At 57.9% G+C, this 57,671-nt stretch carries 46 protein-coding genes, 1 other RNA gene and 3 pseudogenes (1 of these 50 running past the window's edge); 30 read left to right on the top strand and 20 right to left on the bottom strand.

The genetic code is table 11. The features are described from left to right. The 3 genes from dnaJ to grpE all read right to left on the bottom strand — a co-directional run. A protein-coding gene (gene dnaJ / locus ACODSV_RS12130; RefSeq protein ID WP_024077445.1) for a molecular chaperone DnaJ crosses the window boundary here: on the bottom strand, positions 1–57 show its 5' end (the start). The gene continues 1,068 nt to the left of window position 1, outside the view; only the first 57 of its 1,125 coding nucleotides appear in the window; the start codon lies at positions 55–57; the stop codon falls past the left edge of the window. Between the two features lie 318 nt (positions 58–375). After that, a complete protein-coding gene (gene dnaK, locus ACODSV_RS12125; RefSeq protein WP_024077446.1) occupies positions 376–2,292 on the bottom strand; it encodes a molecular chaperone DnaK in 1,917 nt (638 codons plus the stop codon). 102 nt (positions 2,293–2,394) lie between these two features. Then, a complete protein-coding gene (gene grpE / locus ACODSV_RS12120; protein ID WP_024077447.1) occupies positions 2,395–2,955 on the bottom strand; it encodes a nucleotide exchange factor GrpE in 561 nt (186 codons plus the stop codon). A 254-nt stretch (positions 2,956–3,209) separates the two neighbouring features. Here grpE and recN point away from each other — a divergent pair, with 254 nt between their 5' ends. Next, positions 3,210–4,883 (top strand): DNA repair protein RecN, encoded by a 1,674-nt coding sequence (recN, locus tag ACODSV_RS12115; protein ID WP_024077448.1) that lies wholly within the window; start codon positions 3,210–3,212, stop codon positions 4,881–4,883. An 84-nt stretch (positions 4,884–4,967) separates the two neighbouring features. Here recN and fur read toward each other — a convergent pair whose 3' ends face one another. Next, a complete protein-coding gene (fur, locus tag ACODSV_RS12110; protein ID WP_024077449.1) occupies positions 4,968–5,372 on the bottom strand; it encodes a ferric iron uptake transcriptional regulator in 405 nt (134 codons plus the stop codon). A 98-nt stretch (positions 5,373–5,470) separates the two neighbouring features. Between fur and ACODSV_RS12105 the strand changes: the two genes are divergently transcribed. Further along, positions 5,471–5,998: an outer membrane protein assembly factor BamE gene (locus ACODSV_RS12105; protein ID WP_024077450.1), complete on the top strand. Its 528-nt coding sequence runs from the start codon at positions 5,471–5,473 to the stop codon at positions 5,996–5,998. Between the two features lie 66 nt (positions 5,999–6,064). Here the strand turns inward: ACODSV_RS12105 and ACODSV_RS12100 are convergent, their stop codons facing one another. Together ACODSV_RS12100 and ACODSV_RS12095 are read right to left on the bottom strand one after the other, a co-directional pair. Then, complete coding sequence (locus ACODSV_RS12100; RefSeq protein WP_150054432.1) at positions 6,065–6,367, bottom strand: RnfH family protein; 303 nt, start codon at positions 6,365–6,367, stop codon at positions 6,065–6,067. After that, positions 6,360–6,794: a type II toxin-antitoxin system RatA family toxin gene (locus tag ACODSV_RS12095; protein ID WP_024077452.1), complete on the bottom strand. Its 435-nt coding sequence runs from the start codon at positions 6,792–6,794 to the stop codon at positions 6,360–6,362. Before ACODSV_RS12095 ends, ACODSV_RS12100 begins: the two co-directional genes overlap by 8 nt. Positions 6,795–6,962: 168 nt before the next feature. On the opposite strand from ACODSV_RS12095, the gene smpB reads away from it, so the two are divergent. Then, positions 6,963–7,445, top strand: a complete 483-nt coding sequence (smpB, locus tag ACODSV_RS12090) for an SsrA-binding protein SmpB (RefSeq protein WP_024077453.1) — start codon at positions 6,963–6,965, stop codon at positions 7,443–7,445. 36 nt (positions 7,446–7,481) lie between these two features. Here smpB and ACODSV_RS12085 read toward each other — a convergent pair whose 3' ends face one another. After that, entirely contained in the window at positions 7,482–8,249 is a 768-nt protein-coding gene (locus ACODSV_RS12085) for an FCD domain-containing protein (RefSeq protein ID WP_024077454.1), read from the bottom strand. A gap of 259 nt (positions 8,250–8,508) precedes the next feature. Here ACODSV_RS12085 and ACODSV_RS12080 point away from each other — a divergent pair, with 259 nt between their 5' ends. The 10 genes and pseudogenes from ACODSV_RS12080 (at position 8,509) to ACODSV_RS12035 (ending at position 20,666) form a co-directional block, all read left to right on the top strand. Next, positions 8,509–10,203 carry a lactate permease LctP family transporter gene (locus ACODSV_RS12080; protein ID WP_024077455.1) on the top strand — a complete coding sequence of 565 codons (1,695 nt, stop codon included), beginning with the start codon at positions 8,509–8,511 and terminating at the stop codon, positions 10,201–10,203. A 134-nt stretch (positions 10,204–10,337) separates the two neighbouring features. Beyond that, complete coding sequence (locus ACODSV_RS12075; protein WP_041161298.1) at positions 10,338–11,162, top strand: (Fe-S)-binding protein; 825 nt, start codon at positions 10,338–10,340, stop codon at positions 11,160–11,162. Next, a complete protein-coding gene (locus ACODSV_RS12070; protein WP_150054431.1) occupies positions 11,159–12,613 on the top strand; it encodes a LutB/LldF family L-lactate oxidation iron-sulfur protein in 1,455 nt (484 codons plus the stop codon). Before ACODSV_RS12075 ends, ACODSV_RS12070 begins: the two co-directional genes overlap by 4 nt. Beyond that, positions 12,613–13,284: a LutC/YkgG family protein gene (locus ACODSV_RS12065; protein ID WP_150054430.1), complete on the top strand. Its 672-nt coding sequence runs from the start codon at positions 12,613–12,615 to the stop codon at positions 13,282–13,284. Before ACODSV_RS12070 ends, ACODSV_RS12065 begins: the two co-directional genes overlap by 1 nt. After that, positions 13,281–16,091: an FAD-binding and (Fe-S)-binding domain-containing protein gene (locus tag ACODSV_RS12060; RefSeq protein WP_150054429.1), complete on the top strand. Its 2,811-nt coding sequence runs from the start codon at positions 13,281–13,283 to the stop codon at positions 16,089–16,091. The genes ACODSV_RS12065 and ACODSV_RS12060 overlap by 4 nt, the downstream gene beginning before the upstream one ends. A gap of 136 nt (positions 16,092–16,227) precedes the next feature. Beyond that, positions 16,228–16,506, top strand: a complete 279-nt coding sequence (locus tag ACODSV_RS12055) for a hypothetical protein (protein WP_024077460.1) — start codon at positions 16,228–16,230, stop codon at positions 16,504–16,506. 103 nt (positions 16,507–16,609) lie between these two features. After that, positions 16,610–17,003: a transfer-messenger RNA gene (gene ssrA / locus ACODSV_RS12050) on the top strand. A gap of 187 nt (positions 17,004–17,190) precedes the next feature. Continuing rightward, positions 17,191–18,447, top strand: a complete 1,257-nt coding sequence (locus ACODSV_RS12045) for an integrase domain-containing protein (RefSeq protein WP_120248826.1) — start codon at positions 17,191–17,193, stop codon at positions 18,445–18,447. Positions 18,448–19,402: 955 nt separating this feature from the next. Continuing rightward, positions 19,403–20,382 (top strand): annotated as a pseudogene (locus ACODSV_RS12040) (integrase domain-containing protein). Next, a complete protein-coding gene (locus ACODSV_RS12035; RefSeq protein ID WP_120248824.1) occupies positions 20,379–20,666 on the top strand; it encodes a hypothetical protein in 288 nt (95 codons plus the stop codon). Before ACODSV_RS12040 ends, ACODSV_RS12035 begins: the two are co-directional and overlap by 4 nt. A 516-nt stretch (positions 20,667–21,182) precedes the next feature. On the opposite strand, the gene ACODSV_RS12030 is transcribed toward ACODSV_RS12035, so the two are convergent. The 7 genes and pseudogenes from ACODSV_RS12030 to ACODSV_RS12000 all read right to left on the bottom strand — a co-directional run bounded on the left by ACODSV_RS12030 (position 21,183) and on the right by ACODSV_RS12000 (position 32,936). After that, positions 21,183–24,380, bottom strand: coding sequence for a type I restriction endonuclease subunit R (locus ACODSV_RS12030; protein WP_120248823.1), 3,198 nt, complete (start codon positions 24,378–24,380; stop codon positions 21,183–21,185). A gap of 137 nt (positions 24,381–24,517) precedes the next feature. Next, positions 24,518–25,747 carry a restriction endonuclease subunit S gene (locus ACODSV_RS12025; RefSeq protein ID WP_120248822.1) on the bottom strand — a complete coding sequence of 410 codons (1,230 nt, stop codon included), beginning with the start codon at positions 25,745–25,747 and terminating at the stop codon, positions 24,518–24,520. A 2-nt stretch (positions 25,748–25,749) separates the two neighbouring features. Beyond that, the gene (locus tag ACODSV_RS12020; RefSeq protein ID WP_120248821.1) at positions 25,750–27,369 is read right to left on the bottom strand and encodes a class I SAM-dependent DNA methyltransferase; all 1,620 of its coding nucleotides are present in this window, start codon (positions 27,367–27,369) and stop codon (positions 25,750–25,752) included. A gap of 255 nt (positions 27,370–27,624) precedes the next feature. Continuing rightward, positions 27,625–28,871 (bottom strand): annotated as a pseudogene (locus tag ACODSV_RS12015) (IS256 family transposase). A 574-nt stretch (positions 28,872–29,445) separates the two neighbouring features. Then, complete coding sequence (locus ACODSV_RS12010; RefSeq protein ID WP_150095357.1) at positions 29,446–30,615, bottom strand: MFS transporter; 1,170 nt, start codon at positions 30,613–30,615, stop codon at positions 29,446–29,448. Between the two features lie 16 nt (positions 30,616–30,631). After that, on the bottom strand, positions 30,632–32,047 hold the full coding sequence (locus ACODSV_RS12005) for a saccharopine dehydrogenase C-terminal domain-containing protein (protein ID WP_150054221.1): 1,416 nt from the start codon (positions 32,045–32,047) through the stop codon (positions 30,632–30,634). Between the two features lies 1 nt (position 32,048). Next, positions 32,049–32,936 (bottom strand): hypothetical protein, encoded by an 888-nt coding sequence (locus tag ACODSV_RS12000; RefSeq protein ID WP_024077463.1) that lies wholly within the window; start codon positions 32,934–32,936, stop codon positions 32,049–32,051. 395 nt (positions 32,937–33,331) lie between these two features. Here ACODSV_RS12000 and ACODSV_RS11995 point away from each other — a divergent pair, with 395 nt between their 5' ends. Next, positions 33,332–33,457, top strand: a complete 126-nt coding sequence (locus tag ACODSV_RS11995) for a hypothetical protein (RefSeq protein WP_489078263.1) — start codon at positions 33,332–33,334, stop codon at positions 33,455–33,457. 51 nt (positions 33,458–33,508) lie between these two features. Here the strand turns inward: ACODSV_RS11995 and ACODSV_RS11990 are convergent, their stop codons facing one another. Then, on the bottom strand, positions 33,509–34,426 hold the full coding sequence (locus ACODSV_RS11990; protein WP_024077465.1) for a LysR substrate-binding domain-containing protein: 918 nt from the start codon (positions 34,424–34,426) through the stop codon (positions 33,509–33,511). Between the two features lie 186 nt (positions 34,427–34,612). On the opposite strand from ACODSV_RS11990, the gene ACODSV_RS11985 reads away from it, so the two are divergent. The 7 genes from ACODSV_RS11985 (at position 34,613) to ACODSV_RS11955 (ending at position 42,675) form a co-directional block, all read left to right on the top strand. Continuing rightward, the gene (locus tag ACODSV_RS11985; protein WP_024077466.1) at positions 34,613–36,133 is read left to right on the top strand and encodes an ABC transporter substrate-binding protein; all 1,521 of its coding nucleotides are present in this window, start codon (positions 34,613–34,615) and stop codon (positions 36,131–36,133) included. A 105-nt stretch (positions 36,134–36,238) separates the two neighbouring features. After that, positions 36,239–37,156 carry an ABC transporter permease gene (locus ACODSV_RS11980; RefSeq protein WP_024077467.1) on the top strand — a complete coding sequence of 306 codons (918 nt, stop codon included), beginning with the start codon at positions 36,239–36,241 and terminating at the stop codon, positions 37,154–37,156. Between the two features lie 9 nt (positions 37,157–37,165). Then, positions 37,166–38,068, top strand: coding sequence for an ABC transporter permease (locus ACODSV_RS11975; RefSeq protein WP_150095474.1), 903 nt, complete (start codon positions 37,166–37,168; stop codon positions 38,066–38,068). 32 nt (positions 38,069–38,100) lie between these two features. After that, positions 38,101–39,117, top strand: coding sequence for an ABC transporter ATP-binding protein (locus tag ACODSV_RS11970; RefSeq protein WP_024077469.1), 1,017 nt, complete (start codon positions 38,101–38,103; stop codon positions 39,115–39,117). Beyond that, positions 39,114–40,103: an ABC transporter ATP-binding protein gene (locus ACODSV_RS11965; protein WP_069077046.1), complete on the top strand. Its 990-nt coding sequence runs from the start codon at positions 39,114–39,116 to the stop codon at positions 40,101–40,103. Before ACODSV_RS11970 ends, ACODSV_RS11965 begins: the two co-directional genes overlap by 4 nt. Further along, a complete protein-coding gene (locus ACODSV_RS11960) occupies positions 40,100–41,524 on the top strand; it encodes a M20 family metallopeptidase (RefSeq protein WP_150054116.1) in 1,425 nt (474 codons plus the stop codon). Before ACODSV_RS11965 ends, ACODSV_RS11960 begins: the two co-directional genes overlap by 4 nt. Then, positions 41,521–42,675: a M20 family metallopeptidase gene (locus ACODSV_RS11955; protein ID WP_069077047.1), complete on the top strand. Its 1,155-nt coding sequence runs from the start codon at positions 41,521–41,523 to the stop codon at positions 42,673–42,675. The genes ACODSV_RS11960 and ACODSV_RS11955 overlap by 4 nt, the downstream gene beginning before the upstream one ends. Positions 42,676–42,721: 46 nt before the next feature. Here the strand turns inward: ACODSV_RS11955 and ACODSV_RS11950 are convergent, their stop codons facing one another. From ACODSV_RS11950 to ACODSV_RS11940, 3 genes are all read right to left on the bottom strand, one after another. After that, on the bottom strand, positions 42,722–43,144 hold the full coding sequence (locus ACODSV_RS11950; RefSeq protein ID WP_150095473.1) for a hypothetical protein: 423 nt from the start codon (positions 43,142–43,144) through the stop codon (positions 42,722–42,724). A gap of 53 nt (positions 43,145–43,197) precedes the next feature. Further along, positions 43,198–43,650, bottom strand: coding sequence for a hypothetical protein (locus tag ACODSV_RS11945; RefSeq protein WP_024077474.1), 453 nt, complete (start codon positions 43,648–43,650; stop codon positions 43,198–43,200). Between the two features lie 137 nt (positions 43,651–43,787). Next, entirely contained in the window at positions 43,788–44,804 is a 1,017-nt protein-coding gene (locus tag ACODSV_RS11940; RefSeq protein ID WP_024077475.1) for a 1-aminocyclopropane-1-carboxylate deaminase, read from the bottom strand. 201 nt (positions 44,805–45,005) lie between these two features. On the opposite strand from ACODSV_RS11940, the gene ACODSV_RS11935 reads away from it, so the two are divergent. From ACODSV_RS11935 to ACODSV_RS11900, 8 genes and pseudogenes are all read left to right on the top strand, one after another. Next, positions 45,006–45,515 (top strand): Lrp/AsnC family transcriptional regulator, encoded by a 510-nt coding sequence (locus tag ACODSV_RS11935; RefSeq protein WP_150095472.1) that lies wholly within the window; start codon positions 45,006–45,008, stop codon positions 45,513–45,515. A 724-nt stretch (positions 45,516–46,239) separates the two neighbouring features. Further along, on the top strand, positions 46,240–47,106 hold the full coding sequence (locus ACODSV_RS11930) for a transporter (protein WP_069077048.1): 867 nt from the start codon (positions 46,240–46,242) through the stop codon (positions 47,104–47,106). 164 nt (positions 47,107–47,270) lie between these two features. Next, on the top strand, positions 47,271–47,795 hold the full coding sequence (locus ACODSV_RS11925; RefSeq protein WP_024077479.1) for a group I truncated hemoglobin: 525 nt from the start codon (positions 47,271–47,273) through the stop codon (positions 47,793–47,795). Between the two features lie 724 nt (positions 47,796–48,519). Continuing rightward, on the top strand, positions 48,520–49,452 hold the full coding sequence (locus ACODSV_RS11920) for a chemotaxis protein CheV (protein WP_024077482.1): 933 nt from the start codon (positions 48,520–48,522) through the stop codon (positions 49,450–49,452). Positions 49,453–49,527: 75 nt separating this feature from the next. Then, positions 49,528–50,679 (top strand): cyclic di-GMP phosphodiesterase, encoded by a 1,152-nt coding sequence (locus ACODSV_RS11915; protein ID WP_024077483.1) that lies wholly within the window; start codon positions 49,528–49,530, stop codon positions 50,677–50,679. Between the two features lie 131 nt (positions 50,680–50,810). Beyond that, a pseudogene (locus ACODSV_RS11910) lies at positions 50,811–52,073 on the top strand (cache domain-containing protein); the annotation flags it as partial. Then, a complete protein-coding gene (locus ACODSV_RS11905) occupies positions 52,068–52,973 on the top strand; it encodes a methyl-accepting chemotaxis protein (protein WP_444875429.1) in 906 nt (301 codons plus the stop codon). The pseudogene ACODSV_RS11910 and the gene ACODSV_RS11905, both read left to right, overlap by 6 nt. A gap of 147 nt (positions 52,974–53,120) precedes the next feature. Next, positions 53,121–54,560 (top strand): ArnT family glycosyltransferase, encoded by a 1,440-nt coding sequence (locus tag ACODSV_RS11900; protein WP_024077485.1) that lies wholly within the window; start codon positions 53,121–53,123, stop codon positions 54,558–54,560. 15 nt (positions 54,561–54,575) lie between these two features. Here the strand turns inward: ACODSV_RS11900 and ACODSV_RS11895 are convergent, their stop codons facing one another. After that, positions 54,576–55,064, bottom strand: a complete 489-nt coding sequence (locus tag ACODSV_RS11895) for a TIGR00645 family protein (protein WP_024077486.1) — start codon at positions 55,062–55,064, stop codon at positions 54,576–54,578. Positions 55,065–55,227: 163 nt separating this feature from the next. Between ACODSV_RS11895 and ACODSV_RS11890 the strand changes: the two genes are divergently transcribed. Further along, a complete protein-coding gene (locus tag ACODSV_RS11890) occupies positions 55,228–57,051 on the top strand; it encodes a hypothetical protein (RefSeq protein ID WP_024077487.1) in 1,824 nt (607 codons plus the stop codon). 6 nt (positions 57,052–57,057) lie between these two features. On the opposite strand, the gene ACODSV_RS11885 is transcribed toward ACODSV_RS11890, so the two are convergent. Then, on the bottom strand, positions 57,058–57,375 hold the full coding sequence (locus ACODSV_RS11885; RefSeq protein ID WP_041161302.1) for a PA4575 family protein: 318 nt from the start codon (positions 57,373–57,375) through the stop codon (positions 57,058–57,060). Positions 57,376–57,671: the final 296 nt, after the last annotated feature.

Below are 57,671 nucleotides of genomic sequence, written 5' to 3'. Positions count from 1 at the left end.
CGCCTCGCTGGAGCCACGCTCCACACCCAATACTTCGTAATAGTCACGCTTTGCCATAAGTCTTTACACTCTTAAGGACGTTCGGCCAGACCCTCCTGAGCCCTGCCAAACTCGTTGAGCCCCAATACAGGCCCGGACCCAACTCACGTCAATTCAACGATCCTGGTCATAACTGCTTTCAGCCAGGGACCCGGCCAAAAACGCGGTGACTGTCGCCCAGGAAGCAGGAGCATTCCCGATCACACCGCCAGCATCCGAACGCTGTCGCATGCTGTAAAAAATTCGCATACCCCAGACACACCAACGCGGGAGCAAGCTCCCGCGCGGCGACATCCTACCAGTCACCGCTTGATAGCGGTCAACCGGCCAAGCAGATTACTTCTGCTCTTTGACTTCTTCGAACTCGGCATCGACAACGTCGTCGTGCTTGGCTTCAGGCTCTGCGTGTTGCGCAGCGCCTTCAGCTGGCTGGCCTTGCTCGGCGTACATTTTCTGGGCAACTGGAGCGGAAACCTTCGACAGTTCCTCGACCTTGGCTTCAATGGCAGCCTTGTCGTCACCTTTAACAGCGGCTTCCAGGGCAACCACGGCAGCTTCGATCGCAGCCTTCTCTTCGGCAGTTACTTTATCGCCAGCATCAGCGACCATTTTGCGTGTCGAGTGAACCAGGGCATCACCCTGGTTACGCGCAGCGGCCAGCTCTTCGAACTTGCGATCTTCTTCGGAGTTGGCTTCAGCATCGCGAATCATCTGCTGAATTTCTTCCTCGGACAGGCCGGAGTTGGCCTTGATCACGATCGATTGAGTCTTGCCGGTGGCCTTGTCCTTGGCGCCTACGTGCAGAATGCCGTTGGCGTCGATGTCGAAGGTCACTTCGATTTGTGGCACGCCACGTGGCGCTGGTGGAATCTCGGCCAGGTCGAACTTGCCCAGGGACTTGTTCTGCGCAGCCTGCTTACGCTCACCTTGCAACACATGGATGGTCACGGCGCCCTGGTTGTCATCGGCAGTCGAGAACACTTGCGATTTCTTGGTAGGAATCGTGGTGTTTTTCTCGATCAGCGCCGTCATCACGCCACCCATGGTTTCAATACCCAGGGTCAGCGGGCTCACGTCCAGCAGCAGCACGTCTTTCACGTCACCGGCCAATACCGCACCTTGGATCGCAGCACCCATGGCAACCGCTTCGTCCGGGTTCACGTCTTTACGTGCTTCCTTGCCGAAGAACTCGGTAACCAGCTTCTGAACCAGTGGCATACGGGTCTGACCGCCAACCAGGATCACGTCGTTGATCGCGCCAACGTCGATGCCGGAGTCTTTCAGCGCGATACGGCAAGGCTCGATGGTGCGCTGAACCAAGTCTTCAACCAGCGCTTCCAGCTTGGCGCGCGAGATCTTCACGTTCAAGTGCTTAGGACCGGTAGCATCTGCAGTGATGTACGGCAGGTTAACGTCGGTCGACTGAGCGGAAGACAGCTCGATCTTGGCTTTCTCAGCGGCTTCTTTCAGGCGCTGCATGGCCAGCGGGTCACCCTTGAGGTTCATGCCGCTTTCTTTCTTGAATTCGTCAACGAGGTAGTCGATCAGACGAATGTCAAAGTCTTCACCACCGAGGAAGGTGTCACCATTGGTGGCCAACACTTCGAACTGGTGCTCGCCGTCAACTTCAGCGATCTCGATAACGGAAACGTCGAAGGTACCACCACCCAGGTCATAAACGATGACGGTGTGATCGCCCTTGGCCTTATCCATGCCGTAAGCCAGTGCAGCGGCAGTGGGTTCGTTGATGATACGTTTAACGTCCAGGCCCGCGATGCGGCCGGCATCCTTGGTCGCCTGGCGCTGGCTGTCGTTGAAGTAGGCCGGAACGGTGATCACCGCTTCGGTCACCGCTTCACCGAGGTAGTCTTCGGCAGTTTTCTTCATCTTTTTCAAGATTTCAGCCGAGATTTGCGGCGGCGACATTTTCTGGCCGTTTACTTCAACCCAGGCGTCACCGTTATCGGCCTTGGCGATTTTGTAAGGGACCATCTTGATGTCTTTCTGTACGACTTCTTCTTCGAACTTACGACCGATCAGACGCTTCACCGCGTACAGGGTGTTATGCGGATTGGTCACAGCCTGACGTTTGGCCGACTGACCAACGAGGATTTCACCGTCGTTGGCGTAAGCAATGATCGACGGCGTGGTACGCGCGCCTTCGGCGTTTTCGATAACTTTTGCAACGCCGTTTTCCAGCACAGAGACGCAGGAGTTGGTGGTCCCCAGGTCGATACCGATAATTTTGCCCATGATTTACTCTCCCGAAACTTGAATTTGGATGCCGCAGCAGTGGTAGCTAACTGCGGTAGCACTTAATCGCTTGACTTATAGATGGGGGCCTTACGGCAAATTTCAAGCCTGCTCATCAATAGAAGGTGCAACAGGTGCTGGCGCCTTGCTCACCACCACCATTGCCGGGCGCAACAGGCGACCATTGAGCTGGTAACCCTTCTGGAACACTTTCAACACGCTGTTAGGCTCCAGGTCATGGCTTTCCTGCATGGCCATGGCTTGGTGATGCTCGGCGCTGAACGGCTCGCCGCCTTGTGGATCGATAGCTTCCAACTGATAACGCTTCAGGGTGTCCTGGAACATTTTCAGGGTCAGCTCAATCCCTTCGCGCATCGGACGGATGTTTTCGTCATCCGGGTTAGACAACTCCAGCCCACGCTCCAGGCTGTCGATGATCGGCAACAGATCACCGGCGAATTTTTCCAGCGCAAATTTATGAGCCTTCTCCACGTCCTGCTCGGCACGACGGCGGACGTTCTGCAGATCGGCGGCAACACGCAAAGACTGATCCTGCGCAGCGGCCAATTGCTCTTCGAGCACTTGTACACGGGTCGCCAGCTCATCACCGGCCGCCGGATTGGCGTCTGGAGTTTGCGTATCCTGCGTCTGTTCGTCAGCCATAGATTTCTCCTTTCAAAATCATGCGCGAACTCAACTCGCGCTTCTGTTCCGGTATATGGGGCCACAATTTCCAGGTTCAAGGGCGCAAGCCTTACCAAAAGTCTTTCAATTGCTCCAGATCAACTCCTGCACGCTCATTCCCCATCGCACTAAAAAAATCCCACATTCAAGCAAATCGAGCTAAGCGTCAGGATTGTCAGCCCAGAACAAAACACTGTATAAATAACCAGACCTAAAGCCTGGGAGCGGCCGTCATGCTCGTGCACCTGTCCGTACATAACTACGCCATCGTTGAACATCTGGATCTCGAACTGGATCGCGGGATGAGCGTAATCACAGGCGAAACCGGCGCCGGCAAGTCGATCATGCTCGACGCCCTGGGCCTGGCCCTCGGCGACCGTGCCGACAGCGGCGTAGTGCGCCCCGGTGCGGACAAGGCCGACATCCTGGCCACCTTCGACCTGGCGGACATCCCCGAGGCGGAAGCCTGGCTCGCCGAACGCGACCTTAATAATGAAGGCCCCTGCATTTTGCGCCGAGTCATCACGGCCGAAGGGCGCTCCCGCGGCTATATCAACGGCACCCCCTGCCCCCTTGGCGACCTGAAGGCCCTGGGTGAGCTGCTGATCGATATCCACAGCCAGCACGAACACCAATCCTTGCTGAAAACCGACACCCATCGCCGCCTGCTCGATGAATACGCCGGCGCCACAGACCTCGCCCGCCAGGTTCTCCTGGCCGCCCAACGCTGGCGCCAGACCCGCCTGGAACTGGAGCGACTCTCCAACTCCGGCGACGAACAACGCGCGCGCCATCAACTGCTCAGCTATCAGCTCGAAGAACTCGAAAGCCTGGGCCTTGGCGAAACCGAGCTGGAACAGCTCGAACAGGAACACAAGAACCTCACCAACGCCGAAACGCTACTGGCTATTTGCAGGCAAGTCGTAGAGCAATGCAGTGAAAGTGATTCGGGCAATGTACTCAACGCGCTGACGGCCAGCCTCAATCGGCTATCCAGCGTGAACAATGCGTCCGGCTCGCTGAACGAGGCCACCACCCTGCTGACCAGTGCGCAGATCCAGGTCGAGGAGGCCGTGGGCGAACTCAACCGCTTCCTTGATCACTTCGACGCCGACCCAGCACGCTTGCAGGAAATAGAAGAACGCCTGGACACCATCTACACCCTGGCGCGCAAACATAGAATCCAGCCTACCGAATTGGCGGCCATGCAGCAGAAACTGCTGGATGAAATCGAAACCCTGAACGCGAACGACGAATCCATTGAGCGGCTGGGCGACGAACTCGCCTCCTTCGCTCGCCATTACCAGGAGAAGGCTCGCGAATTGAGCGATCTTCGCCAGCAGGCAGCGACCAGCCTGGCCAGTGCTGTAGAGCAGGAAATCCAGCGCCTCGGCATGCCGGGTGGGCGCTTCAGCATTGAACTGCACACCAATACCAGCGATGAACTGCAACCCCACGGCCTTGAGCAGGTGGAACTGTTGGTCAGCGCCAACCCTGGACAACCACTCAAAGCGTTGGCAAAAGTGGCCTCGGGGGGTGAGCTTTCGCGGATTAGCCTCGCGATCCAGGTGATTACGGCCCAGACTTCACGCGTCCCGACGCTGGTATTCGATGAGGTGGACGTCGGCATTGGCGGACCGACCGCCGAAATCGTGGGTCAATTGCTCCGTCGCCTGGGGGATCGCGGCCAGGTGCTGACGGTGACCCACTTGCCGCAAGTGGCCGCCCAAGGGCATCAGCACTTGTTTGTGCATAAAGTGCGAGGCAACGATAAGACCCATACCGCTGTGTCCAAGCTGAACAAGTCAGAGCGAGTGGAAGAAGTGGCGCGCATGCTGGGCGGTATTGACTTGACCAAGGAGTCCTTGGCTCACGCGAAAAAAATGGTCGTGGCTGCGAAAGCCTAAGCCGAACATTTCCTTTCTTAAGACAGCACGAAGGCGACCCTAGGGTCGCCTTCATTCGTTTGCAGAACACGTCTGCGTCGAATTTTACTTTTTCTTACGGATGTACAGCACCAGATTGTGGTCCACCAAATCGAAACCATGCTCTTCGGCGATAGCCTTCTGGAGCTTCTCGATTTCCGGACTGGTGAACTCGATAACCTCATTGGTATCCAGGTCAACCATGTGGTCGTGATGACCACCGTCAGCCAATTCGAACACCGCATGACCGCCGTCGAAATTATGACGAACCACCAGCCCTGCGGCTTCAAACTGGGTCAGCACACGGTAAACCGTGGCCAGGCCAACGTCCTCATTAGACTCCATCAGCGCCTTGTAAACATCTTCGGCACTCATGTGGCGCTGCTCAGCAGAATCGAGCATTTGTAGAATCTTGACTCGTGGCAGAGTCACTTTAAGACCGGCTTTGCGTAGTTCGCTATTTTCAACCATGGTTAGCTTTCTCGCGGATGCTGCTTCGCAGCTTCTCTTAATACGGGTATGATCGGCGTTTACGTTGTCCCAGCCAAGATAGTGGAAGTCGCCCACCGATGCAAAACACCAAGCTCTTGCTAACCAGTTTCACCTTTGTGGGACTGCTCGCACTCGCCGGTTGTTCATTCCCCGGGGTTTACAAAATCGACATCCAGCAGGGCAATGTCGTCACGCAGGACATGATAGACCAGTTACGTCCGGGAATGACCCGACGGCAAGTACGGTTTATCATGGGTAATCCCCTGCTGACTGACACTTTCCATGCCGATCGCTGGGATTATCTCTACAGCATCCAGCCTGGTGGCGGTGAACGCCAGCAGGAGCGCGTCAGCGTCATCTTCAATGGCAATGACCAGCTCGTCAGCCTGTCCGGTGACTTCATGCCCGGTGTAAGCCGTGATGAAGCCTTGCTGGGCAAAGACAACGGTACCAACGTGACTGCGCCTGCGCAGGAAAGCGAGAAGCCGAAGTCCGAGGTACCGGCCAAGCCCGGCTCCTTGCTCGACAAGATCCAGAAGGACGTCGACGGCGTGCAAACTGTTCCAGTCCCGACGCCACAGCCTCTGGATACCAGCCCGCAGTAAGTTTGCGGCGCTCAACAAAAAGCCCGGCGTGCCGGGCTTTTTGTTGCCTATCAGTAATCGACAAGCCTACTTCCCCTGCTTCCTGGCCAGCGCTGCCTTGGCCGCACGCAGCCGGCGCACCTCTTTAGGGTCGGCCAGCAAGGGGCGGTAAATTTCGATACGGTCACCCGGCTGAACGGCGCGCACATCGGCGTCCGCCACGACCTTACCGAATATACCCAATGGGCAACCAGCAAGGTCCAACCCAGGAAACTGCAATCCGATCCCCGACGCCTGGACCGCCGCTCGCAGACCAGTCCCCGCCGGCACCTTCACCGTCAGCAACACCTGGCGATCCACGGCGGCATGCACCACCTCAATCTCAACCATGCAGTTGCTTGGCCCGCTCACAGAACGCGTCCACCAGAGTATTGGCCGCCTGATTGAACAGAGGCCCCAGCGTTGCCCGCACAATGGGCCCAGCGTAATCAAACGACAGATCAAGGCTGATCTTGCAGGCTTTCTCAGTCAGGGCCTTGAATACCCATACACCATGTAATTGAGTGAAGGGCCCCTCCTGCAGGTTCATCTCGATGGATTTTCCCGGAACCAACACATTACGCGTAACAAAGTGCTGGCTGAGCCCCCCCTTGGCCACGCCAACACTGGCAACCATGTGCTCGTCACTGCTCTCCTTCACCTCAGCGGTCGAGCACCAGGGCAGGAATTCCGGGTAACGCGCCACGTCGTTGACCAGGTCATAAAGCGCCTGAGCCGGATAAGGCAGCAGGGCCGAACGTTGAATATGCGTCGTCATGTGAGCGTTACTTCCACAGCTGAGCGGCAAACATCGCGAAAGAACAGCCCGATCCGCGAGAGAAAAAAACCAAAGAACTGCCGGCATTGTCCGGGATTCGTCCAACACGCTCAAGCACACAGGTTGACCGTAGCCGACACGCTCGCAACTCCCTATAATGCCGCCCCTATGGCTAAACAAAAGAAACACCCCACAGGGACCATCGCGCAAAATAAAAAGGCGCGACACGATTACTTCATCGAACATCGGTTCGAGGCTGGTCTGGTCCTGGCCGGCTGGGAAGTAAAAAGTCTGCGCGCCAGCAAGCTGCAACTGGTCGACAGTTATGTGCTGCTCAAGGATGGCGAGGCATGGCTGCTGGGCAGTCATATCACCCCGCTGACTACCGCGAGCACTCACGTGATTGCCGACCCGGTACGCACACGCAAGCTGCTGCTCAATGCCCGCGAACTCGACAAGCTGGCTGCCGCCGTACAGCAGAAAGGCTATGCCTGCGTCTGCCTGTCCTGGTACTGGAGCAAGCACCTGGTCAAGTGCGAGATCGCCCTGGGCAAGGGTAAGAAGGAATACGACAAGCGTGACACCGAGCGCGAACGCGATTCCAATCGTGAACTGCATCGCGCCGTGCGCAACAAGGGCAAGGAAGAATAATCCTGGTGACGCCGTAGCTTGGGCGCCCCACCCAAGCTACATGCCCTTGCGTCGCTCCGCCCGGGCCATACGCTGAACTTCCTGACGCACTTCCTCCAACACCTCCTGCACATACAGCAGGTGACGGGTTGAGACCTCGCGCGCCTGCTCGGCCCGCCCTTCGATAATCGCCAGGTACAGATCCCGGTGCTGACTGATCAGCATGTCGCGGGTTTCCGTGCGCTGCTGGTACATCCCGCCGATATTGGTGACCACGTTACGCTTGAGCAGATCGAACAAACCACGAATGGTGTGCAACAAGACAGCATTGTGGCTCGCCTCGGCAATGGCCAGATGGAACCTCGCATCAGCAGCCCCCTCCTCGGCCCGGCTCACTTTATCGTCGCGCGCATAACAATCCTGCAGCGCTTCAAAAGCAGCCGTCAGCCGCTCACGGTCGACCTCGGTAGCACGTAACGCCGCGTAGTAAGCGCAAGAGGCTTCAAGGGTCTGGCGAAACTCCAGCAGATCACGCTGAGCCTCGGGGTTGTTCTCCAGCAGATGCAGCAGCGGATCGCTGAACGTCGAGCCCAAGGACTCAGCCACATAATTGCCACCACCCTGGCGGCTGACCAACAACCCCTTGGCCGCCAGCTTCTGAATCGCCTCGCGCAGCGACGGGCGCGAAACCCCAAACTGCTCAGCCAAAGCGCGCTCGGCCGGCAACCGCTCGCCCGACTTGAGCGTGCCCTCAAGGATCATGCCCTCAAGCTGCTCGACAATATCGTCAGACAAACGGCGCTGACGCACCTGATCAAACCCCATAACTCACTCTCCACGATCCCGACCACTCGCCGGGGCCTCTATTCTGGCCTATCGCCGCACTTGCGGCACCTATCAGAGCGCTCTCGATTCATCCGATCAGAGCACCGGCACGCGCCCCTACGACCAAAGTTTCGCAGGCGGCAAATTGACACACCGCTATCCAGGCTTTTACTCTAGCCAACAGCGGCTGTAAATTGGTCTTACCAATTACCCACGCCGACTGAAGTGCCTGACCAACAACAATTAGGGGCCACCCCATATGCAAACCTGGCAACAGCTCTACAGCCCGCTCGGCAGCCTCGGCCTGTCCGCACTGGCAGCCGTCATTCCCATCGTATTCTTCTTCCTGGCCCTGGCCGTGTTCCGCCTCAAAGGCCACGTCGCCGGCAGCATTACCCTGGCGTTGTCGATCCTGGTGGCGATCTTTGCCTTCCAGATGCCGGTGGATATGGCCTTGGCCGCAGCTGGCTACGGCTTCGCCTACGGCCTGTGGCCCATCGCATGGATCATCGTGGCCGCGGTATTCCTCTACAAACTGACCGTCAAGAGCGGCCAGTTCGAAATCATCCGCAGCTCAGTGCTGTCGATCACCGACGACCAACGCCTGCAAGTCCTGCTGATTGGCTTCTGCTTCGGCGCGTTCCTCGAAGGTGCCGCCGGCTTCGGTGCGCCCGTGGCAATTACTGCCGCGCTGCTGGTCGGCCTGGGCTTCAACCCACTGTACGCCGCAGGCCTGTGCCTGATTGCCAACACCGCACCCGTAGCCTTCGGCGCACTCGGTATTCCGATTATCGTCGCCGGGCAAGTCACGGGCATCGATGCATTCAAGATCGGCGCCATGACCGGCCGTCAACTGCCGTTGCTGTCGCTGTTCGTGCCGTTCTGGCTGGTATTCATGATGGACGGCCTGCGCGGCGTGCGCGAAACCTGGCCCGCAGCGCTGGTTGCAGGCTTGAGCTTCGCCGTCACCCAGTATTTCACCTCCAACTTCATCGGGCCGGAACTGCCGGACATCACCTCGGCGCTCGCCAGCCTGGTGTCTCTGACCCTGTTCCTGAAGGTCTGGCAGCCCAAGCGTACTGCTGGCGCACAGATTGCCGGCGCTACCTCCAGCGCAGCGGTCACCGCCAGTGCCGGCGGCTTCGGTCTGCCGCGCAGCACAGTCGCCTCGCCGTTTAGCCTGGGCCAGATCTTCAAAGCCTGGTCGCCGTTCCTGATCCTGACCGTGCTGGTAACCATCTGGACCCTCAAGCCCTTTAAGGCGATGTTCGCCGCGGGCGGCTCGATGTACAGCTGGGTGTTCAACTTTGCGATCCCGCACCTGGACCAACTGGTCGTCAAGGTTGCGCCCATCGTAACCAACCCGACAGCCATCCCGGCGGTGTTCAAACTGGACCCGATTTCGGCGACCGGCACGGCGATTTTCTTCTCCGCGCTGATCTCGATGCTGGTACTCAAGATTGACATCAAGACTGGTCTTACCACTTTAAAAGAGACCTTCTACGAACTGCGCTGGCCTATCCTGTCCATCGGCATGGTTCTAGCCTTCGCCTTCGTCACCAACTACTCCGGCATGTCCTCGACCATGGCCCTGGTACTGGCGGGCACGGGTGCGGCCTTCCCCTTCTTCTCGCCATTCCTCGGCTGGCTGGGGGTTTTCCTGACGGGCTCCGACACCTCGTCCAACGCCCTGTTCAGCTCGTTGCAAGCCACCACCGCCCACCAGATCGGCGTCAACGACGTCTTGCTGGTAGCGGCAAACACCAGCGGCGGCGTAACCGGCAAGATGATTTCGCCACAATCGATCGCGGTGGCCTGCGCCGCCACTGGCCTGGTCGGCAAGGAATCCGACCTGTTCCGCTTCACCCTCAAGCACAGCCTGTTCTTCGCCACCATCGTCGGGCTGATCACCTTGGCCCAGGCCTACTGGTTCACCGGCATGCTGGTGCATTGAGACCACACGCAATAGGGTAAAAACCGACGCCGAACAACGATTTCGGCGTCAGCTTTCCACAACCTGTCTGCAGGGTCGTAGAGCAAAGCGACCCTGGCGGACAGATAACCGGGACCACCCGGAGAATGCGCCTGATGAGCGAGCTTTTTTACAACGCTGTGCCGAACGCCACCCGTGTCGCAGCGCCTCTGGCCCCGCCACGTGAATACCCCAGCGTAAAACCACCGAAGGTCTACCTGTTCGGCACCTGCGTGGTGGACTTGTTCTACCCCGAAGCCGGCATGGACGCGATTCACCTGCTGGAGCGCGAAGGGATCCGCGTGGACTATCCGCAAGGGCAAAGTTGCTGCGGGCAGCCGGCCTACACCTCAGGCTACACCGAGCAAGCCCGGCAAGTGGCGCGCGCCCAACTGGCACTGTTCACCGACAATTACCCGGTAGTGGTGCCCTCCGGCTCTTGCGCGGGGATGTTGCGCGAGCACTATGCAGACCTGTTCAAGGATGAGCCTGAAACGCTGCAACACGTGCGGGCCCTGGCCGCGCGGACCTATGAGTTGGCCGAGTTCCTGTTGTTCGTATGCAAGGTGCAACTCAACGACAGCGGCGCCCCCATTAAAGTCGCCCTGCACACCTCATGCTCCGCACGTCGGGAAATGAACACCCACCTCCATGGCCGCGAACTGCTGGGCCAACTGCGCAATGTCGAGCGCGTCGACCACAGCCATGAAAGCGAATGCTGTGGCTTTGGTGGGACGTTCAGCGTGCGCATGCCAGACATTTCCGGTGCGATGGTGGCCGACAAGACCCGGGCCTTGCAGGAGTCCGGCGCCCATCAGGTACTGAGTGCCGATTGCGGGTGCCTGATGAACATCAACGGCGCCCTGGAGAAACAGCACGCGGCCTTGCGCGGTCAACACCTGGCCAGCTTCCTGTGGCAACGCACCGGAGGTGGACGATGAACCCTGCCGCGCTGATTCCGACCGTCGAGGTGTCAGAAGACTTCCGCACCCGCGCCCACCAGGCATTGGGCGACGCGCAACTGCGAAACAACTTTCGCAAGGCAATGGATTCCCTGATGACCAAACGGGCAACGTCCTTCAACGATGCCCACGAACGTGAACACCTGCGCGCCCTCGGCAACGCGGTGCGTGCCCGCGCGCTGTCCAAGTTGCCGGACCTGCTGGAGCAATTGGAAGCCAACCTGACCCGTAACGGCGTCACCGTACACTGGGCACAGACGACAGCAGAAGCCAACGCGATCGTGCTGTCGATCATTCGCAAGCGCGAAGCCACGCAAGTGATCAAAGGCAAGTCCATGGTCAGCGAAGAAATGGACATGAACCACGTGCTCGCCGCCCAAGGCATCGAATGCCTGGAGTCGGACATGGGTGAGTTCATTGTTCAGCTCGACCATGAGAAACCGTCCCACATCATCATGCCGGCGATCCACAAGAACGCCAGCCAGGTCGCGTCGCTGTTCCACGACAAACTCGGCGTGGAATACACCCAGGATGTCGACCAACTGATTCAGATCGGTCGCCGCGTGCTGCGGGAAAAGTTCTTCGAAGCCGATATTGGCGTCTCGGGCGTCAACTTTGCCGTGGCTGAAACCGGCACATTGCTATTGGTGGAAAACGAAGGCAATGGCCGCATGTCGACCACGGTGCCCCCGGTGCATATCGCCGTGACGGGCATCGAGAAGGTCGTTGAAAACCTGCGCGACGTGGTGCCGTTGCTATCGCTGCTGACCCGCTCGGCGCTGGGCCAGCCGATCACCACCTACGTCAATATGATCTCCGGCCCGCGCAAGGCCGATGAACTCGACGGCCCGAAAGAAGTGCACCTGGTGCTACTGGATAACGGCCGCAGCCAGGCGTTTGCCGACAGCGAATTGCGCCAGACACTCAACTGCATTCGCTGCGGTGCCTGCATGAATCATTGCCCGGTCTATACCCGAATCGGTGGTCACACCTATGGCGAGGTGTACCCCGGCCCTATCGGAAAAATCATCACGCCGCACATGGTCGGCCTGGCGAAAGTGCCGGATCACCCCAGTGCCTCCTCGCTGTGTGGTGCCTGTGGTGAAGTGTGCCCGGTGAAGATCCCGATTCCGGCATTGCTGCGCCGCCTGCGCGAAGAAAATGTAAAAGCACCGAATAGCCCACACCCCGTGATGCGCGGCCAAGGCAGCAAGTATTCACGCAAAGAACGATTTATCTGGAACACCTGGGCCCTGCTCAATCGCTCACCGAGGCTGTACCGGTTGTTCACCCTGGCCGCGACTCGCCTGCGCGCTCTGGCACCGAACAATGTCGGGCCCTGGACGCAAAACCATAGCGCGCCGAAACCCGCCGCCCGTTCGCTGCATGACCTGGCACGCGAGCATCTGGCCAAACAGGGAGAACGTTGATGAGCGCCAAGCAGAATATCCTCGACAAATTGCGCCAAAGCCTGACAGGCACTACACCGGTGCCCGACCATTTTGACGAAGCCCTGGTAACCGAGATCTATACCTACCCGCCCGAGCAGCGCATCGCGCAACTGCGCAAGCTGATGGAAGCGGTGCACACGGAGATCCACCTCACCCACAGCGCCAACTGGCCGCCCTTGCTCGCACAACTGCTGCAAGCACGCGACCTGCCCAGCTTGCTGATTGCACCAACAACGCCCCACGGGCGCCGCATCACCGAACATTGGGCGAACAATCCACAACTGCCGGTGCTCAAAGCCTATGACCGGCCGGTGGAAGAATGGAAAGCCGAACTGTTTAACGAGACACCGGCCAGCCTGACCACTACCCTCGGAGCGATTGCCGCCACGGGCAGCCTGATTCTTTGGCCGACGCGGGAAGAACCGCGCCTGATGAGCCTGGTACCGCCGGTGCACTTTGCGCTGCTCAAGGCCAGTGAGATTTACGACAACTTTTATCAGGTCCAGCGCCAATTCGCCTGGGCCCAAGGCATGCCCACCAATGCCCTGCTGGTGTCCGGCCCGTCGAAGACCGCCGACATCGAACAAGTACTGGCTTATGGCGCCCACGGTCCGAAAGACCTGGTGGTGCTGATCCTGGAGGACCAATGAGTCTGCCTGCTGCTTTTCTCACTGACGTCGCACAGCTGATCCCGAGCAATCGACGCTTCGACGACCCACTTTCCACCCTGGCATTCGGTACCGATGCCAGTTTTTACCGACTGATCCCACAACTGGTGATCCGCGTGGAGTCGGAAGACGAAGTCGTGGCGCTGCTGCAACTGGCTCAGCGTGATCATGTGCCAGTGACGTTCCGCGCGGCAGGCACCAGCCTCTCCGGGCAGGCCATCAGCGATTCGGTGCTGATCGTACTGGGGGACAACTGGAACGGCCGTGAGATTCGTGGGCAAGGCACACAAATCCGCCTGCAACCCGGCGTGATTGGCGCCCAAGCCAACGCCTGGCTGGCGCCGTTCGGGCGCAAGATCGGGCCGGATCCGGCGTCGATCAACGCGTGCAAAATCGGCGGCATCGTTGCCAACAATGCCAGCGGCATGTGCTGCGGTACGGCGCAAAACACCTACCACACCCTGGCCGGCATCCGCCTGGTATTGGCTGACGGCAGCCGCCTGGACACTGAAGATCCGGCCAGTGTCGCGACCTTTCGCACACAGCATGGCGCGCTGCTGGAACGCCTGGCGAGCCTCGGTCGAGAGACGCGGGCAAACGCCGAATTGGCTGCAAAGATCCGCCACAAATATCGTCTGAAAAACACCACCGGTTTGTCACTCAACGCCCTGGTGGATTTCGATGAACCGCTGGATATCCTCAGCCATCTCCTGGTGGGCTCCGAAGGCACGCTGGGCTTTATCAGCGCGGTCACCTACGACACCGTGATTGATCATCCGCACAAGGCGTCAGCGCTGATCGTATTCCCGGATGTCGAGACTTGCTGCAACGCCGTGACGGTCCTGAAAACCCAGCCAGTCTCAGCCGTTGAGCTGCTGGATCGACGCAGCATGCGCTCAGTGCAGGACAAACCCGGCATGCCCGCGTTCGTACAGCAGTTGTCGGAAACCGCCTGCGCGCTGTTGATTGAATCCCGCGCCGCATCATCCTCTTTGCTCCACGAACAACTGGCGCTGATCATGGCGTCCCTGGCCGCTTTCCCGGTGGAAAAACAGGTCGACTTCAGCGAAGACCCAGTGGAAAACGCCCGCCTGTGGGCGATTCGCAAAGACACCTTCCCTGCCGTCGGCGCCGTGCGCAAAACCGGCACCACGGTAATCATCGAAGACGTGACCTTCCCGGTCGAGCAACTGGCCATCGGCGTCAACCGCTTGATTGAGCTGTTCGATAAACATCACTACGACGAAGCCATCCTTTTCGGACACGCCCTGGAAGGCAATCTGCACTTTGTGTTCACCCAAGGCTTCAACAGCGCCGAGGAAGTCACACGCTACCAGGCGTTCATGGATGACGTCGCGCAACTGGTCGCGGTGGAGTTTGGCGGCTCGCTGAAAGCCGAGCATGGTACCGGTCGCAACATGGCACCGTTCGTCGAGCTGGAATGGGGCAGCGACGCCTATCAATTGATGTGGCAACTCAAGCGCCTGCTCGACCCCAATGGCATTCTCAACCCCGACGTGGTGCTCAGCAACGACCCGCAAATCCATCTCAAGCACCTCAAGCCGCTGCCCGCCGCCGACGAGCTTGTGGATAAGTGCATCGAGTGCGGTTTCTGCGAGCCCGTGTGCCCGTCGAAAGGGCTGACCCTGAGCCCGCGCCAACGCATCGTGATCTGGCGTGACATCCAGGCGAAAAAACGCGCCGGCGTCGACACCACCGAATTGGAAACGGCCTACCACTATCAGGGCATCGATACCTGCGCGGCCACCGGCTTATGCGCCCAACGCTGCCCCGTAGGAATCAATACCGGCGACCTGGTGAAAAAGCTTCGCGCCCGCGACGCCGACCATACGAAAACCGCCGAATGGCTCGCCAGCCATTTCGCCACGGCATTGCAAGGTGCGCGCTTTACCCTGCACGTCGCCAATGGCGCCCGCATGCTGCTGGGCGCCCCGCGTCTGGCGAGGCTGTCGGCCAAAGTGACTCAACTGTCCAAGGGGCAAATCCCGCAATGGACCAACGCCATGCCGCAGCCGGAAAAAGCCATACGCTTCAGCCCTCCGGTCACGGACGAACGACCACGGGTGGTCTATCTCGCCGCGTGCGTCTCGCGCGCCATGGGCCCTGCGGCTGGGGATAAAGAGCAAATGTCGCTGTATGACAAAACCCGTGGCCTGCTCGAAAAAGCCGGTTACCAAGTCGTGCTCCCCGACAACCAAGACAGCCTGTGCTGCGGCCAGCCTTTTGCCTCCAAGGGCTACGCCGAACAGGCCGAACACAAGCGCCAGGAACTGATCGGCGCCCTGCTCCACGCCAGCCGTGGCGGTCTTGACCCGATCTACTGCGACACCAGCCCCTGCACCCTGCGCCTGGTGCAAGACCTGGGCGAGACCCGCCTGGATCTCTACGACCCCGTGCGTTTTATCCGAACCCACCTGATGGACCGCCTCGACTTCACACCGCAGGAAGCGCCGATCGCGGTACACGTCACCTGCAGCACCCAACACCTGGGGGAAAGCCAGGCACTGATCGACCTGGCGCGACGCTGCTCGAAAAACGTGGTGATCCCGGAAGGCATCCATTGCTGTGGTTTCGCTGGCGACAAAGGCTTTACCACACCGGAACTCAACGCCCATTCCCTGCGAACGCTCAAGGAGGCGGTGCAATACTGCAGCGAAGGTATCTCCACCAGCCGCACCTGCGAGATCGGCCTGAGCCAACATGGCGGCATCGATTACCACGGCCTGGTGTACCTCGTGGACCGGGTCACCCAGGCACGGGCGCATTAATCCGGCAAAAAAACAGAACCCCTGCGCACCGGCGTAGTCATCTGCATAGGCCTCGGCGACCGAGGCTCATCAGTGATGTCGCTGGCAGCCCATGACGGCCAGCAGCGTCGAGCCCTATTTCGCAAGGAGATACCCTATGAAGCGTTCCGCTCTTGCTGGCTTGTTCATTACTGCTGCGATGCTGGCGTCACCTGTTTTCGCAGCCGGCGAGCCCGACCTGTGCAAGATCAACCTGGACAAAATCAACAACGGCAAAGCGCTGCTAGCCACCGACACCAGTGGCAAAAGCGGCGAGATCGATACCGCCGTGTCCCAGGCCAAGGCAGCCCACGCGGCAGGTGATGACAAAAGATGCATCGAAATCACCTCCAAAGCGTTGCAGGACCTGCAAGACAGCGACAAAGGCGGCAAATAGTCCATCGGATGCTCAAGACCAACCTTCGGGTTGGCCTTCTGTGACCGTTTGACGTACACTGCACAGGCTTGTCACTCACTAAGAAACAACGAGTTACAAGCACGGGGCCGTTTAGGATTCGACGCCGGTCGCGAAACTTTAGGTGCATGCCGAGTTGGTAACAGAACTCGTAAATCCACTGTTGCAACTTTCTATAGTTGCCAATGACGAAACCTACGGGGAATACGCTCTCGCTGCGTAAGCAGCCTTAGCCCTTCCCTCCTGGTACCTTCGGGTCCAGCAATCATCAGGGGATGTCTGTAAACCCAAAGTGATTGTCATATAGAACAGAATCGCCGTGCAGTACGTTGTGGACGAAGCGGCTAAAACTTACACAACTCGCCCAAAGCACCCTGCCCGTCGGGTCGCTGAGGGTTAACTTAATAGACACGGCTACGCATGTAGTACCGACAGCGGAGTACTGGCGGACGGGGGTTCAAATCCCCCCGGCTCCACCAAATGATCAAACAAAGACGTCCACGGACGTCTTTTTTTGTGCCTGCGAGCCAGTAAATACGCGGTTTCCAGCGCTTTTGCGGTCTTTTGAGAGTTTTTGAGTTCCAGCCATTCGGGTATTCCAGAGGGTATTCCATCACATCCGGTGCTAATCTTTGGAATACCGAATCAGTGCCTGAGGAGAATCTCATGCCTGCTCAAAACCTCCGTCTCTCCGATCGACAGCTCAAGGGAGTCAAACCCGCGTCCAAGGATTACGTCCTTACTGACGGTGACGGTTTGCAGCTCCGAGTACGCAGCAACGGTTCGTTGCTGTGGAATTTCAACTACCGCGAACCGGTCACCAAGAAGCGCATCAACATCGGCTTCGGGACCTACCCCGAACTGTCACTGGCGAACGCACGAAAGAAGGCAGTCGAAGCCCGCGAGTTGCTCGCCCGAGGCATCGATCCAAAAGTACAGCGCAATACGTTGAATGAGGCCAAGCGCGCAGAAACGGAACACACCTTCGAGAACGTGGCCACCGCCTGGTTCGAGCTTAAGAAGGACTCGGTCACCCCGGCCTACGCCGAAGACATCTGGCGGTCGCTCTCACTGCACGTGTTTCCCGATTTGAAGACGACACCACTCGCGAAGATCACCGCGCCGATGGTGATCGCATTGCTTCGCCCAATCGAAGCGAAAGGCAGCCTGGAGACGGTCAAACGTCTTAGCCAGCGGCTAAACGAGATCATGACCTACGGCGTAAACTCCGGCCTGATCTTCTCCAACCCGCTCAGCGGCATCAGGGCTGTATTCAAGAAGCCCAAGAAAGAGAATATGGCTGCGCTTCCGCCCGAAGAACTCCCCGAACTCATGATGGAGATCGCAAACGCCAGCATCAAACGCACGACCCGCTGCCTGATCGAATGGCAATTGCACACGATGACTCGCCCTGCCGAGGCGGCAACTACTCGCTGGGCAGACATCGACTTTGAAAGGCGTGTCTGGACAATCCCAGCAGAGCGGATGAAGAAGCGCCGCCCACACAGCATCCCGTTGAGTGATCACGCTGTCGCACTGCTGGAGTCACTGAAGGCTCACAGCGGCCATCGCGAATACGTCTTCCCGGCCGATAGAAATCCGCGCACCCATGCCAATAGCCAAACCGCCAACATGGCGTTAAAACGCATGGGGTTCCAGGATCGGTTAGTCAGCCACGGCATGCGCTCGATGGCCAGCACCATCTTGAATGAACATGGGTGGGACCCGGAGCTCATCGAAGTGGCACTGGCGCACGTCGATAAGGATGAGGTGCGGAGCGCCTACAACCGAGCCGACTACATCGAGCGCCGGCGCCCGATGATGGCTTGGTGGAGTGAGTACATCCAGAAAGCCGCGACCGGCAGCATGCTCGCCTCTGCATACGGCCAAGTCAGAGACAAGAACGTGGTGCCGATCCGCTAGCGCTGTACAGGCGCAATAACGGCGGCGACAGCAACTGAGCGCTCAAGATTCGGGGCAAGCAGCCTCGCTTATCCGCTTCTCAGCACGGGTCCTTCCAAACAGGGCTGCAAAGCCGCCCTGTTTGGAAGGACCTTACTTTGAAGAGCTCAAAGCGACCACGTTGTCCAGGATTTACTACGGAATTCCACCGGTGGATAAGCGTTCTTCAAGTCAAAAGTGGCGCTGAATTTCGAACCTTGACCGGGTTTATCCACAGGCGTAAAACTGGCCGTGCAAGAGCTGTCGATGACAGCAACCCAGGTGGCCCGAACCTTTAAGGTCACGCCGCTCTCGCGGTGGTTCCCCCCAAAAGGCGATTCGCGTCCGGCAGCTCGCCCGGTCACCTCCCCGGTGATGGATGCCTACTTCAGATCATGGCCCTCGTACGCCAGACGACACTTCCTACTTCGCTGCCCTGCAGCAACCTATCCGCTTGGCCATTTCATTGCGCCAACCTGCGCCCGTCTCTTTCTTCCGGAAAGAGACGGGCGCCCCTACCGCTGCTGCAGCCCAACTCGTACAAGGCTTTGCGGCATTTCCCCTCGTGACAATCGGCGTGACAAACACCGAAGTCACCAGCAACAGCGATGCAGATGATGGTGCCGCAGCCCACGGAATGGACTGCATCTGACTGACAGTCAGGCATGCCCCGGTCATCGCATAGCTGCCTCACCCAACTCAGGATCTCGCGGCGTCGGTCTCGTCAGCCAACGCAGCCTCCACCCGCCCACTTCCTCGGAAGTGTTCAGGAGGCCAGATCATGAAATGCCCAAGCTCCCGGCCGTAAGGAGCCGTCAGTCCCGCGTTAGCGGACAACCCTCACAGGCCGCAGGGGCCTTGATCCCTGATAACACTCAACATTCTTGGCGGGATGACGTGGGGCGAAGATCGGAGAACAGGCGATGAGGTGACCGACATGGCATTGGTGGGGAGACGCGATGGCCGCAATTTCGGCTACGGCAGGCAATTGAGCTATGCAGGATTGCAGGCCCTGAAAGATATGTTCGGCGGTGGCCATTACGGCACAGTCAAAGCACACTGTGATCGGTGGCAGGCATTTGTCAAATGGTGCCGTTCCGAACTGGGGCCCGGTATCAATGATGCGCGGCAGATTGATCTGAAGGTGTTGGCCGACTATGCGGCGCATCTGCGCGACGTAGTTGGGCGCGGTGAGCTCGCCGTCAGCACTGCACAAAACCGGATATCCAGCGTTAACAGAACCATGGCGGCGCTTCGCGGTGATCAGTGCGTGAAGTTGCCCAGCCCGAGCAAGGCGTTAGGTATGCAGCGTACCGGGGTTCGACAATCAGTGCCGCAAGGCCAAGACCGCGAACAGGTTAAGCAGATCGTCGATGCGCTTTGCCGCCATCATCAGCTACGGGCCACCGCGATCATTCTGTTGGCGCAAGCCACCGGCATGCGCTTGCGTGAGGCCATCTTGGCTGACCTGCCACGGCTAAGTCGTGAGGCTGAAGTCTTCGACAAGATCAATATCCAAGACGGCACCAAAGGCGCCCGTGCCGGTGCCTCGGCGCCACGTTGGATTGCGGCGAACGACAATGTTCGAGGTGCCATTGAGTTTGCAAGGCAAGTGTCGCCTATGGGTAGCCGCAACCTGATCGCACCCATCAAACCTATCTGAATGTCCTGCAAGAGTTCATCCGCCCTGCGCGGGACATCCTGCATGCACACAACCTGAAAGGCTTCCATGAGCTACGAGCGGCGTACGCATGTGAGCGTTATGAGCAAATCACCCAACACCGCGTGCCTATCAACGGCGGTCAATGCTGTCATTTAGATCAGCACCTTGATCGCGAGGCCCGGAGGCGAATCAGTTACGAGCTTGGGCACGGTCGGATCGACGTGGTAGCGGCCTACATTGGAGGGCGAACATGAGTAAGCCATTCGATATGGAGCTGTTCTTGGCTGGCGTGCTGACCGGCTCGCATGCGACCCGGCAACGCCATTTGCGGCAGGCGAAGCTGATTCAAGCTGAAATTGCAGAACGCTGGCAGCGCGAAACACCTTGGGCTTGGCAGAGAAAGCATGTGGCTTGGTTTCTCAGGCGTCGCCTAGGTCGTCGCAGTAAGGCAACGCGGTATTATTACTTACTGACAATAAATATGCTCATTCGTCGATTAGAAAAATCATGGACATTCAAGTGCGAAAGGAATATTTAATAATGGCTGTCAGGACTTTCAGCACATCTACCTGAGACTGCCACTGGCAAATGACAGAAAGACAAACTAAAGAAACCGGGATGGCCGATAGTTAAAATAATTGATGCCCAATTGAACTGCATCTAGCTTAGACCAACACTACGTTTGCCGACACCCCAAGACGGCAAACAATCTTGCTCAAAGTGGGCCCGACCACGTACGTTACGTCTCGCGTCTTGCCGGGCGCCTATAAAAACTAGATCATCTTCGACTATCTCAACCCAAGTCGTCTGAATTCCTTCACGACAATCGGTGAAAGCGACCGGCATTCCTGAACGACCTGGGCTTTGAATGGTTTCGGATAAGAGCTTCGTTGCTCCTGGAAATCCTGACGATAAGGGTGATCGCGTCCGCTTAAAATACGCGGACACCATCGCCCTTAAAGCTAGAGTTCGGAAGGTGAGTTCGCCGGACGCTTACACTGCACGCACCGATCCGCACATGCAGCATTACGGAATGTCCTCTAAATAGAATTATCTAATGCGTCGAGGCATAGACGCCTGAGCCTCGCTCCGGGTAGCTCTCATACACATGCTCAAACACTGCTGAGCACTTCAGGTTGTAGAGTTCGGGCGTATAGGCGCGGGGCAGGCCGAGGTCCAGTGCGTCTTCAATGGCTAACTTTAGTTGTGAGCGTGCAGTGGATTTCTGTCGCCAGTTGATAACGAGCAATTCCTTGAGGCGGGCCAGCAGTTCTCGGGCGGCCTTCTTGACCGCAGTAAGCTCTTCCGGGCTGAGGTCTGGTGCAGGACGAGTGAGGATGTCGAAGATGACCAGCTCCTCTTCGGTTACGTTCTCGCGGACATGCCGTTCCTGCTCCTGATTCAAGTTGTTGGTTAGGTCTAACAGCTCCTGATAAAGCTCTTCAATGCTGCGACTGCCGGCGTTGTAGCTCTCAATCAGCGCTTCAAATTTCTCGGCAAAGTCGGCGCGAGTGCGGTTCAGCTGGATCATTTTCTCAAGCTTGGCGCGAATCGCTGACTTGAGTTGCTCAAGGTCGGTGTTCTTATGCTTGGCTTCCTTGAAACGCTTGGCCAATGCTTCGAAGTTGATCTTTGATAGATCCAGCGCCGGCGGCCCTTGCTCGCGGATGGCATGCCCGGTGATTGAGCCATCCAGCAAGCCGTTGATGTTATTCATTACCAGCGAAATGTCAGGCGGGGTCGGGTTCAGACTGGTACGTATACATTCGGCCAGCGTCGATATGCAGGCAACACGACTGGCAAACTCCAGCGCAGACGGATCAGGTTTGACTGCCTGGTACAGCGTGCTGACTAGCCTTTCATGCGCAAAGAAGTCACGCCGCAGTGAGTCAGGTGAGATCAGTTCGTTCATTGCGTCAGCGATGCACTGCAAGCGCTCTAAGCCACCAACGGGTGTTGCCTCGATCTCATCCAATATCACGCCATGAGCGGCGCAGAATGTGGTCGCTTCAGCCACTGACCTACGCAAGTCATCAACCAGCTGCTGCTTGTCTTTGACCGGCTTCTTGCCATTTTTGCCCGCGCCGTAGATGGCCAACGCCTTTTCCAGGGAGGCGAACACATTGGCGTAATCGACGATGACACCACTGTGCTTGCCAGGGAAAACTCGGTTGGCACGCGCAATGGTCTGCATCAAAGAATGGTTTCGCATCGGCTTGTCGAGGTAGATCGTCGAGCAGCTTGGTGCGTCGAAACCGGTCAGCCACATGGCACAAACGAAGGCTATGCGCAGCGGGTCTTCGGTGTCCTTGAACTTCTCATCCAAGCCCGGATTCGACTCGTACATTCGTTTGCGATGCGGTTCGATATCCAGCCCTAAGCTCTGCATTTGCTGAATTTCGTTTTGCCCTGGTGAAACAATCAGGGCCATGTCTGTCGTGATCAGTACCTCTAAGCGTTGTTTCAGTTCGGCTGCGCGTACATCGCGTCTTGCCTGGTCTGGGGTCATTCCGCCGCTATGTGCTTGGTATGCGAGTTCACCCAGCTCTTTTTGCACCTGCGCGGTTTCAGCAGCCCAGTACTGCTTGACCTTGTCGTACATGCGCAGCGCAGTGGCTTTATCAATGCACACCACCATCGCCTTACCAACGAAGCCACGACCCAGGAAGTGCCGCACGATGTCGGCAGCCACAGTGTCCAGTCGATCATCGCGGGTGATCAGATGATATTGCCGGCCCAGCTCGCGCTCCAGCTTGGCTTCTTGGTCTGGGTCGAGTTCGGCATCTTCGATCAGTTGATAGATGTCCTCGTTCAGGTCCGGGTTAATAAGCTGTAATTCTGGCGTGCGGTTCTCGTAGAACAGCGGCACGGTGGCGCCGTCTTCGATGGACTGCTGGAAGTCGTATATCGAAACGTAATCGCCGAAGATTTCTTTGGTGCGTTCTTCGCCGGCAATCAGCGGCGTGCCGGTAAAGGCCAGGAACATCGCCTTGGGCAATGCAGAGCGCATGTTCAGCGCCAACGTGTCGTATTGGCTGCGGTGCGCCTCGTCGGTCAGCACGATCACGTCAGAGCGGTCACAGAGCAGTTCCGGCGTCTGAAACTTATGCACCAAGGTGAACACGTAGCGGTGGTTGCCACGCAGCAGTTCGCGCAAATGTGCGCCGCTGGCGGCATGGCACTCATCGCCTTCTGCCTCACTGACTGCACCCGTAGCTTTGAAGGTCTTGGCGATTTGCTCGTCCAACTCCACCCGATCGGTCACGACCACGAAGGTCCAGTTGCCGACCAGCTTGCGCAGCACCTTTTGCGCGAAGAACACCATCGAGAAGCTCTTGCCGCTGCCCTGGGTCTGCCAAAACACGCCGCCGCGACCATGGCCCAGCTTGCGTGCCTCCAGCATCGAGGTTATGGCATTGTTCACCCCTAGGAACTGGTGGTTCTGGCCGATAATCTTGACCAGTCCGGCCTTGTGTTCAGAAAACAGGGTGAAGTTCTCGACCAGATCCAGCAGGCGGCTAGGGTCGCATGTACCCCGCAGCATCACTTCCAGCGACACCCGGCGCGGCTCATCTTCGTGCTCGATACGCTTCCATCTAACCCAGCGTTCCCAGTCGGCGGTCAGCGAGCCGACCAAGCTGTCTGTGCCGTTGGAGGCAATCATCAATGCGTTAAACCAGAACAGCCCAGGAATCTGCTGTTTGTAGTGCGTCAGATTCTCGTCGAATGCAGCGCGTGCAGGCACTCCGGGCTTCTTCAGCTCGATCACCACCCAAGGTAATCCATTGACGAAGCCCACTAAGTCGGGACGGCAGGTATAGAGAGCGCCGGTCACGCTGAATTGGCTGACCAGCAGAAAGTCGTTGTTCTGCGGCTGTTCCCAGTCCACTACACGCAAGCGCTCAATCTTCTGGCCGCCGTGTTCATGGTCGGGCACGGACACCGTGATGCCTTCCTTGAGCAGTAGATAGGTCTCGCGATTGGCGGCTTCCGCAAGCATGGCGGAGCGGTCGCGGGTCAGCTCGTCAATGGCGGTGGTGATGGCTTCAGCCTGCAGCGCTGGGTTGAGCTTGCACAGCGCCGCGCGCAGGCGGGCGGCCAGAACGACCTCGCTCTTGGTTTCGCGCCCTAGAGTGCCGCTGGCGCCGAAGGTTTCTTCCATTGCCGACAGCGTCTGCCAGCCAAGAGCAGCAAACAATCCGATGGCAGGTTGCTCGACGAGTTGGTCTTCACTGTAGGCGTAAGCGCTCATTTCTCGGTCGTCCTTGAGGTCAATCTAGCCAGAGGGCTAGCGCGGTAGCAGTGGGTCGTGGGGGTGAGAAGGCCTTGTCACAGTAGGCTTTGACAATAACGGCACGCACTCCAGCTTACTCAGGCTCTTTTTCATGCTCATGCGGAGGGATCTACGTTGATCTGGCCGGAGAGCAGGCGCGGTAGTAGCAGGTCGCGGGTACGGCGGAGGTTGATGGTTTGAAAAACCAGCGCTTGCATTTGCCGAATCGACGGCTCAATTACTGCCGAAAATTGACGGGCAACTTCCACCGTGGGTATGACGACAGGGTACTCTTCAAGCACGTGCCAATTTGCACGCGGCATCTTCGAGCCATTTGAGGTTGCTGTTGCATGAGCGACAAACTCGTCACTTGAAACGCAGCTAACGACGATTGCGTAATATTCGAGTTGCCGTGCGCGAATGACGATGGTGTCCGCTGAACACAGGCCGTCGAACGGGGCGATGCTTACTTTATGAAAGTACGGTCGAATTTTTCCGAAGAGAATCTCACCTTTCTTGAACTCAAGTTTGTTTGAGCCGAGTTCATTTGTTTCTTCCCACGCATCCAGTGTAAGCGACCGACGCGGTATGTGTTCAAGGCCAACATACGGCTGTTCTTCTTCAAGCTTGCCTTTGCGCACGTTGCGTCGCATTTCTTCGGCAAGGTTGCCCAGCTTTCTCACCTCCCACCCCTGCGGAATCTCGCCGAGAGAGGAGGTGATGCGTGGAATGCTTTCGTGGCCGGGGAAGCGGAAGTGGACGAACCATTCGCGGTAGAGGGCGCGGACCATCGACTCCAGAGTCTTGATGCGCCGCTGGCTGTTCTCGATGAGTTCGTCGTAGGCAGACAGAATGTCTGCGATGCGTTGTTGGACGGCGGGTGGTGGGAGTTCAATCTCAATCCCCTTCAGCAGCACGATAGTGAAAGCCGACTGCGACGAACCAATCGTGCATTTCTTAAGCTCAGCTTTGCCTTGGGGCGAGCCAATCCAGTAATAAAGGAACTGGCTGTTGAGCCCCTTGAAATTCCGAAACCAAGTCAGGTTTCCATCTTTGAAGTAAAAGCGATCGCTGGGTTTTACAACATAAACGGAGCCGAGAGTTCCAACCGACGTAAGCAGTAAGTCACCTTGCCTAGGTGCGCCAAACTTACGATCAATTTCCCTGAATTTTTCTTCTGTAATGAATAGTTCTGTAGAGACGTCCAGGTTTCCTTTGTACTTTTCGGTGATTTCACGCCCGCGATAAAAGGGAACTCCTTCGGAAACGTAGTCTGCTGCAAAGATGCGCTTACTTGAGGTGATCTCGCATAACTCATCCATGCGCTTTACGGGCCAGGTCGCCATAATCACGACTCCAAAATGCCAGCCACATTCGTGGCAATGGTTTGTTCTAGCTCACGCGCTTGAGCATTCAGCGATTCCAGTTCCTCATTCAGGGTTTCCAGCTGCTCCTTGAAGTCCTCGTCGCTCACATCCTCGCCCGGCGCGACGCCGACGTAACGACCGGCATTGAGTGACCAGCCCTGGGCTTCGATCTCTTGCAGGGTGGCGGCCTTGCACAGACCCAGCACGTCGGCGTAGGCGGGCTGCTCACCGAAGGTCTCTTTGAGCTTGGCTTCAGCATCCGCACCGCCAAGGGTGAGGTCGAGTGCTTCGCCGCGATACAGGCGCACAAGGTTAGCGATAAAACCGATCTGGGCGGCCGTCCAGTCGCGGTGGGCGCGGTCGATCTGGCGGTAAATATGGCGGGCGTCGATAAACAGCACCGTATCGGCACGCGAAGTATCGGCCTTGCCCTTGTCGAGGAACCACAAGGTAACGGGCAGAGTGACGGTGTAGAACATATTGGTGCCGACGGCGACCATTATATCAACAGCACGCGCTTCAATCAGTTGCTGCCGCATTTCCTGCTCGGAGGAGCGTGCATCGGAGGCCGAGTTGGCCATTACGAAGCCGGCGCGGCCTTGAGCATTCAGCGACGAGTAGAACAGCTGAATCCACAGGTAGTTGCCGTTGTCAGTGCGCGGCAGGCCGAAGGGGAAGCGGCGACCAGGACCAACCATGTCACCTAGGCGCTCTTTGTCTACGGCATTAACGTTGAACGGCGGATTGGCCAGTACGAAGTCGAACTGGCCGACGGCATTGTGCGGGTCATCGTAGTAACTGTTGACGTTGCCGCCATGGCTTATCTGGCCTTCCAGCCCGTGTACTGCCAAGTTAAGGCGGCACAGGCGGCCAGTTTCATCGGTTTTCTCGACACCACAGATGGAGAGTTCGGCTGCGGGATTTTTCTGGTGCTCGGCCACAAAGCGCGCGGACTGTACGAACATACCACCCGATCCGCAGGCGGGGTCGAGAATGCGGCCGTGGAAGGGTTCAATCACTTCGGTGAGCAGGCGCACTATGCTGCTAGGGGTATAGAACTCGCCACCGCCCTGGCCCTCGCTCATGGCGAAAGCACCGAGGAAGTATTCGTAAATGCGGCCAAAGGCGTCGTAGTCGAGGGTGGCCGGTATCTCGGAGACCTTCTTCAAGAGCTCCTTGAGTAAGGTGCTGGTGAACAGGTTATAGGTCTTGGGCAGCACGCCTGCGAGCTTGGGATTGTGCTTCTCGATCTCGCGCATAGCTGTGTTGACAGCACCACCGATGTCCGACGCCTCAGGCAGGGTAAGCAGATGATCGAAGCGCGCTTCCTCGCTCAGGTACAGCGTGCTTTCCGCATGGTAGGCCTCTGGTACATCTACCCGGCTACCCCGGCGAGTTGAAGCACCTTCTGCGTCAAGCTTAGTTCGCAGCAAGGCAAAGCGGACCTCTGCAAAGCGCAGGAAGATCAGGCCGAGGATAGGCCCGGAGTATTCCTGTGCTTTCAAGCCTGAGTTGGCGCGAAATTGGTCAGCGGCATCCCATAGGCGTTTTTCAAGCGAGTTGGCGGTAGCGTCTCTTTCGGATGGGGCGATCCATTGCATGGTCAGTCTTTCTCAATCTGGTTCAGCCTGTTGAATGGTGCTCGGGCTTGCTGAGGCTGAACGTGATTGTCCTAATGTAGGACGTTCAGTTCCTTTCGCCTTGTTCAATTGCTTGCCCGAGCTTGCGAGGCTTAGACGCCATCGACGTGTGTGGCGCATTAAACGCTAAATTCAGGAGGCAGGTAAGATCTTCTTATACGTCTGGCCAAGTCACCACCGGAGCGTCAGATTTTTTGTGTTCGGGCCGGTAATGGCCTACCGCCAGGAAGGCCCTGATTTTCCCCAGCTCGGCTCGATGAACCGATCCCCGTACAGAATTGCAAATTGATTCATCACACTTTTCCAATCATGCGCCGCCGAGCCCCAGCTTACCGTGATGTTTCGCAGCCCCAGCCATATCAGCTTGAAGGCGGCGTCATCGTTCAGGAAATGGCCCAGGGTCTTGATGATCTTGCGTAGCCGAGCATTGATGCTCTCGATGGCGTGGTGGCATAGAACACTTGCCCGATAGCCAGCGGGAAGACAAAGTATGGAATTACTCGACTCCAAGCGCGTTTCCAAGCAGCCAACACCGTTGGACACTGCTTGCCCCAAGGCCCGCTTTCAAACTCATTCAATGCCTGGCCGCTTCTGTATTGATGGCGCGGTGAATTGGTTTCAGCGCTTTGGCCAGTTCTCGACGCTTGTCCCACGCCGCATAGTCCAGGATGTTGCGACCAGATTCACAATGCAGGTCTGCTGTGTCGTTTCTGGAAACACTGCACTAAGGGCCTCTGGCACGCCTTTGAGCCCATCGGTCACAGCAATCAGTACATCCTCGACGCCACATTTCCTGAGGTCGTTGAACACCTTCATCCAGAAATTTGTACCCTCGGTGTTCTCGATCCAGAAGCCCAGGGTATCGCGCGTAACGTCGGGGAGAACGCCCAGCGCCAGGTAAATAGCCTTGTTGCGCACCAGACCTTCTTCGCGGATTTTCACCCGTAATGCATCAAAGAAAATGACCGGGCACATCGGCTCCAGTGGCCGCTGTTGCCACATGCCAATTTCTGCCATGACCTCATCTGTCACAGAGCTGATGAAATCGGGTGAACCGTCTGTTCCGTACTGCTCGGACAGAAATGCCCGGATCTCTCTGACCGTCATTCCACGGTCGTACATGGCGATGAATTTGTCATCGAATACGGTGTAACGGCACTCATGCTTGGGGATCAGAATGGGCGCAAAACTTCCGTCTCGATCGCGGGGGATTTCCAGCCGCAACAGGCCATCCCCGTCAAAGCCGTCTTTCCACTCTTGCCGTTACGCTTGTTGGATTCATCCTCTGGGCGCTGCGCGCCTGGCGGATACCCTGGCCTCAACGAGCGTTCGGTCAGGGCCTTCTTGAACGCCGCAGAGGCATCCTCAATAGCCCCTGCGGACATCAGGGCTTCACCGAACAGCTCGACCAGCTCTTTGGGGATTTTGGGCAGGTCAAGCAAGGTTTTCTCTTTGATTGGCATACATGCACCTCACTCATGTTATGCCCGAATACAAAATTTCTGAAACCCTCTCTTCCATCGGAATCTAGACCACTCAGCGTTCCAACTGGTATTCCAAGCAAGTTGACCAATAGATTATTAACCAAAGAAAACAAATAGATACCGACTTGTTTCAGATTACCCCGGCCCAAATGATCAAGGGTTTCAGCGCTACTGGGCTCCGCAGAAGTTTTTTAGTTCCAGGCGATTTGGTATTCCCAACGGTACTCCCAACTCCCCAGCGCAAATGCTGGGAATACCAAAAGGTGTCAAGGACTACCTCTCATGTACGCCCCCTCCGATCGCCGCTCAAGGCAGTCAAACCAAAAGACCAGGACTACGCCCTCACCGATGGCAACGGGCTCCAACTGCGAGTCAGGGTCAATCGCTCGATAGGCAGACATCGACTTCGACAAACGCATCTGGACCATCCCTGCGGAGAGAATGAAAAAGCGTCGTCTGCATACCATCCCTTTGACCGAACATGCACTCTCGCTATTGGAAACGCCCAAGCCCCTGCCCGCCTATGCCCTTCAAACAAAGCCCCTGGCGCAATTCACTCTTGTACGGGGGCTCTGCGCAAAACCAACATCGCAATGAAAACCGCACCGACGCCCCCCACCGTGATCATCAACCCATGCTCGCTGACGTAGGACACTGTGGCCCCCGTGGCAATGGGCCCCAACACGCTGCCCAAGGTATAGAACATCGCAATGGCCGTCATGGCGGTGGACACTTGATGTTCTCCAACCCGGTCTCCCGCCTCGATCACTGCCAGGGTGTTCATGCCGCCAATGGCGCCTCCCCACAGGAACACGATAATCGTCGCCAACCAAGGAAGCGGCTGGCTGAACGGAATGGCCAGGGTGCCCAACAACAGTATCAAGCCGCAGACTAATTGGCCGACTTTGTACGAACTGCGGTCGGCCATCCAGCCGATCGGCAGTTGCAGGACGGTGCCGCCAATGCCGAACACCGATATCAGCAAGGTGGCGGCGGTCAACAGATAACCGGCCGAGAGGCTGTAGCCTGCCAGGAACGATACGGATGAGGTTTCCGAAAAGCCTGCGATAAACGCGCCACACAACGCCGTGGGGATGACGCTGAACAACTTGCCATGGCGTTTTTCCGCCGGGGTTTGCGGTCGCGTATCGTAGCCCCTGAGGGTAAAGGCCAGCGCACCGGATAACAACACGATCACGGCACAGGCGTAGTAAGGCGCGGCACTCCCGACGCCGAACACAACCAACAGCAGCGGGCCAACCGCAATACCCAGGCCCATCAAGGTCTCATGCACGCCGATCGCCCGGCCGCGCTCGTCTTTCGAGGCGACCGCGACGATCCACGTATCGCAGGCAATCCAGCGCAGGATCAAGCCAATACCGAGCACGAAGTTCAGCAAAAAAATCAGTACCAAATGGGTAGTCAAGGTCATGCCGATCAGCGCAGCAATCGTCAGCGCTGCGCTGAGGATATTCGTCTTGATGAGCCCCAGATGGGCCAGCAAACGCGGAACCCATTTGTAGAGCAACAGGATCGCCAACCATGAGGCACTGACAATCACCCCGATCTTTGCCGGCTCGACGCCTTGCTGTTCCAGCGAAAGCGACAGCAGCGGAGTGACGGTACCAATCTGCACGATCTGCGACAGGGCCGAGAGGGTGTTTATCTTGGTGAGCGCAAACCAGCGTTGTTTGTCGGTGTACTCAATACTGGCATTTTCCATTCGTGACCGACCTTGGCTAGACAGCGGTAAAGTGTTCGAACTGCCACGGGCAGAGCTCACCTTCGGGCTTGTGGAATAGAGCATTAATGGTGTCCAGAGGCGTCCAGTCGGTCTGGATGCCTTCGAGACTTCCGAGGAAGGGTAGAGCAATTTCCAGCACCCGACGATGATCCATCTGTTCCGGCTCGACGATCCCGCGGTCGGGGTTTTCGATGGCCCAGAGGATGCCTGAATACACACCGGCAGCCACTTGCAGGCTGGTGGCCGTGTTGAACGGGGCAATCTGCCGTGCCTCGTCGATGCTCAGGATCGAACCGTACCAATAGGCGTTCAGGGCATGGCCCATGAGCAGCACGCCAAGCGCGTCGACACCACCTGGGGCAATCTCATCGTTCAAAATCCGTTTACTGTCCTGGAGTTTCCAACCCCTTCCGACATATTCGTGCACCGACAGCAGTGCATCGTCGCAAGGGTGGTAGGCGTAATGCACCGTTGGCCGGTACAGCAGCACGCTGCCATCCTTAACCGTCAAAAAGTCGGGAAGCGAAATGGCTTCGTTGTGGGTGATCAACAGACCCGTGCAGGGACCACCGTTGGGAGTCCAGGTTTTCACTGGCACCGAGGCACCGGGGCGCTCGAGGTAGATTGCATTATTTGAACCGAACGGGTGATGGCGAGCGAAGGGTGGCCAGGTTTTCTCGTGGGAACCCCAGCCCAGTTCGGCGGGCTGTCCGGCTTCGCTGACGAACCCGTCGACTGACCAGGTGTTGACGAACTCGTCATCTGACTTGATGCGTGACGAGCGTTGAGTGTCGCGTTCAGCGATGTGTATCACCTTTACGTTCAGCGCCATCGCCAGTTCGCCCCAGGCTAAGCGCCCCTGGGCCTCAGGCACGGCCACGCCGAGTTTCGCGGCGAGCTGCAGTAATGCCGCTTTGACGAAGTGCGAGACCAGGCCCGGGTTCGCACCGTGAGTCACGACCGCAGTAGGACCCGGCCCGAGCTCATCTCTAAGGGCCAGCAACTGGTCGCGCAACGCGTAATTGGAACGCTGCGAGGTGGTCAGAGTGGGTTCGTTGTACATGCCCTCCCAGGGTTCGATGCAGGTATCGAGATACAGCGCGCCTTGAGCATGGGCAAACCTAATCAAATCAGCACTGCTCACATTGACCGATAGGTTGACGATGAAATCACCACGCTGGACCACATCGCGCAACACGTGCCCAAGATTCTCGGGCGTCAACGCCACGTCGATAAAACTTACCCCCAGTTCGACGAACGGCTGGTGTTGCTCTATCTGCGGAGCGATGACCACAACCGATGAGAGGTCGAATGTGTGCGCGCGGACCAGCAGCCCGATGGTCGCTTTGGTGATCGAGCCGAAGCCGATAAACACCCATTTTTTGCCGGAAAAACTCGCTTCCTTGCTCATTTCAAATGGCCTCTAGAGTGGACTCGGTTGCGTCCAGGTGTTGGCTGCCTGGGGTGGCGGTCTCGCTGAAATCCGGTAGGCGTCCGGTTGCGAAAAACTGCTCCCATTCGCAAAATATCTTGGGCACGTAAATCAACGGCATATCGTGTCGATACAATGCCTTTACCGACTCTGCAAACGCCGGATCCTGATGATTGGCGAACCAGTATCGATTGTTGTCATGCAAGTAGACTGGACACTTTTCAACGTTAGTCATATTGATGTAATTGCCCAGTGTCTTCTCAGCGATACGCTGCCACCCCTGTAACACCCACTCGTAGAGCTGACCGCGCTCTGCCGAGGTCAACTCGTACACCTCGCGCTTGAACTTCTGCACGCTCATGTCGCGACAGAACATTGAAAAGGCATACACATCAGAGTTGAAGTTGACCGCTGGAATCGGCGCTGACATCAAAGGGTCATAAAGTTCGTCATCCAGATCATCTGATTGCGGACAAAACGCCACCGCATCAAAGTCTTCGAACAACACTTTAACGTTGGTAACCGGGCACGTTAGATAGAGCTTTTTGTTTAGAGCGTGGCCCGTAGCCAACGCTTCGGCAGAGAACTCACTGAGCGGACTGAAGAGCGTAGACAGCCGTCGAACTTCTTGAGCCACGCTGTACGTGTTCTGCTCTACGCTGGTGGTCGGGCAGATGATTAGACAAGCTACTGCTTCTCTGGCCTCGAGCGCTCGCACATAAGTCTCAAAGCTAGCCCTGGCCTCTTGCGCGGTTCGAGCAATAGCCAGCATATAGCGATTCTTACTGAACTCTCGTCTACCCGCCGCGCATCCCAAGCAACTGATGAACCAATCTTTTATTTCATCCAAAATTTTCTGATCGTCCATGGATCACCGTCCTGATCGCTTTCCAGGTTTTGTGACAAACAGGTATGAGAACGGCCTTAATCGCTCTGGATTCGGCCTGGTTACGAAGCGATTAGTACAATGCAGACATTCTAAAAACCAATACTTTTAAGAAATAAGGTTATAAAAATCTTTAACCCGAAATGGACGATTTCTGAAAGATCATGTTGCACCGGCTTACGCACGTAACTCGCCAATTATTCATCGGATGCATACTTGCTCTTCGCGTGAGGGATCAATCGTGCTGTTAACTCAAAGTAGTAAAGAGTCACTGGTGCGGAGCCGCTCAGGTAATGATTCAGAAACCATCTCACATGTTTTTCTCGCCGGGACCAGGGAGTCACGCAACCCCAGCGCTCAGGAATTGCCTCGCGCAATTGCTGCATCAGTACCCGGCCTTTTCCAAGGTCGCCACCCTGTGTGGTTCGGCGTACCTGCTGTATATCACCTACAGCATCATCAAAAGCGTGCTGGCAAAAAAAACCGCCACTCATAGCGTTTGATTTGGGCGCCAGAGCGACCACAAGGCGCAAGCGTCGAGTCACCATGTCGTTTCAACGACGCTTCGCCTTCGCCAGCTCAGCGATCAGAAAATCCCTGAACGCAGAAACTGCCGCCGGTAAATTGCGTCCAGCCATGCTTTGCAGTTCGATGCGCCGTGCCTGCATGCCTTCATCAAGGATCGGCAAGCATTGCAACTGCTTGTCCGCTACCTGTTTGTGCAAGGTCATTTCGCTGGCCAGACTGATGCCTCCCTCTTCACGAACGAAACTGTAGAGCGCGGCAACGTAATTAGTGGTCAAGACCGGATCGAACAACAACCCCTGTACACCGCAACAGATGTCGAACAGTTGCCGTATCGTGGTATCGGCCTTAGGCAACGCAATGGGCCAGGGTTGCAACTCGGCGAGGCTGACTGCTTCACGCCCGGCCAAGGGATGAGAATTGGAGACCACGGCAAAAATCGCCCCGCTCAAGACATGTTCGACCTTGATTTCCTTTTGCGGGGTCAGGCTGAAAGTCATCGCCAGATCGGCTTCACCGGAGCGAACCTTCTCGGTCGCTTCAGCGGGTGCACAGACCTCCAACGTGAAATGAATGCCCTGGTACTCACGCCTGAACGCGCTGATGCTCGTGGGCATGTATTCCAGTGCAAATCCTTCCGAGCAGGCAACATGCACATGACCCCGTTGCAAGCCATGCAGCTCGGTAATTTCCAGCACCACCTGTTCGGCCTCAAGCTGCGACTTGCGCGCATAAACCGCGAGTCGCGCCCCCGCCTCGCTGAGCACCATGCCTCGGGCACGACGCTCAAACAGGCTGGCATCCAGGGCCAACTCAAGCTTGGAAATTTGTCGACTCACCGCTGACGCCGCAACATTCAGCCGCAGTGAGGCCTCGCTGATCGATCCGCATCGCGCGACTTCAAGAAAATAGCGCAGTGCCGTGGACTGCACGCCATACAGCTGCATCGGTGCCCCCAAGGATTGCCTTTTCGGCAAAGGAAGTATCGAAATATTGTGCTTGTGGCATTGATAGCCCTTCCCTACATTCGTGTCCAGACCAAAAAAAACAGTGCCTGACCTTTTCATCCTCCTTTACGCATTTGCGATTCGCTGCCCTTTGATTCAACCACTCTCGCCAACGGAGACGACGGCATGGGCATCAAAGGTTTCGCTTGCAGTATTGCGCTGATGGGCCTTATCAGCAGCTTTCCGGCACATGCCGGCAAAGCCAACGACACCCTGGTTTACGCTTCCGACAGCGAGCCTGAAAACATCAGCCCCTATCACAACGATTTACGCGAAGGCGTGATTCTCGGCCGGCTGATCTGGGACAACCTGATCTACCGCGATCCCAACAGCGGCGAATACAAACCCATGCTGGCCACCAGCTGGAAGCAGGTCGACGACACCACCATCGACTTTGAGCTGCGCAAAGGCGTCAAATTTCACAACGGCGACGCCTTCACCGCCGACGACGTGGTGTTCACCCTCAACTACGTGGTGTCGCCCGAAGCGAAAGTCGTTACCGTGCAAAACGTAGACTGGATCAAGAGCGCCGAAAAAACCGGTGACTACAGTGTCCGCCTGTACTTGAAGAAGCCTTTCCCGCCGGCACTGGAATACCTGTCCAACGCCGTTCCGATGTTCCCCAAGCAATACTTCGAGAAGGTCGGCCTGGCCGAATTCAGTCGCAAGCCAATGGGGACCGGGCCGTATAAAGCCGTGTCGGTGGTGGCCGGCGAAGGCGTGACCATGGAGATCAACAAGGACTACTTCCCGGATAGCCCACAAGGCCAACCACATATCAGCCACCTCAAGTTCCGCGTGATCCCGGATGCAGAAACCCGCCTGGCCGAGTTGATGACCGATGGTGTCGACTGGACCTGGCGTGTCACCTCGGACCAGGCGGTCGACCTCAAAGGTATGCCGAACCTGACCGTGACCAGTGGGGAAACCATGCGCATCGGTTTCCTGATTCTTGATGCCCGGGGCACCTCCACCGAAAACTCTCCGATGAAGAACCTCAAGGTGCGTCAGGCCATCAACCATGCGATCAACCGCAATGCGCTGGCCACGCAATTGGTGGGTGGCGAAGCCAAACCCTTGCAGGTTGCCTGTTATCCAGGCCAGTTCGGCTGCGATACCACCGCGGCCACGGTCTACAACTATGACCCGGCCAAGGCCAAGGCGCTGCTCGCCGAAGCCGGTTACCCGAATGGCTTCGAGACAGAAATCTTCGCTTATCGCGACCGTGATTACGTCGAAGCCATCATCGGCAACCTGCGCGCCGTGGGTATTAACGCCAAGCTGCGCTTCCTGAAGTACGCCGCCCTGCGCGATCAGCAGCGTGGCGGCAAGGTGCCGATGTCGTTTCAGGCCTGGGGCTCGTTCTCGATCCTCGACACCTCGGCGTCGGCCGGTACCTGGTTCAAGGGCAATCCGGACGACAACATCAAGGACCCACAAGTCCAGGGCTGGTTGCAGACCGCCGACAATGCCCTCGACCCGCAAGTGCGCAAGGACAACTACCGCAAGGCCTTGCAGCGCATCAGCGAACAGGCCTACTGGGCGCCGCTGTTCAACTACTCGATGAACTACGCCTACACCTCCGAACTCGCGTTCACGCCGTACCCGGATGAGCTGCCGCGTTTCGTTCAGTCCAGTTGGAAGTAACCCGCAACCGAGCGGATTGATCGAGAGGTGCCGTGGCTTGCGGACCAACCCGCAGCACGGACACGTCCTCACACCTGTCATCCATTGGATATGAGGAAACTTGCCATGCTTGGATTCCTTTTGCGCCGCCTGGGCATCGCTATTTGCGTTGCGATTACCGTGTCGGTGATCAGCTTTTCTCTTTTGCATCTGTCCGGCGACCTGGCCACGGCCATTGGCGGGCCGGAAGCCACCAGCGAACAGATCGAACAGATCCGCGTGCAGTACGGCTTGAACAAACCACTACCGACCCAGTACTTCAACTGGCTGGGCGATTTGCTACGCCTGGACCTGGGCAACTCGTTTTTCTTTCAGGAATCGGTCTACAACCTCGTCGCCAGCCGCTTGCCCATTACCCTGGGGTTAGGGGCCATGGCGCTGGGTATCGCCTTGCTGGTAGCGATTCCACTCGGCGTGCTGGCCGCGGTCAAACGCGACACCTGGGTTGACCGACTGGCCTTGAGCATCGCGGTGCTGGGCCAGGCAATGCCAAGTTTCTGGTTTGCGCTGATGTTGATCGTGGTGTTCGCGGTGACGCTCAAGTGGCTGCCGGTGTCCGGCAACTCGACCCTGCTGCACTTCGTCATGCCGGCCATTGCCCTGGGCTACTACGCGACGCCGGCAATCATGCGCCTGACCCGCGCCGGCATGCTTGATGTGCTCAGTTCCGATTACATCCGCACCGCCCGCGCCAAGGGCCTGCGTCCTGCCCGCGTGTTGTTCAAGCACGCACTGCGCAACGCCTTGATTCCGGTGGTCGCGCTGGCGGCGGTGGAGTTCGGCTTCATGCTCGGCGGTTCGGTGGTGATCGAAACCGTGTTCTCCCTGCAGGGCATCGGTCAACTTGCCTGGGACGCCATCGCCCGTGACGACTTTCCGGTGGTACAGGCCGTGGTCCTGCTGATTGCGGTGATCTACATCATCCTCACCTTGCTGGCCGATGTGCTCAACGCACTGCTCGACCCGCGCATTCGCGTGCGCTAGGAGGCTTACATGAACACCTCTACTACCCTCGCGATCAATGACTACCTGCCACCGCCAAGCAGCCTGAGCCGAATACTTGGCAAGAGCTTTCGTCATCGTGGTTTCGCCGTCGGCGCGGTGTTGTTGCTGATCATCTTCGCCGGTGCCCTGTTTGCGCCATGGCTGGCACCTTACGACCCTTATGCGCAAGACGTGATGCTGCGCATGAAACCGCCGGTATGGATGGCCCACGGCACCTGGGAATACGTGCTCGGCACCGACAAGCTGGGCCGTGACTACCTGTCGAGGCTGCTCTACGGCGCACGTATTTCGCTGTTCATCGGCATTGCGGCGGCGCTGATTTCCGGCTTTATCGGCACCGTCATGGGGCTGTTGGCGGGCTACTACGGCGGCAAGGTCGATGCGTTGATCAGCTATCTGATCACCACCCGGCTGGCCATGCCGGTCGTGATGGTCGCGCTGGCCTCGGCCTCGCTGATGGGCGGCTCACTGAAAGTGGTTATCGTGCTGCTCGGCTGCCTGTTATGGGATCGCTTCGCGGTGGTGGTCAGGGCCTCGGTGCAACAGATTCGCGATGCTGAATATGTGGCGTCGGCCCAGGCGCTTGGCTGCTCGACCCTGCGCATTCTGGTCAGTGAAATCCTGCCCAATCTGGTCGGCGCGCTGATCGTCGTCGCGACGCTGGAAATGGCGCACGCGATCCTGCTGGAGTCGGCACTCTCGTTCCTCGGGGTCGGCGTGCAGCCGCCGACGCCGTCCTGGGGTTTGATGATCGCTGAAGGCAAACCCTACATGTTCTTTTCCCCATGGGTCATCGCCATTCCCGGCGTTGCCCTGATGATTCTGGTGCTGGGCATCAACCTGGTCGGTGATGGCCTGCGCGATCTGATCCTGCCCGACGGCCGTAACTGATAGACCGCCGTAACTGATAGAGGGTACCGAACATGGCACTACTCCATGTGGAAAACCTGCGCGTGGACATCCCCATGGGCAACAGCCCGACGCCGGATGACATGCTGCATGCCGTGCGCGGCCTGGATTTTGAAGTCGAGCGCGGTGAAATGCTGTGCATCGTTGGCGAATCCGGCTGCGGCAAATCCCTGACCTCGCTGGCGCTGATGGACCTGCTGCCACGCAAGGCAAAACGCACCGCGGCCCGGCTGACGCTGGACGGCATCGACATGCTCGGCCAGAGCGAGCGGCGCATGTGCGACCTGCGCGGTAACCGTCTGGCAATGATCTTCCAGGAGCCGATGACGTCACTGAACCCGGCCTACAGCATTGGCGATCAGCTCAGCGAAGTGCTGACTCAGCATCGCAAGGTGTCACGCAAGGATGCCCTGGCTCGCGCCGCGCAGATGCTGGAGAAAGTCGGTATCAGCAATGCCACCGAGCGCTTGCGTCAGTATCCGCATCAGCTTTCCGGCGGGCTGCGCCAGCGGGTGATCATCGCCATGGCGTTGATGTGCGAACCGGACCTGATCATCGCTGATGAGCCCACCACGGCACTGGACGTGACCATTCAAGCGCAGATCCTGCGCTTGATCCGCGACATTCAGAAAGAACTCGGCCTGGCGGTGATTTTCATCACCCACGACCTTGGACTGGTAGCACGAATCGCCGATCGGGTCGCCGTGATGTATGCCGGGGAAATCGTCGAAACCGCCCCTGCCCTGCAACTGTTCGAGAACCCGCAGCATCCGTACACCCGGGGTCTGCTGGCCAGTATTCCAATCCCTGGCCGGACCAAACCGGGTGAGGCGCTGGGTTCGATTCCAGGCCTGGTGCCGAGCCTGGTCGGCGAACAGCAAGGGTGTGCGTTCCGCAATCGTTGCGGGCAAGCGATACCGGCCTGCGCGCAAAACATCCCCGAAGTCGAACAGGACGGGCACATGGCGCGTTGCCTGTTCGCCGCACCGGCCCCAGCACCGATTCGCCTTCAGGAGCGTGCAAGGTCATGAAAAAAGACATCGCTTTGGAGCTGTGCGACATCCGCCGCGAGTTTCGGATCAACCAGGGCTTTTTCAAACCCGCCGCGACCCTGAAGGCTGTCGATGGCGTTTCCCTGCGCCTGATGCGTGGCGAGACCCTCGGCCTGGTGGGCGAGTCCGGTTGCGGCAAAAGTACCCTGGCCAAGATGCTGCTCGGTCTGTTGCCGCCTACCAGCGGCGATGTGCTGGTCAATGGCAAACACCTGGCGGCGACGGATCGCAAGGAAATGTCCCGGCACATTCAGCCGATATTCCAGGACCCGTACTCCTCGCTGAACCCACGCAAGACCCTGCGCGAAATCGTGACCCTGCCGCTGATCGTGCATGACATCGGCAGCACCGTCGAGCGGCGCAAGAAGACCGAAGAGATGCTTGATGTGGTCGGCCTGCCCAAACGGGTGATCGACAGCTACCCGAGCCAGCTGTCCGGCGGGCAACGCCAGCGGGTGGCGATTGCACGGGCGCTGATCATGCGCCCTGACGTGTTGATCTGCGACGAACCCACCTCGGCGTTGGACGTTTCGGTGCAGGCGCAGATTCTCAATCTGCTGCAAGACCTCAAGCGCGAATTCGGCCTGACCTATCTGCTGATCAGCCATAACCTGGCGGTCATCGAACACCTCGCCGACCGGGTCGCGGTGATGTATCTGGGGCGCATCGTCGAAGAACGCACGCGCGAAGCGTTGTTCGCCAAACCCGGCCACCCTTATACCCGCGCCTTGCTGGATTCGGTGCTCACGCCCGATCCGCGCCTGGGCATTCCCGACATCGGCCTGCACGGCACCTTCCCCAACCCCATGTCACCGCCGTCCGGCTGCGCCTTCCATCCGCGCTGCCCGAGCTGCTTCGCCCCCTGCAAAACGGCCTATCCGGCCAATGGTCCGCTTACCGGCGGCAACGTGCGTTGCCACCTTCACGACACTTCTGCCCAAACACTGGAGCTTGTCCACTCATGAGTCGTTCACTGGCCATCAGCAACACCACAGAGCAATTCGACAACGGCGATTTTTTCAATCTGCTCGAACGTAGCGTCGCCTTGCACACCGAAAGCCAGGCAGCGGACAGCCAGCCCGAGCTGTATCGCTACCTCAATGACTTCATCACCCCACATGTCGAGGCGATGGGCTTCAGCGTCAAGATCTATGACAACCCGGTGGCAGAGCGCGGCCCCTTCATGATCGCCACGCGCATTGAACATCCGGACCTGCCGACCGTGCTCAGCTACGGCCACGGTGATGTGGTGCGCGGCTATGAGGCGCAGTGGCGTGAAGGCCTGTCGCCGTGGCAAGTCACTGTCGAAGGCGATCGCTGGTACGGCCGCGGCACGGCAGATAACAAAGGCCAGCACTTGATCAACCTGACCGCGCTGGAGCAAACGCTCAAGGCTCGCGACGGCAAGCTGGGTTTCAACGTCAAACTGCTGCTGGAAATGGGCGAAGAAGAAGGCTCGCCGGGCTTGAATGCATTCTGTGCCGCGCACAGTAACGAGCTCGCCGCGGATATCTTCATCGCCTCGGACGGCCCGCGCCTGGCGGCATCACGACCGACGATTTTTCTTGGCTCGCGCGGGGTGTTCAACTTCGAGCTGGTGGTCAATTTGCGCGAAGGCGCTCATCACTCTGGCAACTGGGGCGGGTTGCTGGCTAACCCTGGCATCATCCTGGCCAATGCCATCGCAAGCATGGTCGATGAACACGGCCGGGTGAAAGTTGCGGGCCTGATGCCCGAGACACTGCCGGAGCCGGTTCGGCAGGCACTGGCCGATATTAACGTCGGTGGCGGGCCGGGCGATCCGGAAATCGACGCCAACTGGGGTAACCCGGAGCTCTCGCTGAGCGAAAAGGTATTCGGCTGGAACACCCTCGACGTTATCGCCTTCAAGACCGGCAACCCTGACGCTCCCGTGCATGCAATCCCCGGCAAGGCCAACGCCCACTGCCATATCCGCTTCGTGGTGAACAGCGACTACACGACCTTTATCCCGGCGGTGCGCGCCCACCTGGATGCGCATGGCTTCAGCAATGTCGAGGTCAAGCAAAGCCGCATTGAGGTGATGCATGCCACTCGGCTGGACCCGCAGAGCCCTTGGGTCAATTGGGCGCTCAGTTCCCTGGCACAAACCACCGGCAAAAAACCTGCGCTGCTGCCAAACCTCGGTGGCTCGCTGCCCAACGACGTGTTCGCGGACGTGCTCGGCCTGCCAACATTGTGGGTGCCGCACTCGTACCCGGCCTGTTCACAACATGCGCCGAACGAGCACTTGCTGGCACCGGTGGTCAAGGAAAGCCTGCAAATCATGGCGGGGCTGTTCTGGGACCTGGGCAACGACGCAGCCCGCCTGACTCAGGAACATCAGTTACGGGAGCAGGCGCAATGAGTGCCACTCCACAACAGGCGCTGGACTGGCTTGCCGACCAGCGCCAAGCCATGGAAGCACTGCTGCAGCGTATCGTCGACACCGACTCCAACAGCTATGACAAGGCGGGCGTCGACGCCGTGGGCGCGCTGCTCGCGGCGGAACTGGAAGCCGACGGCATCCTGCTCAAGCGCATACCGGTCGATGGTTTTGGCGACGTGATACTCGCCGAAGTGCCAGGCGAACCGGGAAAACCGGTGCTGTTGCTCGGCCATCGCGACACGGTGTTCCCCAAAGGCACCACCACGACGCGCGGCTATAGTCGCGACGCCAACCTCGCCTATGGCCCCGGCGTCGCCGACATGAAAGGCGGCTTGGTGCTCAATTGCTTCGCCCTCATGGCACTCAAGCGCGCCGGCCGGTTGCCCTATCCGGTGCAGGTTCTGTACACCGGTGATGAAGAGATCGGTTCCGGCAGCGCCAGACCCCATATCGAAAACGCCGCCCGTGCCGCCCGCGCCGTACTCAATACCGAACCCGGCCGGGCCAGCGGTAACGTGGTCAACGCACGCAAAGGCGGAGCCACGCTGATCATCGAAGTCAGCGGCCGCGCGGCGCATGCCGGGGTCAACCATGCTGACGGAGCCAGCGCCATCGAAGCCCTGGCACGCAAGATCGTCAAGCTGCATGCCTTGACCGATTACCCGGCAGGCATCACCACTAACGTTGGCCTGATATCCGGTGGCACGTCCAGCAACACCGTCGCGCCCAGCGCCTGCGCCCGGCTGGACGTGCGCTTCATCGAACTCAAGCATTGGGATCAAATCTTCAGCGCAATCCAGGCCATCGTCGCCGAAGAAGAACTGATCGGCACCCGCGCCATCCTCAAGGAAGCGACGACTTTTCTACCGATGGAAGCCCATCACAGCGAACGGCTGCTGCACATCTACCAACAAAAAGCGCGTGCGCTGGGTTTCAGCGTCGAAGGCGAATTCACCGGCGGTTGCGCCGACTCCGGATTCACCGCCAGCCTGGGCATTCCAACCCTGTGTGGCCTCGGGCCGGTGGGTGGCAAGGTTCACACCGATCGTGAATATCTGGAGCTGGACACGCTGGTGCCTCGCGCGCAGGCGTTGGTGGCGACCATTCTGGCGGTCGGCGACAGCGTTTGAGGTCATGGGTTTCTACGCGTCACCGAGGCCAGGGTATCCGACAGGTTCACAGGCAGCTCCCGCCGCTGTCGGGTATCACTTCAAGGTGGCGCGAATGGCTTACTCGGGCGAGGCTTTTCACCTGTTCTACTGCGGCAATGACCGAACGTTCGGCCGCCCCGTCTGAAGCAATCGGGTAGACGCAGGGCTGACCAATGGAAAGGCCGTGCAATAAACGCTCATCCAGTTCACCGAGCACGACAAAACAGCAGTCACCCTTGGCCACTCGTACCTCAGCGAGCTGGCCAGGCACCGTGTTCACAGCATCGACATGGATCAGCGCCACATTGTCAAAACAGCTGAAACCCTGATGGATCAAATCAATATGATTGCTATCAAGCCCGCACGCGATGACCACGATACGTGTGCAATTTGAAAGCTCGCGCATCCACTTCAGGGCATGGGTACGACAATCGGCAGCTTGGCTCATAGGCGTTGCCTTTGTTTGGGGGGATTCAACAAGCGAATGGGTGCGGACACTGGCTAAATCACGCCGCGCGCCTGCAGCACGCTTTTCGCCAGACCGCGGGTCGCCGAAAGCACTTGTTCTACCTGTTGATCCATCGCTGCGGTGGATGAGGCTATCGTTCCCAGTTCGACGACGCGCAACGGGTGACCGTGCACGGACCCCAGCCAGGTCAAGCCAGGAACCGTGCCGACTTCGACATCCAGTAAAAAACTTCCGTGGGAGACGCCGCGCAACAGTTGGCTGGCATGGCACGTGTAGGCTCCAGCAGATTGCTCCGCCCGCAACCAGTCGACCATCAACGCCTCGGATTGCTTGACGGCCAGATAAGCCACCTGGTCCCAGTCATCTATCGCCACGTGCAGCTTGTCGATCATGTATTTGGGCAACGTAGCGCTGGTCACGATGACCACTCCGGCATCCGCCGAAGGTTCCTTGATCCAGACTGCGGATTGCGATATCGCATGCATGGCGGTACTCCCGGCAGTTTGGTAGGAGCAGCTTGCTCCGGTCGGCGATCCGACGATGAGGCCGTGACATTCAATATTGATGCCGACTCACCCACCGCTTCATGAGCAAGCGCCCTCCCACAGGTTATTGGCGTTAATCAGCCGTTGCGGAACAGGAAGCTGTAGGCGTTCAGCGCAGGTGCCCCACCCAGGTGCGCGTAAAGCACTTTCGAGCCTTCGGGGAACTCGCCACGGCGGACCATTTCGATCATCCCGTGCATGGATTTGCCTTCATACACTGGGTCGGTCAACACACCTTCAAGGCTGCCGCACAGGCGAATGGCTTCCAGCGTACCTTCGTTGGGCAAACCATATTCCGGGTAGGCGAAGCGTGTATCGAGCACCACGTCGTCTTCGGTGATCTCACGCCCCAGTTCCACCAGCTCGGCGGTGTGCCGGGCGATACGCAGGATCTGTGCCTTGGTCTTCTCGGGCTTGGCCGAGGCATCAATGCCGATAACGTTCTTCGAACGGCCGTCCGCGGCAAAACCGACGACCATGCCGGCCTGGGTACTGCCGGTCACGGAACAGACCACGATGTAGTCGAACTTGAACCCCAGTTGTTTTTCCTGTTCCCGCACTTCCTCGGCAAAGCCGACGAACCCAAGCCCGCCGTAGGGATGTTCGGAACAACCCGCCGGTATCGGGAACGGCTTGCCACCCCGTTCCACCACGTCGTTCATGGCCTTCTCCCAACTGGGCCGAATACCGATGTCGAACCCTGCAGCGTCCAGTCGTACGTCAGCCCCCATGATGCGGGACATCTCGATATTGCCGACCCGGTCATACACGGCGTCGGAGTAGTTCACCCAGTTTTCCTGGACCAGCACACACTTCATACCGAGGTGAGCAGCGACAGCGGCGACCTGGCGGGTCTGGTTCGACTGGATCCCGCCGATGGACACCAAGGTGTCGCAGCCCTGTTCGAGCGCCTCGGGAATCAGGTATTCGAGCTTGCGCGTCTTGTTGCCGCCAAAGGCCAGGCCACTGTTGCAGTCTTCACGTTTGGCATACAACTCGACCTTACCGCCCAGGTGTTCGCTGAGGCGTTTCAAAGGCGTGATCGGAGAAGGACCGAAGGTCAGCGGATAACGTTTAAAACGATTCAGGTTCATGACTCTGCTCCTTGTTTATTGGACATCCAAGCGCCAGACCCAAAGGCAAAAAAGGCTGCGTTCCAGGTGCTTTCAGAGGGGCTTCGATGAGTTCAATATTAAGAACAAAGCCAAAAATATGTGTTGCAAGTTTCAATCCATTAAAGAAATATAAATCAACCAATACAACTTAAAACCTATTTTTACTGCGTAAAAATCCATATGAACGCAACAAATACCCACAAGAAACTCGGCACATCCGGCTCGGAGCCGCTTCCGCTGGACCGGACCGACCGCGCCATTCTCAAGACCCTGCAGCGAGACGCCTCGATCTCCAATGTGGCACTCGCCGAGAAGGTCAAACTGAGCGCGCCGGCCTGCCTGCGACGAGTCGAACGCCTCAAGCAGGCGGGCCTGATCAAGGGCATTGTCGCGTTGCTGGACAATCAAGCGCTCGATGCAGGGATGGTGGTGTTGATCGGCGTGGTGCTGGACCGCTCGACACCGGAATCCTTCGCAGCTTTCGAAGCTGCGGCGCAAAAGGTGTCCGGCTGCATGGAATGCCATGTGGTGACGGGGGAATTCGACTACTTCATGTTGATACGAACCAAGGACAGCAACAGTTTCAACCGGCTCCACGCGGAGCAACTGCTTTACCTCCCCGGGGTTCGCCAGATTCGCTCGTTCATGGGGTTACGCCAGGTCTTGTCGACAACCCACATCCCCCTTTGAGGCTCAAATCAGCCCGATGCCAGGTTGTATCGACCCGCAAGGGCAGGCATTGATTTCGACAAACGCATTTGGACCCTCCCTCCAGAGCGCATGAAAAAGCATCGCCGTAATAACTACGCCATGGATGTTTGCGGGCGTTGACCTCTGTGGCGCGTGGCTACGACTTAGTTACGCCAACTCCCGCTGTTAAATACCGCCAACGCCCGTCCCCATTTCAGAGCAGAAACTCTCGCTGCTGCTGTGCGACGCACCCACGCGAATCGTGCACAAGCAGGTGTTTGTGCACTGTCTTTTCCAACCAAACGGTTGTCCTTTCGAACAAAGCGACGCTATTCCGTTCTGCCTAACTTTGACCTTACGGCATATCCAGCAAACTGCGCCGATGAGGTAGCCCATGCATCTTGAACAACAGCAAGTGACCGACGACTTCAGGTTGCTGCATATGCGCGACCTGGCACCTGAAGAGTTCATTTCGTGGCTGCTCGAGTGGGGGACATGCGCACTTCGGGCCCGGCAGGCGAGTGCCGCAGGTAAACCTGAGCGTGTGCCTGATCCCAAAATAAAGTGTTCGAATACATCAACTTCCATCAGCAGACAGGGATGTTTCGCGACGCACTACCGGCACGAAGCTGAAAGTAACCTGCACCCACTTCATCACATTCAATAAGCCGCAGCCTGTGACCCGAAAAGTTCGCACAGCCGCCCTATGCAAAGGAACTCCATAATGAAAAAGGTACGTCTGCTGACACTCACCACTGTATTACCGGCACTTCAAGCACAAGCTATCGAAGTGGCTCCTGGAGACTACGAGCAATATCCGGTAGGCGCCACCATCGGCGTCATTTACTACCAACACTCCACGACAGACTCGGCGTATGCAAACGGTCACAAAGTCAGTTCGGACTTCAAACTGACCTCCGACGTCGGCATCCTGCGTTTGCTGCATGTGTACGGGTTGACCGACACCGTCACAATCGATCCGCAATTCCTGCTGCCATTCGGGCACGTTTCCAGCGGCGGAGAGGCTTCAACGCTTGGCAATACGAATGGCGTTGGCGACCTAACGCTGGCAGCCCCGGTCAGGTTAAGACTCAACGACGCCCGTGACACTCTTAGCTTCACACCCTACCTGTTCGTACCCACTGGCAACTACGACAAAGACGATCCGCTGAACATCGGTGAGAACCGCTGGAAATTCGAGCTACAAGGCGCTTACGTCAAACACTTCACTCAACAATGGGCCATTGACCTGGTTGGCGGAGCTACCTGGTATGGCGATAACAATGACTATGGCGCCAACGCAGACCGGCTCAAGCAGAAGGTTTCTTACGCTACACAGGTGATGGGGCGCTATATGCCCGATGCCACAACGGCGTTCGCCTTAGGCTTCGGGCATCTCTGGGGCGGGGAAACCCGCGTCGATCAAGTCAACCAGAATAACGAAATCGGAACCACAAACTTCCGTGTGACAGCAACTAAGTTCTTCACCGCTAAAGACCAAATCCAACTGCAGCTGGGCAAGGACCTCTCCGTAGATAACGGGACCAAGGAAGACTTTCGAATGAACTTGCGTTACGCGCACGTTTTTTAAGCGTCTGTCCCTCTAGACCAAATGGTTGGCGTTGCTAACCAAGCGTGTGCCCGACGGCAGACCTAACCTCGATACTTCGTAAGCCCTTGCAACTTTATCAACCGCGCCGAATCCGGCATTGAGCCAACAAGAATCGCCCTCACACGAAACGGAGAAATCGCATCATGACCGATCAGCAACCATCTATTGAACAACAACCCTCCCTCTATACACGTCTTGGTGGTTATGACGTTATTTATCAGTTCGCGGGCGCAGTTTTAAGGAAAACAATGGCACATCCTGTCATTGGCCACATTTGGGCGCATATGTCCGAGTCGACTTTCCAAAAGGAACATATCAACTTTGTCGACTTTCTTTCCCAACACTGGGGGGGCAGCGCCAAGTATCGCGGGAGAGACATGGTTACCGCCCATCGAGGCATGGGACTTACCGAGGAGCACTGGCAAGCCACGCTCGATTGTCTGGAGGAGTGCTACAACGACTACGACCTGGCGCCGGAGCTACGCAAGGAGGTCAACGACTTTTTGGTCAAGTTCAAACCCGCCGTGATCGGCAGCCCGTCCTATCGAGACGTGGTTCTCGCTCACCCTGAAATGGACCCGGCCAAGGGCATGAAAAGCGTTGGCGTTATCTGGCCCAAACACGGCAAGTCCGCTGAACAGGAAACCGTCCCCAAGTTGGAACAGTAAGCCTGCTCGGCCACATGAGCATCGATACCCCCTGGGGCGAAGCAGTCCTCCACAACCAAGTGCCGCTCGGTCACTGGCGCCAGCTTAGGACCAGGCCCCGCAGCGGCGAGCCTCTCGAACAGTCAAATGATCAGAAAAAGACGTCCACGGGCGTCTTTTTTTGTGCCTGAAATCCAATAAATACGGGGTTCAGGGCTACTGGGGCTTTTCAGATTTTTTGAGTTCCAGGTTGATGGCCGTGTTGAACGGGGCAATCTGGCGCGCCTCGTCGATGCGTAAACCACTCGCAGCTCACGAAAGCCTTTCAATCCATTGTCTCGGTGCCCGTACGGCCTAAGACCTGCGCGAGATGGCCGCGCCGTTGCGGATGGAGGACCTGTTCAACCTCACGCTTCGGCTGACTCATCGATTCATCCAGGATAAGCAGGCGATTTTCCGCGAGCGGATCGCTTCTAAAGGCTGGCTCTAGCGCGGACTTTGTTGTGCCTCGCTTAACCCGACAGGCCGTATAAAATTGTTTTTCTAAATCATTCTCAACAATAAAAATAGCAAGTTAGCCAACTAACTACTTTCAAACACTCGTCCAAATAGACAATCATTCCGCCCCCATCGCTTAAACAGCAAACCCACCCACAATTTTATTTTCACATATATTTTACATTCCCCTACATATGCTAATGTCATTACGACATCAACGCTGTTCAGCCAGGTTCAAGGAGTGTGTATGACCGGCGTATTGGCATCCGTTAACAGCCGCACCCAGCTGGTCGGTCAGAACCGGCTTGAACTGCTGCTATTCCGTTTCAACAATCACCAGCTGTATGGGATCAACGTATTTAAAGTCCGGGAAGTTATACGCTGCCCGAAGTTATCATCGATACCAAAGTCTAATAGCAACATTTGTGGCGTCGCCAACATCCGAGGTGTCTGCATTCCTATTCTTGACCTGGCCATGGCCACTGGGTTGCCCGGCGTCGAGGATCAGGAAAGCGCTTTTATAATACTTACGGAGTACAACAACCGCGTTCAGGGTTTTCTGGTCTATGCGGTCGAGCACATCGTCAATTTGAACTGGGAAGACATCCATCCGCCCCCCAAGGGCAGCGGCGAGAACAATTACCTGACTGCCGTTACACGCACGGATGATCGCCTGGTCGAGATCATCGATGTGGAAAAGGTGCTGACAGAAATCTCGCCATCCTCCGAGGAAATCTCCAGCGGCGTGGTGGAACACGAGGTCAGCCAACGGGCTAAGCACCTGCGGGTGCTGACCGTGGATGACTCGATGGTCGCGCGTAAGCAAGTGACCCGCTGCCTGGAGACCGTGGGCGTCGAGGTGGTGGCCTTGAACGATGGGCGCCAGGCGCTTGATTACCTGCGGGCCATGCTCGACGAGGGGCGCAAGCCGGAGGAGGAGTTCCTGATGATGATCTCCGACATCGAAATGCCAGAGATGGACGGTTACACCCTGACCGCTGAAATCCGCCACGACCCGCGCATGGCCAAGCTGCACATCGTGCTGCACACCTCACTCTCGGGCGGGTTCAACCAGGCGATGGTCAAGAAAGTCGGCGCCGATGACTTCCTCGCCAAGTTCCGCCCCGATGACTTGGCCGGCCGCGTGGTCTCACGAATCAAGGCGGCCACCCCGAACTGACGCTTTACGACAACAACACTCAAGCCAAGGAGGCTGTAGGGAAACGAATAAGAACAAAATGACAGAGGGCTAATCATGTTGAAATGCAATGAGCTCTACCACCTGACCACCGGCAGTGAAGAAAGACCGTTCTGGAAGGACCGCGCGAATGACGCTCAGCCTGATATCCAGTGCGCCATGGGCTGTGGCGCGCAACCTTCCGATCCGGGGCCGCAACCAGACTCAGGCCTGCCGCAAGAAACGCTGACCGCAGCGATTTCGACCACCCCCACCAGCATGAAAGACGAGCTGGCCGCCGCCCAGGAAATCTGTTCTCGGGCCAAGACCGCCGTTGTCGAGATGTTCAGCCATGCCCGCATGGGCCGCTCCCTGGAGCTCGAACAGGTCGGCGCGCTGGTGGACGATATTTCTGCTTCGATCGCACGCCACCCCAATGCCTTTATCAGCCTCGCACGCCTTAAAAGCATCGACGATTACACCTATATGCACTCGGTCGCCGTGTGTGCCCTGATGATTGCCCTGGGTAATCAATTGGCCCTGCCGGCGCCATTGATTCGCCGGGCGGGGCTGGCCGGGCTGCTGCACGACATCGGCAAAATGGCCATCCCGGGCGCCATCCTCAACAAGCCGGGGCGCTTGAGCGGCGACGAATTGCAGCTGGTTCGCACCCATCCGCTGGAAGGTGAGAAAACCCTGGTGGCGACAGCGCAGATGTGCGAAATGGTCGTGGACGTGTGCCTGCATCATCACGAAAAAGTCGACGGCACGGGCTACCCCCATCAACTGGCGGGAGAACAAATCAGTCTTTTTTCTCGAATGGCCGCGGTGTGTGACGTCTATGACGCGATCACCTCGGACCGTTCCTATAACCAGGGTTGGGACCCGGCGGTCGCCATCCAGCAAATGTCGACCTGGGACGGGCATTTCGATGATGAGGTATTCCGGGCATTCCTGAAGTCCGTGGGTATCTACCCCGTCGGTTCTATCGTGCAATTGAAAAGCGGCAGCATTGGCGTCGTCATCGAACAACATGCCGACTCATTGTTGACGCCAAAAATAAAGTTATTCTTTCTTCCGGTTTTAAATATTTACATAACCCCCCGAATAATCGACTTGAGTGATCCGGCACAAACCGACCGAATCATTGCGCGGGTGCCCCCGCAGCGCTATGGCTTTAAAAATACCGAGCGTTTATGGCTCGACGATACCGCTCACGAACAGCACTGAACCAATAAGCTGTACCGCATATATCTATGCGTAAGCAGCCCATGATTAAGCGTTAAGCCTTGCGTGCAAAACAACACTCGAATACCGACATCCCATTATGTTGGTAACTACTAGCACGGGCAGGAAATACCATGAAATTCAACTCATTGCAGACGCGCATATGCTTCACCGCCGGACTCTGCCTGTTTATCTCGTGCGCGAGTCTGGTCTTATATGGGCTTTATTCCTCGAATGCCAACCAGGCCTATGTGGGCACTGAAGTTTCCGCATTGATTGAAAGCGCCACCATCCGTGAAGTGCAAAACCTCGCGGAGTCCCGCGCCAACGTCATTAAGGCAAAGTTGCAGAATGCCTTGAATGCCGCGCGCGCACTGGCTGATGTGCTGGGGGCCAGCAAGGCTGCACAAAGCCCGCTGACGCTGGGCCGGGATCAAATCAATACGATGCTACTGAGCGTGCTCAAGGACAACCCCGACTTCAACGGCACCTATTCGTGCTGGGAACCGGATGCGTTGGACGGCCAGGATCAGGCATTTCGTAACAACGAGGGTGGTAACAACCCGTTGACCGGCCGTTTCACTCCTTATTGGACGCGCAGTTCGGATGGCCACATTGCCGTGCAGCCACTGGTCGAGTATGACTCCGATGCCCGTCATCCCAACGGCGTGCCCAAGGGCGGCTGGTACTCGGGCCCTCGGGATACCCAGAGGGAAAGCGTGCTGGACCCGATCCCCTATGTGGTGCAAGGCAAGAATGTATGGCTGACAACCCTCTCGGTGCCGATCACCGCGAACGGCAAGTTTTACGGGGTGGTGGGCGCTGACTTCGATATCTCGTTCATCCAGAAACTCAGCGAGCAGATGTCCGCCGACCTGTATGGCGGCAACGGCTCCGTATCGATCCTGAGCCATCAAGGGTTGGTGGTGGCTGACAGTAAACGGCCGGAACTGATCGGCCAACCGCTGAAGACGCTGCTGCCCGACACTTGGGACAAGGTGCTGGCCAATGTGCAGAAAGGCCAGGGGGACAGCCGACTCAACCAGGACTCCCAGGAAATCGAAGTGCAGATGCCCATCACCCTGGGCCGCAGCGAAAAACCTTGGGCCATTCTGATCCACTTGCCCAAGGCAGTGGTCATGAGCCAGGCCATAGCCCTGGAAAAGGAACTGCAATCACGCGGCGTCAAGAGCAGCATCTGGCAGGTGTCGGTTGGCGTGGCCATTTCCCTGCTGGCGCTGCTTGCACTGTGGTTTGCCACCGCGAAAATCGTCGGGCCGATTCGTGAAGCCGCCGCCTTGGCCGCCAACATCAGCCTGGGGGACTTCTCGCGTCGTCTGGTGCAAAAATCCGAAGATGAAGTCGGCCAATTGTCTTTTGCCTTGAACGATATGTCGGAAAGCCTGCAACGCCAGGTGCGGGTGGCCGAACGCATCTCCGAAGGAGACCTGGACCTGGAAGTGCGCCTGTCCTCGCCCAACGACACCTTGGGCAAATCCCTGGAGAAAATGGTCGGCAACTTGAACGCCTTGATCTCCCAGGTGCAGGCCAGCGCCACGCAAATCACCGGCAGCTCGGCGCAGGTCACCGAATTGAGCCAGTCACTCTCCGACGGGGCCTCCAACTCGGCGTCATCCATCACCGAAATCAGTGCGGTCATGACCCAAATGGCAGCGCAGACCAGCGACAACGCCGCCAACGCCAAAAAGGCCGATGAGCAATCCCAGGCGTCGCGTGCCGACGCGGGGGAAAGTGACAAGCTGATGAGTGAATTGATTGCAGCCATGGCCGAGATCGACAATTCGGGCAAGGACATCACCGCCATCATCACCACCATCGATAACATCGCCGCCCAGACCAACCTGTTGGCCCTGAACGCTGCGATCGAGGCGGCACGCGCCGGGGAACTGGGCCGCGGTTTCGCCGTGGTCGCCGACGAGGTCAGGAGCCTGGCCGCCCGTAGCGCGGAAGCAGCCCAGCAAACAGCCGCGCTGATTGCCGACTCGTCGACCAAGACCCAGCGCGGCATGGTGATTGCCGGTCGTACCGCCGACTCACTGAGGAACATTGTCAGCGGTACCAGTGCTGTCTCAAGCCTGGTGTCGCTGATCTACCAAGCCTCCAGTGAACAGGCGTCCGGTTTGCAACAGGCCAGTATCGGCCTGGAGCAGATCGATGAAGTCACCCAGCAGAACCAGGTCAACTCCCAGCAATGCGCGGTGGCTGCCAGGAACCTGTCAGAACGGGCCAACTCCATGCAGCAAGGGTTGAGCCGCTTTAAAGTCAAAGCCTCGTAGCACCTGCAACGGCGCCAGGGGGGCACTGTTCCCCTGGCCCGATACAAGAAACTCCGTCCCTATTCATGAAATATTAAGATTTGCCTCCCTATACTCACCGATTGCGCGCCGTTCCCCCGAACGGCCACTGCTCCGGTAGCCCGCCCCATGACGCGTCCCGTTCCTCTGCTACTCCTGCTGGCTGGTCTGTTGTTCTTCTTTGCGCTGGGTAACCATGAATTGCAAGGCTCCACCGAAGCCCGCGTCGCCGGGATCGCCATGGCCATGCATTTGGACAATGATTGGGTGGTGCCCCGGCTGTTTCGCGAGCCCTTCCTGGAAAAACCACCCCTGAGCCTTTGGCTGGACGCCGGGGCGATTCGCCTGTTCGGCGGCACGCCTGGGGCGGTGCGCCTGGCGTCCGCGTTTGCCGGATTGTTCAGCGTGATGCTGCTCTACGGGATGCTGCGCAAGTTCGGGCGGCCGAAAACCCTGGCGTTCTGCGCGGCGTTGATCCTGGCGACCATGGCCAGTTACTGGAGCAATGTGCGTGGGGTGGGTGAGGATGCCTTGCTCAGCCTGGGCGTGACCACCGCACTGCTGGCGTTCTACCAGGCGATGCGCCCCGAATCCGAGCGGCCAGGCTCCACAGCCTGGGCTTGGGCGTTGTTTACCGTTGGGATGGCAATCGCCACCCTGAGCAAAGGCGTGCTGGGCCTGGCGATGCCCGGCATTGTGATTTTTGTCTACCTGGCCAGCACCAGCCTGATGGACAAACGCCTGCGCATCGGTGATTGGCTCCGCCCGGCGCTGTTCACCTTGCTGGCATTGGTACCGTTGCTGATCTGGCTGGGCTTCCTGTTCCAGCGCGGCGGCATGCAGGCCGTGGGCGAAGTGCTGTGGACCAACAGCGTCGGGCGGTTCAGCGGCTCGTTCGTCGAAGCCGGGCACTACGAACCCTTCTACTACTACCTGGTGAAACTGCCGGAAGCGTTTTTGCCGTGGAATATCCTGGTGTACCTGGGCCTGTGGCACTTTCGTAAAAGCCTGGTGCGCAACCGTTACCGCCTGTTCTTCAGCGTGTGGCTGGTGGCGCAATTCACGCTGCTGACCCTGGCCTCAAGCAAACGCACGGTTTACCTGATGGCGTTGACGCCGGCCGCCGCGGTGCTGGCGGCGGAATATGCGCGAGTGCTGCTCGAATGGCTGAAGGCTAACAAGCCGGCGCTGTACCAACACCATCGGCGCGTGGTTGGTGGGGCCTTCACGTTGCTCATCGCCTGCTACCTGGGCGCTGCATTCTGGTACGCGCCCAAGGCTGACGAGCGCCAGTCATTCGTGCCGGTGATCAGTCAGATCCAGGCACTGCAAGCCGAGGGTAAAGAGGTGGTGTTGTTCCAGCCCAACGAGCGAATCGACGGGGCGAGTGTGTTCTACCTGCAGGCTTACTTGCCGATCCTGCAAACCGAGCCGCAGCTACGCAGTTACCTGGCCGCCAAACCCGGCAACGTTGCGTTGCTGGATCGCACCGAGCAACTGAGCGGCAAGGTGACGGTGATCAAGGAGATGGCAATCAATCGCCAGCCTTACTACTTCATCGAGCAGTAAGGCCGGCACGGGACATCAGTGCTTGGTGAGTTTGTCCAGGTAACCCATGGCAAACGCCGAGACCACGAAGGTCATGTGGATGATCACGTACCACATCAGGTGCTGCGGATCGACGTTCTTGGCGTCCATGAAGATGCGCAGCAAGTGGATGGAGGAAATCGCCACGATGGAAGCCGCCACTTTCATCTTCAGCGACGAAGAGTCCATGGTGCCCAACCAGTTGAGCTTTTCCTTGTTGTCATCGATATCCAGCTGCGAGACGAAGTTCTCGTAGCCGGAGATCATCACCATCACCAGCAAGCCGCCGACCAGGGCCATGTCGATCAACGACAGCAGCACCAGGATCAGTTCGGACTCGGCCATCGAGAACACGCTCGGCAGCAGGTGAATCACTTCCTGGAAGAATTTCAGCGCCAGCGCCAGCAACCCCAGGGACAAGCCGAAATAGATCGGCGCCAGCAGCCAACGCGAGGCGTACATAGCATTTTCGATAAAGCGTTCCATTGGTTCTCACACAGCTTGGCTAGAAATGGCGGCGAGTATACCAGCCGCCACCAAGCACCTGTAACCGCGAGAAAACTGACCTGGGCGGCATCTGTAAGAGAATTTTTCTGCTAGTGTCGAGCCCATCAACTCGGCTTCGATGATGTCGGACAGGAAAATTCAAATGATGGATGTGCGATCCCCTTTGGCCCGTTTTGGCCTGTGTGCGGCGTTGCTGATGATCGGCGGCTGCTCACCCAGTGATGAGCAGAAGCAGGCCACCCTCGAAGAGAAAACCGCAAAGTTCGAACAGTCGCTCGACAGTATCCAGGACCCCAAGCTGCGCGACGCCATCGCCGACCTCGGCGGCTCGCTGCTGTTGCTCGAACGGGCGCGCGCCAAGCTCGCCAGCAAGCCCATCGAGACCGAATACGGCGAAGACAGCCTCGCCCTGCTCAAGCACTACCCCACGCCCCAGGCCCTGGTCGACACCTATATCAACGGCTTGTTCGTGCTGCGCAAGACCTCCCACTCCGACTACCTGACCGATCTGCAGCCGATCTTCCCGTTCAATTTCAATACACCGGACCAGTTCCCGTTCCCTCACGGCCTGGAGTGGCAGTCCGTCACCTTGAGCAACAACAAAGTCATCCCGTTCCAGCCGGAATGGTCGGAGACCGATCCCGGCATCCAGTTGAGCCCCAGCAGTTCCAACCTGACCAACCCCGATGACCTGACGGTGACCTACCCGTTCATCGATGGCATCGAGACCGAAAACAAGAGCCAGCCGCAGCCCGTCCGCCTCAAGGGCACGGTGGAAGTGATCGCGCCGGGCAAGGTGTTGACGTTCGATTTGTCGAAACAGGACGTGGGCCACAAGCGCACTGAAGGCAATATCACCGTCAACCTGATGTTGCTTGAGAAGAACTACGCCGAGATCGAACTGACCAACAGCGAACCGCTGGCGCCACAGGTCGGTGAGGATTCCCCCAACCCCTTGCTGGTGCAAGCACGTGACAGCACCGGGCAATTTCTCACCCGTTCCGGCTCGATCAATGAAAGCAACGCGCAGGTGGCCTTCTACGAGAAACAATTGGCGCAGATGCAAAAGCAGAAGGTCTGGTCGGATGCGTTTGAAAAGCAGCTGACCGAGGAGCAGAAAGCCTTCGAACACAAGCAGAGCAGTCATTACGCCAAGGTGTATTTCAATGGCCTGATCGACAACCTGCAAATCAACGTGCTGGATTTCTCCACCGCCACCGTCACCCGCAAGGACCTCGACCTGCCGGTACTGCGCTTCGACAAGAACAGCCTGCAACAAACCGTACAGGCCCTGCCGATGCCGGTCACCGTGTATGACGACGGCGCCGCGGCCTGGCTCAAAGGCGCGACGATGACCGAGGAGCAACTGAAAAACAGCGTCACCATCAGCCAGTCCGTCGACGACGCCAGCGCCGCGCATATCGTGTTCGATCACCCGTTCACCTTTAATGACGAACTGGTGGGCAACGAGCGCAATAGCAGCGAGTCGCCAGTGACGTTCTTCGCCGCCGATGAGAAAGGCGAACGTGGGGAGCCCATCGAGTTGCCGACCGAAGCGTATGAATTGAACCCGGCGCGCGGCACGCTCACCTACGACCTTAACCTGTTCCCGGAAAACCCGGCCTATGTGGTGGGTTCGATCCCGCTGTTCCTGGCAACGATCGAGAAAGGCGAGATCGACGTGACCAAGCTGCCCAAGGGCCTCTCTCTGAAGGACAACGCGCTGGTTGTCGACCAGAAAGAATTCCCCGCCGACAGCTGGCGTTTCTACGCCAAGGACGCCAGCGGCAATTACCTCAAGGAAATTCTCGGCGTGAGCCACCGCGCCGAGGAATACGGCACGGCGTTGTTCGATGTGCATTACTTCTATGGACAGCCGACCGCACTGGAAAGCTATCAACGCACTGACCTGAGCACCGTGCAATACGGTTTCGAGGTCAAGCTGGACAAGCCCGAGGGCAAATGACCGAGCTTACAGGGCCAGACACTCCTGGCTGCCATTGAGCTGGCGTAAATGAGCCTGCATATGCAGACACCATATTTGCGGATCTGGCACCAGCTCATAGCCATGCAGGGTGAGGCTATCCACAATCGATTGCAGCATGTTTTCTGCCACGAAGGGCCCATGGAACGGGCCCTGGGACTTGATGGTGGAAGGCTGCTCGCCGGTCATTCCGGCGGCAAATAGCAAGGTCCACATCCCGTTATCCCCCGCGAGAGGGCGAATGGAACATTCAATACGGGTAACCAGGCCCAGGCACTGGCGGGTAAGGCAAAGGTTGCGCGGCATGGCGGCGACCCTCGGTAGATCGGTGTTCAGCCCCGATGACACGGCGAGACTGTCTCTATCCTGCGACTCCTGTGGATATCCCTAAGCTCAGAATAGAAGAAAACCACGACAAACCAAGGTTGTAGGGACCAACGGCGTTGCGCTCTCAGGCGGGAGTCAATTTAGTGACGAACCTGCTTAACCCGTGGCGAGCGGGCCCGCTGTAGCAAGCAGGCTTGTTGCGGCGGCTTTTTGTGGAGGCTTTTTGTGGCGAGCGGGCTTGCCCCGCGTTGGGCTGCGCAGCAGCCCCAGTAAGA

The sequence above is a fragment of the Pseudomonas sp. FG86 genome (assembly GCF_057808775.1).
The sequence above is the reverse complement of the archived record's forward strand: the minus strand, read 5'-3'. Positions and strand labels throughout refer to the sequence as shown.

What these genes read in the sequence shown, in the direction of transcription:
- ACODSV_RS12085 (WP_024077454.1), bottom strand. Translation starts at nt 8,249, where the DNA reads ATGGGGTTTGATCAGGTGCGTCAGCGCCGTTTGTCTGACGATATTGTC.
- ACODSV_RS12025 (WP_120248822.1), bottom strand. Translation starts at nt 25,747, where the DNA reads ATGGCGACCTGGCCCGTAAAGCGCATGGATGAGTTATGCGAGATCACC.
- ACODSV_RS12005 (WP_150054221.1), bottom strand. Translation starts at nt 32,047, where the DNA reads ATGAGCAAGGAAGCGAGTTTTTCCGGCAAAAAATGGGTGTTTATCGGC.
- ACODSV_RS12060 (WP_150054429.1), top strand. Translation starts at nt 13,281, where the DNA reads ATGAGTCTGCCTGCTGCTTTTCTCACTGACGTCGCACAGCTGATCCCG.
- ACODSV_RS12010 (WP_150095357.1), bottom strand. Translation starts at nt 30,615, where the DNA reads ATGGAAAATGCCAGTATTGAGTACACCGACAAACAACGCTGGTTTGCG.
- ACODSV_RS12075 (WP_041161298.1), top strand. Translation starts at nt 10,338, where the DNA reads ATGAGCGAGCTTTTTTACAACGCTGTGCCGAACGCCACCCGTGTCGCA.
- dnaK (WP_024077446.1), bottom strand. Translation starts at nt 2,292, where the DNA reads ATGGGCAAAATTATCGGTATCGACCTGGGGACCACCAACTCCTGCGTC.
- ACODSV_RS12020 (WP_120248821.1), bottom strand. Translation starts at nt 27,369, where the DNA reads ATGCAATGGATCGCCCCATCCGAAAGAGACGCTACCGCCAACTCGCTT.
- ACODSV_RS11960 (WP_150054116.1), top strand. Translation starts at nt 40,100, where the DNA reads ATGAGTCGTTCACTGGCCATCAGCAACACCACAGAGCAATTCGACAAC.
- ACODSV_RS12055 (WP_024077460.1), top strand. Translation starts at nt 16,228, where the DNA reads ATGAAGCGTTCCGCTCTTGCTGGCTTGTTCATTACTGCTGCGATGCTG.
- ACODSV_RS11930 (WP_069077048.1), top strand. Translation starts at nt 46,240, where the DNA reads ATGAAAAAGGTACGTCTGCTGACACTCACCACTGTATTACCGGCACTT.
- ACODSV_RS12065 (WP_150054430.1), top strand. Translation starts at nt 12,613, where the DNA reads ATGAGCGCCAAGCAGAATATCCTCGACAAATTGCGCCAAAGCCTGACA.
- ACODSV_RS11990 (WP_024077465.1), bottom strand. Translation starts at nt 34,426, where the DNA reads ATGCAGCTGTATGGCGTGCAGTCCACGGCACTGCGCTATTTTCTTGAA.
- ACODSV_RS11955 (WP_069077047.1), top strand. Translation starts at nt 41,521, where the DNA reads ATGAGTGCCACTCCACAACAGGCGCTGGACTGGCTTGCCGACCAGCGC.
- ACODSV_RS11980 (WP_024077467.1), top strand. Translation starts at nt 36,239, where the DNA reads ATGCTTGGATTCCTTTTGCGCCGCCTGGGCATCGCTATTTGCGTTGCG.
- ACODSV_RS11965 (WP_069077046.1), top strand. Translation starts at nt 39,114, where the DNA reads ATGAAAAAAGACATCGCTTTGGAGCTGTGCGACATCCGCCGCGAGTTT.
- ACODSV_RS12000 (WP_024077463.1), bottom strand. Translation starts at nt 32,936, where the DNA reads ATGGACGATCAGAAAATTTTGGATGAAATAAAAGATTGGTTCATCAGT.
- ACODSV_RS12095 (WP_024077452.1), bottom strand. Translation starts at nt 6,794, where the DNA reads ATGACGACGCATATTCAACGTTCGGCCCTGCTGCCTTATCCGGCTCAG.
- ACODSV_RS12070 (WP_150054431.1), top strand. Translation starts at nt 11,159, where the DNA reads ATGAACCCTGCCGCGCTGATTCCGACCGTCGAGGTGTCAGAAGACTTC.
- ACODSV_RS11935 (WP_150095472.1), top strand. Translation starts at nt 45,006, where the DNA reads ATGAACGCAACAAATACCCACAAGAAACTCGGCACATCCGGCTCGGAG.
- ACODSV_RS12035 (WP_120248824.1), top strand. Translation starts at nt 20,379, where the DNA reads ATGAGTAAGCCATTCGATATGGAGCTGTTCTTGGCTGGCGTGCTGACC.
- ACODSV_RS11940 (WP_024077475.1), bottom strand. Translation starts at nt 44,804, where the DNA reads ATGAACCTGAATCGTTTTAAACGTTATCCGCTGACCTTCGGTCCTTCT.
- ACODSV_RS11925 (WP_024077479.1), top strand. Translation starts at nt 47,271, where the DNA reads ATGACCGATCAGCAACCATCTATTGAACAACAACCCTCCCTCTATACA.
- ACODSV_RS11950 (WP_150095473.1), bottom strand. Translation starts at nt 43,144, where the DNA reads ATGAGCCAAGCTGCCGATTGTCGTACCCATGCCCTGAAGTGGATGCGC.
- ACODSV_RS11975 (WP_150095474.1), top strand. Translation starts at nt 37,166, where the DNA reads ATGAACACCTCTACTACCCTCGCGATCAATGACTACCTGCCACCGCCA.
- ACODSV_RS11985 (WP_024077466.1), top strand. Translation starts at nt 34,613, where the DNA reads ATGGGCATCAAAGGTTTCGCTTGCAGTATTGCGCTGATGGGCCTTATC.
- ACODSV_RS11920 (WP_024077482.1), top strand. Translation starts at nt 48,520, where the DNA reads ATGACCGGCGTATTGGCATCCGTTAACAGCCGCACCCAGCTGGTCGGT.
- ACODSV_RS11900 (WP_024077485.1), top strand. Translation starts at nt 53,121, where the DNA reads ATGACGCGTCCCGTTCCTCTGCTACTCCTGCTGGCTGGTCTGTTGTTC.
- ACODSV_RS12030 (WP_120248823.1), bottom strand. Translation starts at nt 24,380, where the DNA reads ATGAGCGCTTACGCCTACAGTGAAGACCAACTCGTCGAGCAACCTGCC.
- ACODSV_RS12105 (WP_024077450.1), top strand. Translation starts at nt 5,471, where the DNA reads ATGCAAAACACCAAGCTCTTGCTAACCAGTTTCACCTTTGTGGGACTG.
- ACODSV_RS12080 (WP_024077455.1), top strand. Translation starts at nt 8,509, where the DNA reads ATGCAAACCTGGCAACAGCTCTACAGCCCGCTCGGCAGCCTCGGCCTG.
- smpB (WP_024077453.1), top strand. Translation starts at nt 6,963, where the DNA reads ATGGCTAAACAAAAGAAACACCCCACAGGGACCATCGCGCAAAATAAA.
- ACODSV_RS11895 (WP_024077486.1), bottom strand. Translation starts at nt 55,064, where the DNA reads ATGGAACGCTTTATCGAAAATGCTATGTACGCCTCGCGTTGGCTGCTG.
- ACODSV_RS11885 (WP_041161302.1), bottom strand. Translation starts at nt 57,375, where the DNA reads ATGCCGCGCAACCTTTGCCTTACCCGCCAGTGCCTGGGCCTGGTTACC.
- ACODSV_RS12100 (WP_150054432.1), bottom strand. Translation starts at nt 6,367, where the DNA reads ATGGTTGAGATTGAGGTGGTGCATGCCGCCGTGGATCGCCAGGTGTTG.
- grpE (WP_024077447.1), bottom strand. Translation starts at nt 2,955, where the DNA reads ATGGCTGACGAACAGACGCAGGATACGCAAACTCCAGACGCCAATCCG.
- ACODSV_RS11915 (WP_024077483.1), top strand. Translation starts at nt 49,528, where the DNA reads ATGTTGAAATGCAATGAGCTCTACCACCTGACCACCGGCAGTGAAGAA.
- ACODSV_RS12045 (WP_120248826.1), top strand. Translation starts at nt 17,191, where the DNA reads ATGCCTGCTCAAAACCTCCGTCTCTCCGATCGACAGCTCAAGGGAGTC.
- recN (WP_024077448.1), top strand. Translation starts at nt 3,210, where the DNA reads ATGCTCGTGCACCTGTCCGTACATAACTACGCCATCGTTGAACATCTG.
- ACODSV_RS11970 (WP_024077469.1), top strand. Translation starts at nt 38,101, where the DNA reads ATGGCACTACTCCATGTGGAAAACCTGCGCGTGGACATCCCCATGGGC.
- ACODSV_RS11905 (WP_444875429.1), top strand. Translation starts at nt 52,068, where the DNA reads ATGTCGGAAAGCCTGCAACGCCAGGTGCGGGTGGCCGAACGCATCTCC.
- ACODSV_RS11945 (WP_024077474.1), bottom strand. Translation starts at nt 43,650, where the DNA reads ATGCATGCGATATCGCAATCCGCAGTCTGGATCAAGGAACCTTCGGCG.
- ACODSV_RS11890 (WP_024077487.1), top strand. Translation starts at nt 55,228, where the DNA reads ATGATGGATGTGCGATCCCCTTTGGCCCGTTTTGGCCTGTGTGCGGCG.
- fur (WP_024077449.1), bottom strand. Translation starts at nt 5,372, where the DNA reads ATGGTTGAAAATAGCGAACTACGCAAAGCCGGTCTTAAAGTGACTCTG.